This window comes from Streptomyces sp. NPDC059002, assembly GCF_042740435.1.
Classification (GTDB): domain Bacteria; phylum Actinomycetota; class Actinomycetes; order Streptomycetales; family Streptomycetaceae; genus Streptomyces.
Genome location: NZ_JBHYJI010000010.1, coordinates 127293 through 182153 on the forward strand (window position 1 = coordinate 127293; position 54861 = coordinate 182153).

55 protein-coding genes and 1 pseudogene (1 of these 56 cut by a window edge) are annotated in these 54861 nt (G+C 72.6%); 34 read left to right on the plus strand and 22 right to left on the minus strand.

What is annotated here, in order from left to right:
- The 3 genes from ACFWZ2_RS12215 to ACFWZ2_RS12225 are packed head-to-tail and all read left to right on the plus strand — an operon-like array spanning position 1 to position 3053.
- A complete protein-coding gene (locus tag ACFWZ2_RS12215; RefSeq protein WP_384544979.1) occupies positions 1-1125 on the plus strand; it encodes a hypothetical protein in 1125 nt (374 codons plus the stop codon).
- Positions 1125-2309, plus strand: coding sequence for a type VII secretion-associated serine protease mycosin (gene mycP, locus ACFWZ2_RS12220; protein ID WP_384544980.1), 1185 nt, complete (start codon positions 1125-1127; stop codon positions 2307-2309). Before ACFWZ2_RS12215 ends, mycP begins: the two co-directional genes overlap by 1 nt.
- A 9-nt stretch (positions 2310-2318) precedes the next feature.
- Positions 2319-3053, plus strand: a complete 735-nt coding sequence (locus ACFWZ2_RS12225) for an SseB family protein (protein WP_384544981.1) — start codon at positions 2319-2321, stop codon at positions 3051-3053.
- A 4-nt stretch (positions 3054-3057) separates the two neighbouring features.
- On the opposite strand, the gene ACFWZ2_RS12230 is transcribed toward ACFWZ2_RS12225, so the two are convergent.
- Positions 3058-3444 (minus strand): DUF1844 domain-containing protein, encoded by a 387-nt coding sequence (locus tag ACFWZ2_RS12230; RefSeq protein ID WP_384544982.1) that lies wholly within the window; start codon positions 3442-3444, stop codon positions 3058-3060.
- Between the two features lie 384 nt (positions 3445-3828).
- On the opposite strand from ACFWZ2_RS12230, the gene infC reads away from it, so the two are divergent.
- The 10 genes from infC to ACFWZ2_RS12280 all read left to right on the plus strand — a co-directional run bounded on the left by infC (position 3829) and on the right by ACFWZ2_RS12280 (position 14936).
- Entirely contained in the window at positions 3829-4488 is a 660-nt protein-coding gene (infC, locus tag ACFWZ2_RS12235; RefSeq protein WP_384545054.1) for a translation initiation factor IF-3, read from the plus strand.
- Positions 4489-4595: 107 nt separating this feature from the next.
- Positions 4596-4790 carry a 50S ribosomal protein L35 gene (rpmI, locus tag ACFWZ2_RS12240; protein ID WP_007829094.1) on the plus strand — a complete coding sequence of 65 codons (195 nt, stop codon included), beginning with the start codon at positions 4596-4598 and terminating at the stop codon, positions 4788-4790.
- A gap of 97 nt (positions 4791-4887) precedes the next feature.
- Positions 4888-5274, plus strand: coding sequence for a 50S ribosomal protein L20 (rplT, locus tag ACFWZ2_RS12245; protein WP_062779369.1), 387 nt, complete (start codon positions 4888-4890; stop codon positions 5272-5274).
- A gap of 173 nt (positions 5275-5447) precedes the next feature.
- A complete protein-coding gene (locus ACFWZ2_RS12250; protein ID WP_384544983.1) occupies positions 5448-6293 on the plus strand; it encodes a TrmH family RNA methyltransferase in 846 nt (281 codons plus the stop codon).
- 53 nt (positions 6294-6346) lie between these two features.
- Positions 6347-7489, plus strand: a complete 1143-nt coding sequence (locus ACFWZ2_RS12255) for an ATP-binding protein (RefSeq protein WP_384544984.1) — start codon at positions 6347-6349, stop codon at positions 7487-7489.
- Positions 7490-7647: 158 nt separating this feature from the next.
- Positions 7648-8778, plus strand: coding sequence for a phenylalanine--tRNA ligase subunit alpha (gene pheS, locus ACFWZ2_RS12260; RefSeq protein WP_384544985.1), 1131 nt, complete (start codon positions 7648-7650; stop codon positions 8776-8778).
- Positions 8778-11315 carry a phenylalanine--tRNA ligase subunit beta gene (pheT, locus tag ACFWZ2_RS12265; protein ID WP_384544986.1) on the plus strand — a complete coding sequence of 846 codons (2538 nt, stop codon included), beginning with the start codon at positions 8778-8780 and terminating at the stop codon, positions 11313-11315. Before pheS ends, pheT begins: the two co-directional genes overlap by 1 nt.
- A gap of 192 nt (positions 11316-11507) precedes the next feature.
- Positions 11508-12641 carry a PP2C family protein-serine/threonine phosphatase gene (locus ACFWZ2_RS12270; protein ID WP_384544987.1) on the plus strand — a complete coding sequence of 378 codons (1134 nt, stop codon included), beginning with the start codon at positions 11508-11510 and terminating at the stop codon, positions 12639-12641.
- A gap of 293 nt (positions 12642-12934) precedes the next feature.
- On the plus strand, positions 12935-14284 hold the full coding sequence (locus tag ACFWZ2_RS12275) for a transcriptional regulator (protein WP_384544988.1): 1350 nt from the start codon (positions 12935-12937) through the stop codon (positions 14282-14284).
- A gap of 109 nt (positions 14285-14393) precedes the next feature.
- A complete protein-coding gene (locus ACFWZ2_RS12280) occupies positions 14394-14936 on the plus strand; it encodes an NUDIX hydrolase (protein WP_055699051.1) in 543 nt (180 codons plus the stop codon).
- On the opposite strand, the gene ACFWZ2_RS12285 is transcribed toward ACFWZ2_RS12280, so the two are convergent.
- Positions 14933-15190 carry a hypothetical protein gene (locus ACFWZ2_RS12285; RefSeq protein WP_384544989.1) on the minus strand — a complete coding sequence of 86 codons (258 nt, stop codon included), beginning with the start codon at positions 15188-15190 and terminating at the stop codon, positions 14933-14935. The genes ACFWZ2_RS12280 and ACFWZ2_RS12285 overlap by 4 nt on opposite strands.
- A gap of 186 nt (positions 15191-15376) precedes the next feature.
- On the minus strand, positions 15377-16237 hold the full coding sequence (locus ACFWZ2_RS12290) for a 3-hydroxybutyryl-CoA dehydrogenase (protein ID WP_384544990.1): 861 nt from the start codon (positions 16235-16237) through the stop codon (positions 15377-15379).
- A 181-nt stretch (positions 16238-16418) separates the two neighbouring features.
- On the opposite strand from ACFWZ2_RS12290, the gene ACFWZ2_RS12295 reads away from it, so the two are divergent.
- Complete coding sequence (locus tag ACFWZ2_RS12295) at positions 16419-17654, plus strand: glycoside hydrolase family 10 protein (protein ID WP_384544991.1); 1236 nt, start codon at positions 16419-16421, stop codon at positions 17652-17654.
- A 10-nt stretch (positions 17655-17664) separates the two neighbouring features.
- On the opposite strand, the gene ACFWZ2_RS12300 is transcribed toward ACFWZ2_RS12295, so the two are convergent.
- The gene (locus ACFWZ2_RS12300; RefSeq protein WP_384544992.1) at positions 17665-17886 is read right to left on the minus strand and encodes a DUF1918 domain-containing protein; all 222 of its coding nucleotides are present in this window, start codon (positions 17884-17886) and stop codon (positions 17665-17667) included.
- Positions 17887-17994: 108 nt separating this feature from the next.
- The gene (locus ACFWZ2_RS12305; protein ID WP_384544993.1) at positions 17995-18948 is read right to left on the minus strand and encodes a DMT family transporter; all 954 of its coding nucleotides are present in this window, start codon (positions 18946-18948) and stop codon (positions 17995-17997) included.
- On the opposite strand from ACFWZ2_RS12305, the gene ACFWZ2_RS12310 reads away from it, so the two are divergent.
- The 3 genes from ACFWZ2_RS12310 to ACFWZ2_RS12320 all read left to right on the plus strand — a co-directional run bounded on the left by ACFWZ2_RS12310 (position 18947) and on the right by ACFWZ2_RS12320 (position 21572).
- Positions 18947-20383 (plus strand): PLP-dependent aminotransferase family protein, encoded by a 1437-nt coding sequence (locus ACFWZ2_RS12310; protein ID WP_384544994.1) that lies wholly within the window; start codon positions 18947-18949, stop codon positions 20381-20383. The two genes, ACFWZ2_RS12305 and ACFWZ2_RS12310, sit on opposite strands and share 2 nt — an antisense overlap.
- Before the next feature lie 87 nt (positions 20384-20470).
- Positions 20471-20908 (plus strand): GNAT family N-acetyltransferase, encoded by a 438-nt coding sequence (locus tag ACFWZ2_RS12315; protein ID WP_384544995.1) that lies wholly within the window; start codon positions 20471-20473, stop codon positions 20906-20908.
- 73 nt (positions 20909-20981) lie between these two features.
- The gene (locus ACFWZ2_RS12320; protein WP_384544996.1) at positions 20982-21572 is read left to right on the plus strand and encodes a histidine phosphatase family protein; all 591 of its coding nucleotides are present in this window, start codon (positions 20982-20984) and stop codon (positions 21570-21572) included.
- Here ACFWZ2_RS12320 and ACFWZ2_RS12325 read toward each other — a convergent pair.
- From ACFWZ2_RS12325 to ACFWZ2_RS12335, 3 genes are read right to left on the minus strand one after another with little or no spacing between them, the layout of a single operon-like run.
- Positions 21502-22002 (minus strand): DUF6314 family protein, encoded by a 501-nt coding sequence (locus tag ACFWZ2_RS12325; RefSeq protein WP_384544997.1) that lies wholly within the window; start codon positions 22000-22002, stop codon positions 21502-21504. The two genes, ACFWZ2_RS12320 and ACFWZ2_RS12325, sit on opposite strands and share 71 nt — an antisense overlap.
- Positions 21999-22571, minus strand: coding sequence for a GrpB family protein (locus ACFWZ2_RS12330; RefSeq protein WP_384544998.1), 573 nt, complete (start codon positions 22569-22571; stop codon positions 21999-22001). The genes ACFWZ2_RS12325 and ACFWZ2_RS12330 overlap by 4 nt, the downstream gene beginning before the upstream one ends.
- Positions 22572-22619: 48 nt before the next feature.
- Positions 22620-23609, minus strand: a complete 990-nt coding sequence (locus ACFWZ2_RS12335) for an aldo/keto reductase (protein ID WP_384544999.1) — start codon at positions 23607-23609, stop codon at positions 22620-22622.
- A 285-nt stretch (positions 23610-23894) separates the two neighbouring features.
- On the opposite strand from ACFWZ2_RS12335, the gene ACFWZ2_RS12340 reads away from it, so the two are divergent.
- Together ACFWZ2_RS12340 and ACFWZ2_RS12345 are read left to right on the plus strand one after the other, a co-directional pair.
- Positions 23895-25403 carry an alpha/beta hydrolase gene (locus ACFWZ2_RS12340; RefSeq protein ID WP_384545000.1) on the plus strand — a complete coding sequence of 503 codons (1509 nt, stop codon included), beginning with the start codon at positions 23895-23897 and terminating at the stop codon, positions 25401-25403.
- Positions 25400-26590: a serine hydrolase domain-containing protein gene (locus ACFWZ2_RS12345; protein ID WP_384545001.1), complete on the plus strand. Its 1191-nt coding sequence runs from the start codon at positions 25400-25402 to the stop codon at positions 26588-26590. Before ACFWZ2_RS12340 ends, ACFWZ2_RS12345 begins: the two co-directional genes overlap by 4 nt.
- Here ACFWZ2_RS12345 and ACFWZ2_RS12350 read toward each other — a convergent pair.
- Both ACFWZ2_RS12350 and ACFWZ2_RS12355 read right to left on the minus strand, forming a co-directional pair.
- Positions 26511-28016 (minus strand): MFS transporter, encoded by a 1506-nt coding sequence (locus ACFWZ2_RS12350; RefSeq protein WP_384545002.1) that lies wholly within the window; start codon positions 28014-28016, stop codon positions 26511-26513. The two genes, ACFWZ2_RS12345 and ACFWZ2_RS12350, sit on opposite strands and share 80 nt — an antisense overlap.
- On the minus strand, positions 28013-28603 hold the full coding sequence (locus tag ACFWZ2_RS12355; RefSeq protein WP_384545003.1) for a TetR/AcrR family transcriptional regulator: 591 nt from the start codon (positions 28601-28603) through the stop codon (positions 28013-28015). Before ACFWZ2_RS12355 ends, ACFWZ2_RS12350 begins: the two co-directional genes overlap by 4 nt.
- Before the next feature lie 129 nt (positions 28604-28732).
- On the opposite strand from ACFWZ2_RS12355, the gene ACFWZ2_RS12360 reads away from it, so the two are divergent.
- Entirely contained in the window at positions 28733-30952 is a 2220-nt protein-coding gene (locus tag ACFWZ2_RS12360; protein ID WP_384545004.1) for an NADP-dependent isocitrate dehydrogenase, read from the plus strand.
- 74 nt (positions 30953-31026) lie between these two features.
- Here ACFWZ2_RS12360 and ACFWZ2_RS12365 read toward each other — a convergent pair whose 3' ends face one another.
- The 3 genes from ACFWZ2_RS12365 to ACFWZ2_RS12375 are packed head-to-tail and all read right to left on the minus strand — an operon-like array spanning position 31027 to position 34303.
- The gene (locus tag ACFWZ2_RS12365) at positions 31027-31821 is read right to left on the minus strand and encodes an ABC transporter permease subunit (RefSeq protein WP_384545005.1); all 795 of its coding nucleotides are present in this window, start codon (positions 31819-31821) and stop codon (positions 31027-31029) included.
- Positions 31818-33347, minus strand: coding sequence for an ABC transporter permease subunit (locus tag ACFWZ2_RS12370; RefSeq protein ID WP_384545006.1), 1530 nt, complete (start codon positions 33345-33347; stop codon positions 31818-31820). Before ACFWZ2_RS12370 ends, ACFWZ2_RS12365 begins: the two co-directional genes overlap by 4 nt.
- Complete coding sequence (locus ACFWZ2_RS12375) at positions 33344-34303, minus strand: ABC transporter ATP-binding protein (RefSeq protein ID WP_384545007.1); 960 nt, start codon at positions 34301-34303, stop codon at positions 33344-33346. The genes ACFWZ2_RS12370 and ACFWZ2_RS12375 overlap by 4 nt, the downstream gene beginning before the upstream one ends.
- A 141-nt stretch (positions 34304-34444) precedes the next feature.
- Between ACFWZ2_RS12375 and ACFWZ2_RS12380 the strand changes: the two genes are divergently transcribed.
- Positions 34445-35644, plus strand: a complete 1200-nt coding sequence (locus ACFWZ2_RS12380) for a sensor histidine kinase (RefSeq protein WP_384545008.1) — start codon at positions 34445-34447, stop codon at positions 35642-35644.
- Complete coding sequence (locus tag ACFWZ2_RS12385) at positions 35641-36402, plus strand: response regulator (protein WP_384545009.1); 762 nt, start codon at positions 35641-35643, stop codon at positions 36400-36402. The genes ACFWZ2_RS12380 and ACFWZ2_RS12385 overlap by 4 nt, the downstream gene beginning before the upstream one ends.
- A 29-nt stretch (positions 36403-36431) precedes the next feature.
- Here ACFWZ2_RS12385 and ACFWZ2_RS12390 read toward each other — a convergent pair whose 3' ends face one another.
- Positions 36432-37253, minus strand: a complete 822-nt coding sequence (locus ACFWZ2_RS12390) for a LysR family substrate-binding domain-containing protein (RefSeq protein ID WP_384545010.1) — start codon at positions 37251-37253, stop codon at positions 36432-36434.
- 57 nt (positions 37254-37310) lie between these two features.
- Between ACFWZ2_RS12390 and ACFWZ2_RS12395 the strand changes: the two genes are divergently transcribed.
- Entirely contained in the window at positions 37311-37706 is a 396-nt protein-coding gene (locus tag ACFWZ2_RS12395) for a DUF5997 family protein (RefSeq protein ID WP_384545011.1), read from the plus strand.
- Here the strand turns inward: ACFWZ2_RS12395 and ACFWZ2_RS12400 are convergent.
- From ACFWZ2_RS12400 to ACFWZ2_RS12420, 5 genes and pseudogenes are all read right to left on the minus strand, one after another.
- Positions 37663-38673, minus strand: coding sequence for a hypothetical protein (locus tag ACFWZ2_RS12400; RefSeq protein ID WP_384545012.1), 1011 nt, complete (start codon positions 38671-38673; stop codon positions 37663-37665). The genes ACFWZ2_RS12395 and ACFWZ2_RS12400 overlap by 44 nt on opposite strands.
- A 98-nt stretch (positions 38674-38771) precedes the next feature.
- A complete protein-coding gene (locus ACFWZ2_RS12405) occupies positions 38772-39314 on the minus strand; it encodes an FABP family protein (RefSeq protein ID WP_384545013.1) in 543 nt (180 codons plus the stop codon).
- Between the two features lie 76 nt (positions 39315-39390).
- A pseudogene (locus ACFWZ2_RS12410) lies at positions 39391-40208 on the minus strand (epoxide hydrolase family protein); the annotation flags it as partial.
- A 48-nt stretch (positions 40209-40256) separates the two neighbouring features.
- Positions 40257-40739 carry a hypothetical protein gene (locus tag ACFWZ2_RS12415; RefSeq protein WP_384545014.1) on the minus strand — a complete coding sequence of 161 codons (483 nt, stop codon included), beginning with the start codon at positions 40737-40739 and terminating at the stop codon, positions 40257-40259.
- A gap of 112 nt (positions 40740-40851) precedes the next feature.
- The gene (locus ACFWZ2_RS12420) at positions 40852-41595 is read right to left on the minus strand and encodes a VOC family protein (RefSeq protein ID WP_384545015.1); all 744 of its coding nucleotides are present in this window, start codon (positions 41593-41595) and stop codon (positions 40852-40854) included.
- Between the two features lie 159 nt (positions 41596-41754).
- Between ACFWZ2_RS12420 and argC the strand changes: the two genes are divergently transcribed.
- From argC to ACFWZ2_RS12445, 5 genes are all read left to right on the plus strand, one after another.
- The gene (gene argC, locus ACFWZ2_RS12425) at positions 41755-42795 is read left to right on the plus strand and encodes an N-acetyl-gamma-glutamyl-phosphate reductase (RefSeq protein WP_384545016.1); all 1041 of its coding nucleotides are present in this window, start codon (positions 41755-41757) and stop codon (positions 42793-42795) included.
- An 88-nt stretch (positions 42796-42883) separates the two neighbouring features.
- The gene (gene argJ / locus ACFWZ2_RS12430) at positions 42884-44038 is read left to right on the plus strand and encodes a bifunctional glutamate N-acetyltransferase/amino-acid acetyltransferase ArgJ (protein ID WP_384545017.1); all 1155 of its coding nucleotides are present in this window, start codon (positions 42884-42886) and stop codon (positions 44036-44038) included.
- Complete coding sequence (gene argB, locus ACFWZ2_RS12435) at positions 44035-44952, plus strand: acetylglutamate kinase (protein ID WP_384545018.1); 918 nt, start codon at positions 44035-44037, stop codon at positions 44950-44952. The genes argJ and argB overlap by 4 nt, the downstream gene beginning before the upstream one ends.
- Positions 44949-46142, plus strand: coding sequence for an acetylornithine transaminase (locus ACFWZ2_RS12440; RefSeq protein ID WP_384545019.1), 1194 nt, complete (start codon positions 44949-44951; stop codon positions 46140-46142). The genes argB and ACFWZ2_RS12440 overlap by 4 nt, the downstream gene beginning before the upstream one ends.
- Before the next feature lie 19 nt (positions 46143-46161).
- Positions 46162-46707, plus strand: a complete 546-nt coding sequence (locus ACFWZ2_RS12445; RefSeq protein ID WP_384545020.1) for an arginine repressor — start codon at positions 46162-46164, stop codon at positions 46705-46707.
- A gap of 50 nt (positions 46708-46757) precedes the next feature.
- On the opposite strand, the gene ACFWZ2_RS12450 is transcribed toward ACFWZ2_RS12445, so the two are convergent.
- The 3 genes from ACFWZ2_RS12450 to ACFWZ2_RS12460 form a co-directional block, all read right to left on the minus strand.
- Positions 46758-47726, minus strand: a complete 969-nt coding sequence (locus ACFWZ2_RS12450; RefSeq protein WP_384545021.1) for a bile acid:sodium symporter family protein — start codon at positions 47724-47726, stop codon at positions 46758-46760.
- Between the two features lie 88 nt (positions 47727-47814).
- On the minus strand, positions 47815-48528 hold the full coding sequence (locus ACFWZ2_RS12455) for a L,D-transpeptidase (protein ID WP_384545022.1): 714 nt from the start codon (positions 48526-48528) through the stop codon (positions 47815-47817).
- 3 nt (positions 48529-48531) lie between these two features.
- Positions 48532-49119, minus strand: coding sequence for a pyridoxamine 5'-phosphate oxidase family protein (locus ACFWZ2_RS12460; RefSeq protein WP_384545023.1), 588 nt, complete (start codon positions 49117-49119; stop codon positions 48532-48534).
- A gap of 114 nt (positions 49120-49233) precedes the next feature.
- Between ACFWZ2_RS12460 and ACFWZ2_RS12465 the strand changes: the two genes are divergently transcribed.
- From ACFWZ2_RS12465 to ACFWZ2_RS12490, 6 genes are all read left to right on the plus strand, one after another.
- Positions 49234-49707 carry a hypothetical protein gene (locus tag ACFWZ2_RS12465; protein ID WP_384545024.1) on the plus strand — a complete coding sequence of 158 codons (474 nt, stop codon included), beginning with the start codon at positions 49234-49236 and terminating at the stop codon, positions 49705-49707.
- A gap of 84 nt (positions 49708-49791) precedes the next feature.
- Positions 49792-50985 (plus strand): argininosuccinate synthase, encoded by a 1194-nt coding sequence (locus tag ACFWZ2_RS12470; RefSeq protein ID WP_384545025.1) that lies wholly within the window; start codon positions 49792-49794, stop codon positions 50983-50985.
- An 87-nt stretch (positions 50986-51072) separates the two neighbouring features.
- Positions 51073-52500 (plus strand): argininosuccinate lyase, encoded by a 1428-nt coding sequence (gene argH, locus ACFWZ2_RS12475; protein WP_384545026.1) that lies wholly within the window; start codon positions 51073-51075, stop codon positions 52498-52500.
- Positions 52501-52584: 84 nt separating this feature from the next.
- Positions 52585-53559, plus strand: a complete 975-nt coding sequence (locus ACFWZ2_RS12480) for an aldo/keto reductase (protein ID WP_384545027.1) — start codon at positions 52585-52587, stop codon at positions 53557-53559.
- 122 nt (positions 53560-53681) lie between these two features.
- On the plus strand, positions 53682-54233 hold the full coding sequence (locus tag ACFWZ2_RS12485; protein WP_384545028.1) for a TetR/AcrR family transcriptional regulator: 552 nt from the start codon (positions 53682-53684) through the stop codon (positions 54231-54233).
- Positions 54230-54861, plus strand: the beginning of a protein-coding gene (locus ACFWZ2_RS12490) for an MFS transporter (RefSeq protein WP_384545029.1). It continues 910 nt past the right edge of the window; only the first 632 of its 1542 coding nucleotides appear in the window; the start codon lies at positions 54230-54232; the stop codon falls past the right edge of the window. Before ACFWZ2_RS12485 ends, ACFWZ2_RS12490 begins: the two co-directional genes overlap by 4 nt.

Consider the following 54861-nt stretch of genomic DNA (forward strand, 5'->3'; position numbering starts at 1 on the left):
GTGCCCGCCGCCGGGACCGCGTCGCCGCCGCGCCCCGTCGTACCCCCGCAGCCGTCCGCACCGCCGGTCCCGCCCGTGCTGCCCGCGGCCGCGCGGCGTTCCGGCAGTGGCCTGCCCCTGGCGCCGGGCATGCCGCCCGAGGAGACCACGGCCCGACTGCGCCCCGTCACCGACGAGTCGGCGCCGCCCGCGGCCGCGCCCCGTACCGCCGACGTCCCGCACCCGGGCGAGGGCAAGCCCCGCTCAACTGCCGCCCGCCGCGCGGTCGGAGCCGTCGACCTGACGCCGGGACCCGGCGCGGGACGGCCCTTCGTGTCCTTCGCGCGGCCCGCACTGTACGACGACAGCACCACGCGCCTGCGCCCCGTGGGCGCCTGGGCCCGACCCCGCGCGGCCGCCGCGGCCGCCTGCGTCGTCGTCGGGCTCGGCCTCATCGGCGGTGCGCTGACCGGGAGTTGGCTGACCGGCGGCGCCGACGCCGCGGGCGCCACCCGCAGCGCGTACGCGGTCACCGGCGAGCTCTGGCACAGCGTGCCCGTCGACAAGCTCTTCCCGCCCACCCTCAAGGGCGAGGGCGCGGGCCCCGGCGGCGCCGACCGCTCCTGGACCCGGATCGCCGTCGCCCCGGACAGCGGCTGCAAGACCGCCTTCGACCCGCTCCTGAAGAAGGCCCTCGACCCGGTCGGCTGTCTGCGGCTGCTGCGCGCCACCTACACGGACGCCACCCGCAGCCATGTCACCACCGTGGGCCTGCTGTTCACCAAGGCGAACTCCGACGGCATGCGGTCCCTGCGGAACCGTTTCACGGAGGAGGGACTCGACCGCCGCCCCGACCTGATGCCCCGGCCGTACGCCGCCGACGGCACCCCCGCCGAGGACTTCGGCGACCGGCAGCGCGCGTCCTGGATCGTGTCCGTGCTCCCGGACGCGCCCGTCGTCGCGTACGCCGTCTCCGGATTCGCCGACGGCCGCGCCGTCACCGAGCCGCAGGCCGCCACCGAAGCCATGGGCGCCGACACCACGTCGGCGCCCGCCCAGGCCGGACTCGGCTACGAGGCCAAGGGCATCGCCGACCGCGTCGAGCGGGGCCTGCGCAAGACCATCGCGGCAGCGGAGAAGAGCTGATGAGGACCCGTCGGCCGTTCCTGGTCACGGCGGTCGCGGCCGTGCTGGCCCTGGCCCCCGCCACCACCGCGCACGCCAACGACGGCATCCGCGTCCAGCAGTGGGGCCTGGAGGCCATGCACACCGGCCAGGCGTGGCAGACCACCAAGGGCAAGGGCATCACCGTCGCGGTCCTGGACACCGGGATCGACGCCAAACACCCCGACCTCGCGGGCAACGTCCTCGAAGGCAAGGACATGGTCGGCTTCGGCGCCGGCCGCGGCGACCGCCCCTGGGCCCGGCACGGCACCGCCATGGCCGGGATCATCGCGGGCCACGGACACGGCCCCGGCCGCGGCGACGGCGTCCTCGGCATCGCGCCCGAGGCCAAGATCCTGCCGATCCGCGTGATCCTCGAAGACGGCGACCCGGCCCGCAAGAAGGCCCGCAACACCCGTGGCAACGCCCTGGCCGAAGGCATCCGCTGGGCCGCCGACAATGGCGCCGACGTCATCAACCTCTCCCTCGGCGACGACTCGAAGTCCGCCCACCCCGAACCGGCCGAGGACGCCGCCGTGCAGTACGCCCTGAAGAAGGGCGTCGCCGTCGTCGCCTCCGCGGGCAACGGCGGCAAGCTCGGCGACCACATCTCCTACCCGGCCGCCTACCCCGGCGTGATCGCCGCCACCGCCGTCGACGAGAACGGCGACCGCGCCCTGTTCTCCACCCGCCGCTGGTACGCCACCGTCGCCGCACCCGGCGACGACATCATCATCGCCGACCCCGACGGCCAGTACTACGAGGGCTGGGGCACCAGCGCGGCCTCCGCCTTCGTCTCGGGCGCCGTCGCCCTGATCCGCGCCGCGTACCCCGACCTGACCCCCGCGCAGCTCAAACAGCTCCTCGAGGACACCGCCCGCGACGCCCCCGAGGGCGGCCGCGACGACTCCCGCGGCTACGGCCTCGTCGACCCGGCCGCCGCCCTCGCCCGCGCCGCCAAGCTGAAGCCGGAAGGGCTGCGCACCGCGGCGTACGGCAAGGAGTACTTCGGCAGGGGACCCGACCCGGACGACGGCGACGCGGGACCCGCGGGCTGGGTCGGCCCGGTCGCGGGCGGCCTCGGCGTGGCCCTGCTCGGCGCCGCGGTCTACCTGTGGCGGGGCAGGCGCATCCCGCCGGGAGGACGCCAGGGGCCACCTCTGTAGGGTCGGACCGTGGCGAACAAGAACATTCCCGACCCCGGCTTCTCCGACGACGACGGGACGGCCGACCCCCGGCTCGCCGCGGCACTCGCCGCCTGGTCGCAGGAGCGCACGGCCCACGGCCCGGTCCTCGAAGCCCTGTCCGGTGCCCGGCTCCTCGTCCCCGTCGTCGCCGTGCTCGGCGAGGTCGAGGAGGACGAGAACGGCCTGCGCCGCGAGAAGACCAGCGACATGGCGGTCCCCACCCTCAAGGCCGGTGACCGCAAGGCGCTGCCCGCCTTCACCTCCATCGAGGCCCTCGCCCTGTGGGACCCGGCGGCCCGCCCCGTCGCCGTGCCCCTGCACCAGGCGCTCCAGGCCGCCGCCCACGAACAGGCCGACACGATCGTCCTCGACCTCGCGGGCCCCGTCCCCTACGAACTGGGCCGTTCCGCCCTGCTCGCCCTCGCCGAGGGCCGCGCCAGCGCCGACCCGCTCGCCGACCCTGCCGTCACCGACGCCGTGCGCGCGGCCGTCGCCGCCGAGCCCGCCGTGCTCCGCGCACATCTGGGCCCCGGCAGCTCCGACGGCACCCTCGCCCTGGTCGTCGACGGCGATGCCGACCCGGCGGAGGCCGCCCAGCGCGTGGCCCGGCGCATCGCCGCCGACGAAACACTGAGGGCCCGCCTGGTGCGCGGCCTCGACCTGGCACTGCTGCCTGCCGAGGCGACGCCGCCGGGCGAGCCCCTCTACGTACGAACGGTGTGAAGGCTCAGCCGAAGACCGGGCCCGTGTACTTCTCGCCGGGGCCCTGACCCGGCTCGTCCGGCACCAGCGACGCCTCGCGGAACGCCAGCTGCAGCGACTTCAGGCCGTCACGCAGCGGCGCCGCGTGGAACGAGCTGACCTCCGTGGCGGACGCGTCGAGCAGTCCCGCCAGCGAGTGGATCAGCTTGCGGGCCTCGTCCAGGTCCTTGTGGCCCTCGCCGCCCTCGGCAAGGCCCAGGTTCACGGCCGCGGCGCTCATCAGGTGGACCGCGACCGTGGTGATCACCTCGACCGCGGGGACGTCCGCGATGTCACGGGTCAGGGTGTCGAAATCGGGAGAATCGGGGGCCGGTCCCGCGGGGGACTCGGCAAAGGGGGTCGCGTCGCTCATGTCCCACACGATAGGCCGAAGCCCCCGCACCCCGAGCCGAGGGCCCACAGGTTCGCAGCACGCCCAGGGTCCTGCTAACCTTGTGTAACGACCGGCCGGAGACCCGCGTGCCAACGCAAGGATCCGGCCCACAAGTGGAGGCTCCGATCTCCCACCTGGCCGCTCCCCGGAGCGGCGGGTCACCGGTCAGGCGGTCGAAGTCCCCGAGGCTTCGGGCCGCCCGATGTGCGCCCCGCGATCACCGCGGAGGTGCTCCGGTAGTACGTGGAGCCCCTTCAGTGTGATCGGTCGGGGCATTTTTTGTGGCCTCGCGCGGTTGGTCGAGAAAACAGACGTAACGCGGCTGTCCGCCAGACGGTCGCGTGGTGCTACCGAGGAGGATCCATCAGCGCCGAGCCCCGCATCAACGACCGGATTCGCGTTCCCGAGGTGCGACTTGTCGGTCCCAGCGGCGAGCAGGTCGGAATTGTTCCGCTTGCCAAGGCCCTGGAGCTTGCGCAGGAGTACGACCTCGACCTGGTCGAGGTCGCGGCGAACGCCCGTCCGCCCGTGTGCAAGCTCATGGACTACGGGAAGTTCAAGTACGAGTCGGCCATGAAGGCCCGTGAGGCGCGCAAGAACCAGGCGCACACGGTCATCAAGGAGATGAAGCTCCGGCCGAAGATCGACCCGCACGACTATGACACCAAGAAGGGTCACGTCGTCCGGTTCCTCAAGCAGGGCGACAAGGTCAAGATCACGATCATGTTCCGTGGTCGCGAGCAGTCCAGGCCGGAGCTCGGCTACCGACTGCTGCAGCGTCTCGCGGAGGACGTCCAGGACCTCGGGTTCATCGAGTCGAACCCGAAGCAGGACGGCCGAAACATGATCATGGTTCTCGGTCCGCACAAGAAGAAGACCGAGGCGATGGCCGAGGCCCGTGAGGCCCAGGCGGCTCGCAAGGCGGACGCGAAGGCCAACCCGGGCCGCTCGCAGAACTCCGCCGAGGAGGAGCTTTCCGAAGCCCCCGCCGAGGCCCCGGCCGAAGCTCCCGCCGAGGCCTGATCCCAGGACGCGAGTCCAGGGATCGCCAAATGACACATATGACGCTCCCGGATGCCCGGTTTCACGACCGGGCATCGGAGCGCCACTGACGAGGAGAGAACGGCGCTATGCCGAAGAACAAGTCGCACAGCGGTGCCAGCAAGCGCTTCAAGGTCACCGGCTCCGGCAAGGTGCTCCGTGAGCGCGCCGGCAAGCGCCACCTGCTCGAGCACAAGTCGTCCCGTCTGACGCGTCGCCTCACCGGCAACGCCGAGATGGCCCCGGGCGACGCCAAGAAGATCAAGAAGCTTCTCGGCAAGTGAGTTCGGGTGCCGGACACGGCACCTGACCTCTGACCGGGACCCAATCGATACCGGGTCGTGTGAGTCCAACCACGGCCCCGCTACAAGGAGTTAAAAAGTGGCACGCGTCAAGCGGGCAGTAAACGCCCACAAGAAGCGTCGGGCGATCCTCGAGCAGGCCAGCGGTTACCGCGGCCAGCGGTCGCGCCTGTACCGCAAGGCCAAGGAGCAGGTCACCCACTCCCTGGTCTACAACTACAACGACCGCAAGAAGCGCAAGGGCGACTTCCGTCAGCTGTGGATCCAGCGCATCAACGCCGCTGCCCGCGCCAACGGCATCACCTACAACCGCTTCATCCAGGGTCTGAAGGCCGCCAACATCGAGGTGGACCGCAAGATCCTCGCGGAGCTGGCCGTCAACGACCAGAACGCGTTCGCCGCGCTGGTCGAGGTTGCGCAGAAGGCGCTGCCGTCGGACGTCAACGCGCCCAAGGCTGCCGCGTAACGCTGCGCTTTGCTGAGCGTGATTTCGGACCCGTAAGCCGAGCGGCTTGCGGGTCCGAGTGCGTTCGGCCGGTCGTCTGCCGTCGTCTGTTCTCTGCCGTCCGCGGGTCTCATCTGGCTGGTCGCGCAGTTCCCCGCGCCCCTTACGGGGCCCCTTATCCCCGAAGGTGAGTCATGGTCGACGCTGCTGAGTTGATCTCTCCGAAGTCCCCCCGCGTCAGTGCCGCACGGCGGCTTGCCAAGCGGAATTTTCGGGGGAAGGAGCGGCTGTTTCTCGCTGAGGGGCCGCAGGCCGTACGGGAGGCCGCCGCGCATGCCCGGACGCTCGTCGAGCTGTTCGCCACCGTCGACGCCGCCGAGCGGTACGCCGACATCGTGGGGGAGGCCCGCGCCGCGGGGGCCCGGGTGCACCTCGCCGACGAGGACGTCGTCGCCGACATCTCGACGACCGTGACGCCGCAGGGACTCGTCGGGGTCTGCCGGTTCGTGGACACGCCGTTCGAGGAGATCCTCGCGGCGCGGCCCAAGCTCGTCGCCGTGCTCGCGCATGTGCGGGACCCCGGCAACGCGGGCACCGTCCTGCGCTGCGCCGACGCCGCGGGCGCCGAGGCCGTCGTCCTGACCGATGCCTCCGTGGACCTCTACAACCCCAAGTCCGTGCGGGCGTCCGTCGGTTCACTCTTCCATCTGCCGGTGGCCGTCGGCGTACCCGTCGAGAAGGCCGTACAGGGACTGAAGGACGCGGGCGTACGCATCCTCGCCGCCGACGGTGCGGGCGAGGACGACCTCGACACGGAGCTGGACAAGGGCACCATGGGCACCCCCACCGCCTGGGTCTTCGGCAACGAGGCCTGGGGGCTGCCGGAGGAGACCCGCGCACTCGCCGACGCCGTGGTGCGCGTTCCGATCCACGGCAGAGCCGAGAGCCTCAACCTCGCCACCGCCGCCGCCGTGTGCCTCTATGCGTCCGCCCGTGCACAGCGTGCCGCCGGAGGGTGCCGCTCCGTCACATCGAGCTAGTAGTGTGACGGGCTCGGGGCCCACTGCACGGTCCGAGAGGTGGGGAACGGGGAATGAGCGTCGGCACGAGCAGAGCACCGGGAGTACAGGACCTCGTCCGTACTCGCGCGGACCGCGGCGGTTCCGGTGATCTCGGCGACCTCGGCCTCGACCCCGACGAGCTGCCCGACGGACTCGTCGTCGCCGACGAGACGGGCCACATCATCTGCTTCAACGCGGCGGCGGTCCGCATCACCGCGGTGCGCGCGGCCGACGCCATCGGCGCCCCGCTGGAGCGCGCGCTCCCCTTAGAGGACCTCGAAGGCCGCCGCTGGTGGCAACTGACCGATCCCTACGGCGGGCTTGCCACCCGCGTCGGCCAGCCCGAGCGCAATCTGCTGCTGCCCGGCGGCCGCGAGGTCCTCGTCTCCGCCCGCTATGTGCGCACCGCCCGCACCGGCCCCGTCCGCCGCGTCGTCGTCTCCCTGCGCGACACCGAGGCCCGCCGCCGCACCGAACGCAGCCACGCCGAGCTGATCGCCACGGTCGCCCACGAGCTCCGCTCGCCCCTCACCTCCGTCAAGGGCTTCACGGCGACACTCCTCGCCAAGTGGGAGCGGTTCACCGACGACCAGAAGAAGCTGATGCTGGAGACGGTGGACGCGGACGCCAACCGCGTCACACGGCTGATCGCCGAGCTGCTCGACATCTCCCGCATCGACTCCGGACGGCTCGAGCTGCGCCGCCAGCCCGTCGACATAGGCGCGGCCGTCGGCCGGCACATCCAGGCGTACGTCGCGGCCGGGCAGGACGCGGACCGCTTCCTCGTACGGCTCCAGCAGCCGCTGCCCGACCTGTGGGCGGACCCCGACAAGATCGACCAGGTCCTGAGCAATCTGCTCGAAAATGCGGTGCGGCACGGCGAGGGAACCGTCACCATCGACGTGGCGCCCTCCTCGTCACCGCGCGAGCGGGGCGGTGCCGAGACCGCCGTGACCGTGAGCGACGAGGGTCCCGGCATTCCGGAGGAATCCATGGGCCGCGTCTTCACCCGCTTCTGGCGGGGCAGCAAGCGCGGCGGGACAGGACTGGGGCTGTACATCGTGAAGGGCATCGTGGAAGCGCACGGCGGGTCGATCACCGTCGGCCGTGCCCCCGGCGGCGGTGCCCAGTTCCGATTTACGTTGCCCGTGGGCACTCCGGCGTATCTTCTCTGATCTCCTCAGATGCGCCCGAGCACCGCCCGCGGGCTCTTTCACCTGCGTCACCCCCGTTAGACTCGATCCTTGGCACGTTTGCGTCCCCGATGTGGACGATTCGTCTCCGAGTCGTAGACGGGGACCATCAGCCAAGCCAACCGGAAGCACGGGAAGAGATGTCCGCACCGAACAAGTCGTACGACCCTGTCGAGGTCGAGGCACTGAAACCTGAAGAGATCGAGCGCATGCGGGACGAGGCGCTCGCCGCCTTCACCGCCGCCGACTCCCTCGACGCGCTCCAGGAGGCCAAGGTCGCGCACACCGGCGGCACCTCGCCGCTGGCCCTCGCCAACCGCGAGATCGGCGCGCTGCCCCCGCAGGCCAAGGCCGAGGCCGGCAAGCGCGTCGGCATGGCGCGCGGCGCCGTGAACAAGGCGCTCGCCGCCCGCCAGACCGAGCTCGAGGCCGAGCGCGACGCCCGCGTCCTGGTCGAGGAGGCGGTCGACGTCACGCTGCCGTACGACCGCACGCCCGCCGGCGCCCGGCACCCGCTGACCACGTTCATGGAGCGCGTCGCGGACGTCTTCGTCGCCATGGGCTACGAGGTCGCGGAGGGCCCCGAGGTCGAGGCGGAGTGGTTCAACTTCGACGCTCTGAACTTCACCCCGGACCACCCGGCCCGGCAGATGCAGGACACGTTCTTCGTCCAGGGCCCCAAGGGCACTGAGGGCGACGAGTCCGGTGTCGTGCTGCGCACGCACACCTCGCCCGTGCAGGCGCGTGCGCTGCTCGAGCGCCGTGAGCCGCCGGTCTACATCGTCTGCCCCGGCCGCGTGTACCGCACGGACGAGCTGGACGCGACGCACACCCCGGTCTTCCACCAGATCGAGCTGCTCGCCGTCGACGAGGGCCTGACCATGGCCGACCTGAAGGGCACCCTGGACCACATGGTCCAGGCGCTGTTCGGCCCGGACATGAAGACGCGGCTGCGCCCGAACTACTTCCCGTTCACCGAGCCGTCCGCCGAGATGGACATGGTCTGCTACGTGTGCCGTGGCGAGTCCGTCGGCAACCCGGACCGCCCCTGCCGCACCTGCGGCAGCGAGGGCTGGATCGAGCTGGGCGGCTGCGGCATGGTCAACCCCAAGGTGCTCACCGCCTGCGGCGTCGACCCTCAGAAGTACAGCGGATTCGCCTTCGGGTTCGGCATCGAACGGATGCTGATGTTCCGCCACAACGTCGAAGACATGCGAGACATGGTCGAGGGTGACATCCGGTTCACCCGGCCGTTCGGGATGGAGATCTGATGCGGGTCCCGCTTTCCTGGCTGCGGGAGTACGTCGACCTCCCCGCCACCGAGACCGGCCGTGACGTGCAGGCCAAGCTGATCGAGGTCGGCCTCGAGGTCGAGACCGTCGAGCAGCTCGGCGCGGGCCTCAAGGGCCCGCTCGTCGTGGGCAAGGTCCTCACCATCGAGGAGCTGGAGGGCTTCAAGAAGCCCATCCGCTTCTGCACCGTCGACGTCGGCATGGCCAACGGCACCGGCGAACCGCAGGAGATCGTCTGCGGCGCCCGTAACTTCGCGGTCGGCGACAAGGTCGTCGTGGTCCTGCCCGGCGCCGTGCTGCCCGGCGACTTCGCCATCGCCGCGCGCAAGACGTACGGCAAGACCTCGCACGGCATGATCTGCTCCGGCGACGAGCTCGGCATGGGCGGCGCCACTGCGACGGACCACGCCGGCATCATCGTCCTGCCGCCCGAGCACGAGGCGGGCACCGACGCCATCGAGCTGCTCGAGCTGGTCGACGAGGTCCTGGACATCGCCGTCACGCCCGACCGCGGCTATGCCCTCTCGATGCGCGGCGTCGCCCGCGAGACCGCCATCGCGTACGGCCTGCCGCTGCGCGACCCGGCGCTGCTCGACGTGCCCGCGCCGAACTCGTTCGGCTACCCGGTCAAGATCAGCGACCCGATCGGCTGCGACCGCTTCACCGCGCGCACCGTCACGGGGCTGCAGCCCGAGGCCCGCTCGCCGATCTGGCTCAAGCGCCGCCTGCAGAAGGCGGGCATGCGCCCGATCTCGCTGGCCGTCGACATCACGAACTACGTGATGCTGGAGCTCGGCCAGCCCCTGCACGCGTACGACCGCTCCCGCGTCCAGGGCACGATCGGCGTGCGCCGTGCCGAGCAGGGCGAGAAGTTCACGACGCTCGACGGCGCCAAGCGCGTCCTCGACGCCGAGGACCTGGTCATCACGGACGACCGCGGCCCGATCGGCCTCGCCGGTGTCATGGGCGGCGCGAACACCGAGATCGCCGACCCCGAGACCGACGCCGCGACGGGCGAGCCGCAGGGCACCACCGACGTGGTCATCGAGGCCGCGCACTTCGACGCGCTCTCCGTCGCCCGCACCGCGCGCCGGCACAAGCTGGGCTCGGAGGCCGCCAAGCGCTTCGAGCGCGGCGTCGACCCGCAGGCCGCTTCCGCCGCCGCGCAGCGCACCGTCGACCTGCTCGTGCTGCTCGCGGGCGGCACGGCGGAGGCCGGTGTCACGGAGGTCATCGCCCCGACCGCGCCGCGCACGATCGCGATGCCCGCCGACCACCCGGACAAGGTCGCGGGCGTGGACTACGGCCGCGAGACCGTGGTGCGCCGCCTCCAGCAGGTCGGCTGCGACGTGTACGGCCAGGACGACCTGACCGTCACCGTGCCGTCCTGGCGCCCGGACCTCGCCGAGCCGAACGACCTCGCCGAAGAGGTCATCCGTCTGGAGGGGTACGAGAACCTGCCCTCGACCCTGCCGAAGCCCCCCGCGGGCCGTGGCCTGACCGACCGGCAGCGCCTGCACCGCCGCGTCGGCCGCGCCCTCGCCGGGGCCGGTTACGTCGAGGCGCTGAGCTACCCGTTCATCGGCGAGGGCGTCTTCGACCAGCTGGGCCTGGACAAGGACGATGCGAACCGCCGCGTGGTCAAGCTCGTCAACCCGCTCTCCGACGAGGAGCCCGCGCTCCGTACGACGCTGCTTCCGGGGCTGCTCGCCGCCCTGCGCCGCAACGACGGCCGTGGCTCGCACGACCTGGCGCTCTTCGAGACCGGTCTGGTGTTCCACCCCCGCGAGGAGCTCAAGGTCGCGGTGCGCCTGCCCGTCGACCGGCGCCCCACGGACGAGGAGATCGCGTCCCTGACCGACGCGCTGCCCGTCCAGCCCCGGCACGCCGCCGTCGTCCTCGTGGGCGCCCGCGAGCAGGCCGGCTGGTGGGGCAAGGGCCGTCCCGCGGACTGGGCCGACGCCGTCGAGGCGGCGCGCTCGATCGCCCGTGAGGCCGGTGCCGAACTCATCGTCGACCAGGGCCAGTACGGCCCCTGGCACCCGGGCCGGTGCGCCGAGCTGAAGGTCGTCATCGACGGCGAGATCGTCTCCGTCGGGCACGCGGGCGAGCTGCACCCGCGCGTCGTCAAGGCGCTCGGTCTGCCCGCGCGCACCTGCGCGATGGAGCTCGACCTCGACCTCGTGGAGCGGGCGAGCGACGGAGTCCCGCAGGGCCCGCGCATCTCCACCTTCCCGATGGCCACCCAGGACGTCGCGCTCGTCGTCGACAAGGAGGTGCCGGCCGCCGTGGTCGAGTACTTCCTGACCGGCGGCGCGGGTGAACTCCTCGAGTCCATCCGGCTGTTCGACGTCTTCGAGGGCGAGCAGCTCGGCGAGGGCAAGAAGTCCCTGGCGTACGCGCTGCGCTTCCGGGCGGCCGACCGCACGCTGACCGTCGACGAGGCCTCCGCGGCCCGTGACGCGGCCGTCGCCCTGGCGGCCGAGCGGACGGGCGCGGTGCTGCGCGGAGCGTAGTCACCGCCTGTAGCCGACGCCAGGCGCACAAGGGGCGTAAAGAGGGGCTTATCCGGACTTCCGGATGAGCCCCTCACTCGTTTGGGTGACAAGTTGCGTCACTCTGGCCCGATCGGTCCACACGGTCGACAGAATCAATCCGGCCATAGCGGTCGGCTTGCACGCTGAACAGGGCCTAGGGGGGCCGTCGGCATGATCCGTATCAGGGCTGGGGCTCCCTGCCGGGCGCTGCTCCCGGCGAGGGTGCGGAACAGGGCACCCCGAGGGATTCCCCGGCTGCTGCGCCAAGTGGAGCGCAAGCGCGCCCGGCGCGCCCTCACGCTGGGCCTGCCGACGGTGTGGGGCGCCTTCGCCATCACGTACAAACTCGCCTGTCCGCTCGCACAGCAGGAGGGCATGGGTGCGCGGATCGTCAGCAGCGCCGTCTTCTTCGCCGTCGGGACCGGGCTGATACTCCATGTCCGGCGGGCGCTGCTGCGGGAGTTGCGGCAGATCCGCGAGGTCGCGGGCGCCGCACAGAACGTGCTGCTCCGGCCGCTGCCGCCGCGCATCGAGGGGCTCGCGCTCGCCGCGGGACGGCTCTCCGCATCGCGGGGCGCCTCCGTCGGTGGCGATCTGTACGAGGTGGCCGCCACCGACCACGGCGTCCGCGTCATCATGGGCGACGTGCGCGGGCACGGCCTCGCCGCCATCGCCACCGTCGCCGCCGTCCTCGGCAGCTTCCGCGAGGCCGCGCACGACGAGGCCGAACTGCCGCACGTACTGCGCCGTTTGGAGCGTGCCCTCGCGCGGCATCTGCGGGAGCGCTCCCGCGCCGAGCACCCGGCGAGCGGTGCGGCGGCCCCGGACAGCCCGCTGGCCGAGGAGTTCGTCACCGTACTGCTCCTGGAGATCGGTCAGGACGGCGAGCTCTCGGCGCTCAACTGCGGCCACCCCTGGCCCCATCTGCTGAGCGGACACGCGCAGCCCCTCGCGGACGGCGAACCGCTGCCGCCGCTCGGGCCCTTCCCGCTCCCCGCCGAGCTGCCCGTGCTGCACATCGGGAAGCTGCTGCCCGGCGAGGTGCTCGTGCTGCACACGGACGGCATGGAGGACGCGCGGGACGCGGCAGGGGCGTTCTTCCCGCTGCGGGACGCACTCGCCGATGCCGCTCGTGTCCCACCGGTCTCGCCGCAGTCCCTGATCCGCTCGGTCTACACCGAACTCCTGCGGCACACCGGGAAGTTGCCGGCCGACGACGCCGCCCTGCTCGTCCTGCGCAACGACCGGAAAAGAGTCCCCCGACAGCAGTCGGAGCCAGGACGACGGGCCCGCACCATGAGCTGAGCCGAGGATTCCGGCGAGCGCGGGAGCGGGGCGGAGGGCGGCATGCGTCATCCGCCCCGCCATGGAGTTGTCGGGCAGACGGCGGGACGGACGACGCCAGTGAGGGCCGCCGCACTGTACGAGGGGGGAGCCGGCGGCCCGGCCGGCCTCCTTAACTGATGAGGCATCTCAGTCAAGCGACTACACCCCGCACGCGGCAGAGCGCACACCCCCCGGATCCGAGCACTCCGTTCACACCCCGTGTGAAGGCGCCTCCACTAGTCTGAACAGCACCGAGCCACCGGAGGGCATTCATGCAGCCCAACACCCTGCTCGACGCGATCCTCGACGAAGCAGGCGTCTCCCACGCGGGACTTGCCGCACATGTGAACCAGGCCGGCAAGGCGAGAGGACTCGCGCTCAGGTATGAACACACCGCCGTGGCACGCTGGTTGAAGGGTCAGCGCCCGCGCGGGCAGGTCCCCGATCTGATCTGCGAGGTGCTCGCCGCCCGGCTGCAGCGGTCCGTCACCCTCGACGACATCGGCCTCGGCGTGCCCGGACTGCCCGCGGCCCGCGTCGGCTCGGCGTCCTCCACGCTCTCCGGCTTCGTGGAACGCGCCACGGCTCTGTGGCGCTCCGACGAACAGCAGCGCCCGCACCTGCTCGGGGCGCCCGCGGTCACCGGCACCCCCGCCGTGATGCCGGTCTGGGAGTGGGAGAACCCGCCCGAGGACGTCGACGTCTCGCGCGGCGGCAGGCACCCGGTCAGCACGGCCGACGTCGAGATGATGCGGGCCGCCCGCGCCCACTACGAGCAGATGTACCGCAAGACCGGTGGCATCGCGACGCGCACCCGTATCGTCGGCTTCCTCAACGCCGAGGCGGCACCCCTGCTCCGCGGCAGCTACACCGACGCCATGGGACGTCAACTGCACCGCTCCACCGGCGGGTTGGTGGCCATAGCGGGGATCTGCGCGTACGACTCCGACGCGCACGGCCTCGCCCAGCGCTACTTCCACCAGGCGCTGCGGCTCGCCAAGGCCAGCGGGGACAGAGGTCTTGGGGCGTATGTCATCGCGCTGCTTGTCAATCAGTCGCTGTTCATGCGCGAGTACCGCCAGGCCGTCGCGTTCGCCGAGGCGGCGCTGCGGGCCGCGGGCCGCGATCTGACTCCCGCGCTCGCCTCCGACCTGTATGCGATGCAGGCCAAGGCGTATGCGCACCTGGGCGACGGCAGGAGCGCGCTCTCCTGCATCCGGCGTGCGGAGGCCGCGGCCGACCGGATCCTGCGCGGCCGTGAGCCGGACGAGACGGGCTATGTTCAGCCCGGTCTCGTCAATGTGCAGGTGGCGGAGGCGCTGCTCAGTCTCGGCGATCTGACCAGCGCCCGTGAGCACGCCGCGGCCGCCGTGGGCACCCCGGCGCACGACCGGGGCCGGGTCCACCGGCTCGCCATGCTCAGCCAGATCGAACTGCGCCAGGGCAACACCGATGAGGCGGTGGCCACGGCGGTGGAAATGGCAGAACAGGCGCGGGGGATGGAGTCCCAGAGGCTGCGCGACCGGCTGCGCGCGGTGCGCGAGCACCTCGTACGCAGCGACTGCGCGGGGACGGCCGAGGCGGCCGAACTCATCGACGGGGCACTGCGCGTCCCGCTGTAGTGCGCCTGTGACGCGCGTCGTACGCCGCACCGACGGCGTTGTGCACACTCTGCTCTGAGAATCCTCCTGCTGCGATATTGCCATCTACTCGGCGGAAGGTGGCAGAACCGTGCAGTGGACGAAACAGAGCGAACAAACTGTGTATGGAAACCGATGGTTCACGGTCAATCTCGCAGATGTCGAACTACCGGACGGCCGGCATCTCGACCACTTCCTCATACGGCTGCGGCCCGTGGCCGTGGCCACCGTCGTCAACGACGCCAATGAGGTGCTGCTGCTCTGGCGGCACCGCTTCATCACCGACAGCTGGGGCTGGGAGCTCGCGGCAGGCGTCGTCGAGGACGGCGAGGACATCGCGTACGCGGCGGCACGCGAGATGGAGGAGGAGACCGGCTGGCGGCCGGGCCCGCTGCGGCATCTGATGAGCGTCGAGCCGTCCAACGGGCTCACCGATGCCCGGCACCACATCTACTGGTCCGACGAAGGAACCTACATCGGCCACCCCGAGGACGACTTCGAGTCGGACCGCCGCGAGTGGGTCCCGCTCAAGCTCGTCCCCGACATGGTGGCGCGCGGGGAGGTCCCGGCCGCCAACATGGCCGCGGCGCTCCTCCTCCTCCACCATCTGCGTCTCGGCCAGGACGCGCGCTAGTGGCCGAGGGCCTGCCAGACCGCCACGGCGAGTGCCGCGACCGCCGCGAGAGCGACGATCGTGGGCAAGGGCCAGCGCGTGTGTTCCAGGGCGGCGACCCGGGTCTCCAGGGCCTCCACGTTCTTGGCGGTCTGTGTGTCGTGCTGAGTGAGCAACGCCAGCCGTCCGTCGACGCGGGCCAATCCCACGTCCTGGCTACGGCGTAACTCGGCGAGTTCTTCCGGGACCACGGCAATCTCGCCGTCGGTGGTCACGAGTCCACTCCTCTCTGTAGTGGCGCGTCCCCCCTTCATCCGCTAGGGAAGTCAACTCGCCTGGTGGGAAAGGCGGGAGAGTGTGCGAAGGGCATATGCGAGCCCATTGCGCACACGGTGTGTGAACGCCACGGGCCCGGCACTCGCAGGAGTGCCGGGCCCGTGTGTGACGGAGGGTGAGATCCGTCAGGCGTACGTGTAGAAGCCCGAGCCGGACTTCCGGCCGAGGCGGCCCGCGTCCACCATGCGCTGGAGCAGCGGGGGAGCGGCGTACAGCGGCTCCTTGTACTCGGCGTACATGGAGTCGGCGACCGAGGCGACCGTGTCCAGGCCGATCAGGTCGGCGAGCTTGAGCGGGCCCATCGGGTGGGCGCAGCCCATCTCCATGCCGTTGTCGATGTCCTCGCGGCTCGCGATGCCCGACTCGAACATCCGGATCGCGGAGAGCAGATACGGGATGAGCAGCGCGTTCACCACGAAGCCCGAGCGGTCCTGGGCGCGGATCGCGTGCTTGCCGAGGATCTTCTCGACCATGGCCTGCGCCCGGCTGATGGTGCCCTCGGACGTGGTCAGCGCCGGGATCAGCTCGACGAGCTGCTGCACCGGCGCCGGGTTGAAGAAGTGGATGCCGATGACCTGGTCGGGACGCGAGGTCGCGACGGCCAGCTTCACCAGCGGGATGGAGGAGGTGTTGGAGGCGAGGATCGCGTCCTGCCGGGTCACCACCTGGTCGAGCACCTGGAAGATCTCGGTCTTGACCTGCTCGTTCTCCACCACGGCCTCGATGACCAGGTCACGGTCGGCGAACTCGCCGAGATCCGTGGTGAAGCTGAGGCGGGCCAGCGTCGCGTCGCGCTCCTCCTCGGAGATCTTGCCGCGCTCGGCCGCCTTGGAGAGGGAGTTGTACAGCCGCGTACGGCCGATCTCCAGGGCCTCGCCGGTGGTCTCCGCGACCTTCACGTCAAGGCCGGAGCGGGCGCAGACCTCTGCGATTCCGGCGCCCATCTGGCCACAGCCCACCACTCCGACGCGTGCGATATCGGTCATGGAGTCGGTCACCTCGTGCCTTTCGCTGATCAACGGGGCCGGCAGGACCCCCGTACGAATTCGGTGCCTGCCTCGGCCGTGAACGTTACTCCGCAACGACGGGTGCATGACGGGCCGGGTCGGGCATGCTGAGCGCAACGGCAAGGGGTGCCGGTGCACGGCGAGCTCTGGGGGTGGACTGATGAGGCGTATGTCACGTCGGGGATTCTCCGCGGTGGCGGTCGCGACGGTGGCGGGCCTGGCGATGGCCGGGGACGCGGCGGCGGTCGGCGAGCGGGGGCGCAGGAAGAGCCGTGAGCTGCGGGGCATGTGGCTGGCGAGCGTGGTCAACCGCGACTGGCCGTCGAAGCCGGGCCTGCCCGCCGCACAGCAGCGCGCGGAGCTACTGGCCTATCTGGACTCCGCGGTGAACCGCAGACTGAACACGGTGGTCTTCCAGGTGCGGCCCACCGCCGACGCGCTGTGGGCGTCGCCGTACGAGCCGTGGTCGGAGTACCTCACGGGAGTGCAGGGCAAGGACCCGGGCTGGGATCCGCTGGGCACCGCGGTGCAGGAGGCGCACCGCCGCGGTCTCGAACTGCACGCGTGGTTCAACCCGTTCCGGATCGCCAACCACACCGATCCGTCGCGCCTTGTGGCCACACACCCCGCGCGCGTGCACCCCGACTGGGTGGTGCCGTACGGCGGGAAGCTCTACTACAACCCGGGCCTGCCCGAGGTGCGGCGCTTCGTGCAGGACGCGATGCTCGACGCCGTGCGCAAGTACCCGATCGACGCGGTGCACTGGGACGACTACTTCTACCCGTACCCGGTCGCGGGTCAGGTCTTCGACGACGACGACGCCTTCGAGCGGTACGGCGGCGGCTTCCCCGACCGTGCCTCCTGGCGGCGCGACAACATCGACCGCGTGGTGCGCGAGATGGCGCGGCGGGTGAAGAAGGCCAGGCCGCGCACCCAGTTCGGGATCAGCCCGTTCGCGGTCTGGCGGAACATCGCGACGGACCCGACGGGCTCCGACACCCGGGCGGGCGTGCAGACCTACGACGATCTGTTCGCGGACACCCGGGGCTGGGTGAAAAAGGGCTGGATCGACTACATCGTTCCGCAGGTGTACTGGAACATCGGCTTCGCCGCGGCGGACTACGCCAAGCTGATCCCGTGGTGGAACGACGTCGCCCGCGGCACGGGCGTGCGCCTCTACATCGGCGAGGCCCTCTACAAGGCGGGCGATCCCGCGCAGCCCGCCGCCTGGCAGGACCCGGCGGAGCTGTCCCGCCACCTCACGTACGCCCAAGGCTTCCACGAGGTGCGCGGGCACATCTTCTTCTCGGCGAAGGAAGTGGGCGTCGACAGGATCGGCGCGATGGCGCGGGTGGTGGCCGACCACTATCAGGAGCCGGCCAAGCCGCCGCGCTGAGCCGCCCTTCCTAGGAACCCGGGCCCTGGCGCCGTACGACGGTGTCCGGGCCCTGGCGTCGTACGACGGTGTCGGGGCCCGGCGACATCAGGGTCTCGTGCCCGTCCTCGAACCGGACGCGGTACGGCGGTCCGCCGTCCACGCCGAGTACCTCGACGATCTGCGCGATGCGGTCGTGCTGGCCGACGATCCTGCCGTGCACCACCAGCTCGTCGCCTACGGTTGCACGCATCTGGAGTGCCCCCTCGTCCCGCTCTCTCGGCCGCTCTGCGGTCGCGATTCGTGGCCGCAAGTGTACGACGGGTGGCGGGAGTTGGGGCCCCGCCGGATGTGCAACAGGTCAGCCGCGGGCCCGTTGGGTGACCGCGATGCAGACGAGCACGGCGGCCGCCGTCAGCGGGGCGGCGACGGTCAGGTCCTCGCCGAGCAGGAACACCGACCAGACGAGCGTCAGGAGCGGCTGGGCGAGCTGGAGCTGGCTGGCCTTGGGTACGCCGATGGCCGCCATGCCCCGGTACCAGACGACCAGGCCGAGGAACTGCGAGCCGATCGCCGAGTACAGCAGGCCCGCCGTGCTGTGCCCGGTGAGCTGGAAGGACTCGTGCTGCAGGGCGAGGAGCGCGCCGATGGCGTTGAGCGGCAGGCAGAGGATCAGGCCCCAGCCGATCACCTGCCAGCCCGGCATCTCGCGGGCAAGGCGGCCGCCCTCGGTGTACCCGGCCGCGCAGATCAGGAGCGCGCCGAAGAGATAGAGGTCGGCGGTCGTCAGGGCGCCGCCGCTCTGCTGCACGGTGAACGCGATGACCGCGGCGGCCCCGGCGAGCGCCGCGGTCCAGAAGGCGCGCGAGGGCCGTGCGCCGGTGCGCAGCGCGGAGAAGACGGCGGTCGTCAGGGGGAGCAGCCCCACGACGACGGCGGCGTGCGCGGTGGTGGACGTCTGCAGGGCGAGCGTGGTCAGGAGCGGGAAGCCGACGACGACACCGGCGCCGACCACGGCGAGACCGGCCCAGTGGCGGCGGTCGGGCACCGGGACGCGCAGGGCGAGCAGGCAGCCGCCCGCGATGAGCCCGCTGAGCACGCCCCGCAGCGTCACGAGGCTCCAGGGGCCGATTCCTTCCAGGCCCCAGGCGGTGGCGGGGAAGGTGAGCGAGAAGGCGGTGACGCCGAGGGCGGCCATCAGGGTGCCGGTGCGACGCGAGCCGTGCGGGGTGCGGAGGGCCGCGGGGGCCGGGGCGGCCGCGGTGTCGGTGACCGCTATCCGGGTCGGGCGAGTAGCGCTATCCTGTGCTGTCATGCAAGACAGTAGCAGTGTGGGCGAATTGGCGAAACGGCTGCGTGACGAGCTGGACCGCTACTCTCCAGGTGGAAAGCTGCCGTCGAGCCGGGCGCTCGTCGAACGGTTCAGGGTGAGCCCGGTGACCGTGTCGCGGGCCCTCGGGCAGCTCGCCGCCGAGGGCCTCGTCGTCACCCGGCCCGGCGCCGGGGTCTTCCGCGCGGAGCCGCAGGCCGCCCCGGCACCGGCGGGCGACACCTCGTGGCAGGAGGTGTCGCTGAGCGCCGACGCCGCGGCCGAACTCGTCCCGCGCGCCGTCGACGCCTCCGGGGTCCTGGTCACCCTGGCCGCGCCGTCGCCCGGCGTCATCGAGTTCAACGGCGGCTATCTGGACCCCTCGCTGCAGCCCGAGCGGGCCATGGCGGCGGCGCTCGCCCGCGCCGGACGGCGGCCCGGCGCGTGGGGGCGGCCGCCGGTCGACGGCCTCATGGAGCTGCGGGAGTGGTTCGCGCGGGGCATCGGCGGGGCGATCACGGCCGCCGAGGTGCTCATCACGGCCGGTGGACAGAGCGCGCTGACCACCGCGCTGCGGGCGCTCGCCCCGCCCGGTGCGCCGGTGCTCGTCGAGTCGCCGACCTACCCCGGCATGCTGGCCATCGCCCGCGCCGCGGGACTGCGCCCGGTGCCGGTGCCCGTGGACACCGACGGGGTGCGCCCGGAACTCCTGGAGGCGGCGTTCCGGGCCACCGGGGCAAGGGTGTTCGTCTGCCAGCCGCTGTTCCAGAACCCGACGGGGGCCGTGCTGTCCGCCGAGCGCCGCCCCGAGGTGCTGCGGATCGCCCGCGCGGCCGGTGCGTTCGTCGTCGAGGACGACTTCGTGCGCCGCCTCGTGCACGAGGACTCCGGGCCGCTGCCCCGGCCGCTCGCCTCCGACGACCACGAAGGTGTCGTGGTGCATGTCTGCTCGCTCACCAAGGCCACCTCGCCGAGCTTCCGGGTGAGCGCGCTCGCCGCGCGCGGCCCGGTCCTCGAACGCCTGCGCGCCATCCAGGTCGTCGACCACTTCTTCGTGCCGCGGCCGTTGCAGGAGGCGGCGCTCGAACTCGTCGGATCCCCGGCCTGGCCCCGCCATCTGCGGGCGGTGGCGGGCGAGTTGAAGGGCCGCAGGGACGCGCTGGCGGCGGCGCTGCGGCTGCGGTTCCCCGAGCTGGTGATGCCGCACATCCCGGCGGGCGGCTACCACCTGTGGCTGCGCATGCCCGACGGCACGGACGAGGCCGCGCTGGTCTCGGCCGCCCTGCGCGCGGGCGTCGCCGTCGCCCCGGGGCGCCCCTACTTCGCGGCCGAACCCCCGGCGGCGTACATCCGGTTGAGCTTCGCGGCGGTCGCGGGGACCGGGGAGATCGCGGAGGGGGTACGCAGGCTCAGGGCGGCCTGCGACGAGGCGGCGGGGTGAGCGGGCGCGCGGCGGGACGGTGTGCCGCCCGTCCCAGGGAGTGAAATGCCGTGGACCGGGCGGCGGCCCTGCTGCCAGGGTCGGGGCATGAGCGACAGTGCCAGCCTCCCCGACGGCTACGAGACGTCCGCCGACCCCGCCCGCATCGACGCCGCGCGCGTCCACCAGTGGCTCTCCACGGACGCGTACTGGGCCCTCGGACGCACCCGGCAGAAGCAGGACGCGGCGATCGCGGGCTCCCTCAACTTCGGGGTGTACGAGGAGGCTTCGGGCGAGCAGGTCGCGTACGCCCGCGTGGTCACCGACCGGGCCACCTTCGCCTGGCTCTGCGACGTGTACGTCGCTCCGGCCGCACGCGGCAAGGGACTTGGCGTCGCGCTGGTCGGCGCGGTCTGCGAGCACCTGGAGCCGTACGGCGTGCGCAGGACGCTGCTCGCCACGGGCGACGCGCACGGGGTCTACGAGAAGCTCGGGTTCAAGGCCCTCGACGCCCCGGAGAAGTGGATGGCGCGCGGCAGCCAGTGAGGCGCGCGTGAGCTGTTGCACACGGGTCCGGTGAAACCTTGACCCGCACGGGCGCGCACCCCAACATCACCGCATGCACGCTCGCGTCACACTCATCGCCGCCGCGCGGAGCGCCTCGCTGCTCGCGGAGCGCTTCGGCGACGACCGGCCGCTCGACCAGGCGGGCTGGCACGAAGTGCAGGCCGCGGCGCCCGCGCTCCTGCCGCTCGGCGTGGCCGAGTTGCGCTACTGCTCGCCCACCCCGCGCAGCCGTGCCACCGGCGACGCGCTCGGCTTCGGGCCGCTCGCCCAGCCCGCCCTGCGGGACTGCGACATGGGGCGGTGGCGCGGCCTGACGCTCGCCGAGGTCACCGCGCGCGAACCGACCGCCGTCGACGCCTGGCTGAGCGACCCGCGCTCGGCGCCGCACGGCGGTGAGTCGCTGCTCGGGTTCATCTCGCGGATCGGCGGCTGGCTCGACACCCGCCCGGTCGCCGACGGCGCCAGGATCCTCGCGGTGGCCGAGCCCGCCGTGGTGCGTGCCGCGCTGGTCTACGGCCTGAAGGCGCCCCCGTCGACGTACTGGAACATCGACATCCGCCCGCTCTCCACGGTCACCCTGACCGGTCACGGCGGGCGCTGGAATCTGCTCCTCGACGCGACGGGACCCGTGCGTAGTCCGTGACGAGCAGCAGGTCCTTGGCCGGTCCGCCGACCCGCCACCGGGTCCGCCAGTGGTCCTCGTCGGCCACCTCGAACGCGCCGCGGTACAGGTCGCGCACGCACGGGTGGTCCGCCGTGTGGCGGCCGGTGCGCAGGTCCAGGTCGTGGAAGGGGCGGCCGTCGGCGAACTCGACGCGGGCCGTGCCCGGACCGTCGCCGGGCAGGAAGCGCAGGGTGCGCTCGGCGGGCCTTGCGACGCCCCGCCAGACGAAGGTGCCCGACTCGTGGTGGAGCAGGCCGATCTCGTCGGGCAGCGGTGTGAAGACCGTCGTCCCCGTGAAGTGCCCCGCCGAGCCGTCCGCGAGATCACGCACGGAACGCGCCACGCGCCATTCGCCCGCCAGATACGCCCGTACGTCCGGTACGCGGTGGAGTCCGTACGGCGCGGTCACCTCGGCGTCCAGCCCGTCTGCGCCGCCCAGCGCTCCGCCCCCGCCATCAGGGCGTCGGTCGCCGGGGCCTTGATCTGGCCGTAGTCGGCCAGGTCGGACGCGCTCTGCGCGAGCCGCCGCTTGAAGGCGCCCCATGCGTCGCGGGCCCGGTCGTCCGCGCGCAGATAGTCGCGGAAGAGCAGCGTGTAGCGGGAGTTCGGGCGGCCGTGCACGCGCAGCTGGACGTTGCAGCGGCGGGCGCCGGCCGGGGGCGCGAAGACCAGCTTGGGGTCGCGGTGGCCGAACGAGAGCTCGGAGCGGTTCCAGGGCTCGGGGCGGCAGCGGAAGCCGACCGCGGCGAGCAGGGCGACGTCCCGTGCCTCGTCCAGGGAGCTCATCCGCACCTGCACGTCGATGCAGTCCTTGGCCGCGAGCCCCGGCACGGACGTCGAGCCGACATGGTCGACGGCGACCGCGAGACCGGCGAGCGCGGGCCGCAGCTCCCGTGCGACGCGCTCGAAGTCCCGCGGCCACTCGTCCTGGTAGTCCACCACCGTCAGCGGGTGGGCGCTCTCATCGGGAAAGGGCATGCCATCGAGGCTACGTCGCCCACCGCCCGGCCCCGCGGCCCGTGGCGGCTACCGGTCGACCAGGGAGAAGCTGCGCTCGTCGTACCGGGTGCCCGCGACCCCGTCCGCGGGCGCCGCCGCGTCGATCGCGGCGAGGTCGTCGGCGGACAGCTCGACGGCGACCGCCGCGAGGTTCTCCTCCAGGTACTTCTGGCGGCGCGTGCCCGGGATCGGCACCACGTCGTCGCCGCGGTGCTGCACCCAGGCGAGTGCGAGCTGCCCGGCGGTGACGCCCTTCTCGGCGGCGAGCGCGTTGAGGGTGTCGACGATCGTCAGGTTCCGCTCCAGGTTGCCGTCGGCGAAGCGCGGCTGGGTGCGCCGCAGATCGTCGTCGGGGAGCCCGTCGAGCGAGGTGTAGCGGCCGGTGAGGAAGCCGCGGCCGAGCGGCGAGAACGGCACGATGCCGATGCCGAGCTCACGGCAGACCGGCGCGATCTCCGCCTCCAGGTCCCTGGTCCACAGCGACCACTCGCTCTGCAGCGCGGCGATCGGATGCACGGCGTGCGCCCGCCGGATCGTGTGCGCGCTCGCCTCGGAGAGCCCGAGGTGGCGCACCTTGCCCGCCTCGACCAGCTCGGCCATCGCGCCCACGGTCTCCTCGATCGGCACCGCCTTGTCGACCCGGTGCAGGTAGTACAGGTCGATGTGGTCGACGCCGAGGCGCTTGAGCGAGGCGTCGCAGGCCTCTCGTACGTAGGCCGCGTCGCCCCGGATGTTCAGGGGCTCGCCCAGGCGGTTGGCGAAGCCGAACTTGGTGGCGAGGACGGCCTGCTCGCGGCGCGGGCCCGCGAGGGCGCGGCCGAGCAGCTCCTCGTTGTGCCCGGAGCCGTAGAAGTCGGAGGTGTCGAGGAGGGTGGTGCCGAGGTCGAGGGCGCGGTGGATCGTGGCGATCGACTGCTCGTCGTCCGACGCGCCGTAGCCGTGGCTCATCCCCATGCATCCGAGCCCCTGCGCCGAGACCGTCAGCGCGCCGATGCGCCGGGTGGGAAGGCTGGTCATGGTGGAACCTCCAGGGTCGTGCCAGGTGAACGTGCATGACCTTACGAGCTGGAGAGCACTCCAGGTCAACGGGGGTCCGAGGGGCTTCGGCGGGTGCGCGGTGCGGGGCGGACCGGAGGGCGCAACTGGGGTTGTCCCCAGGGCAGTTCGGGCGGCCAGCCCGATGGTCCCGCGGCGTGCGCGCGCCTAGCGTCGTGATCGACTCATCCGCCGCCCGCCGGGCGGACCCACCGGAACCGACCGGCCGGAACCCCCGGCCCACCGGAACCCCCACCAAGGAGCACGATGCGCATCGCGTCAGCAGTCACCGCGGGCCTCGGCCTCGCCGGCCTCCTCGCCGGCGGGGTTGCCGCCGCCGCCCCGCAGGACGCCCCGCACGCCCCGCAGAGACCTCGCGGGACGGTCGCCTGGGGCCCCTGTTCCGCGGAGCAGAAGGAGCTGAACGAGGCGGGCGCGCAGTGCGCGAAGCTCGACGTCCCGCTCGACTACGCCGACCCCGGCGGCCGTACGATCCAGCTCGCGATCTCCCGGATCAAGGCGAAGTCGCCGGGCCAGCGGCGCGGCGTCCTGCTCTCCAACCCGGGCGGCCCCGGCGGCACGGGCCTCGCCAACACCCTGGCCCTGCGCCCCGCGCTCAAGGACGTCGCGGACCGCTACGACCTGATCGGCTTCGACCCGCGCTTCCTCGGCGAGAGCACCCCGCTCAGTTGCGGCCCCGCGCCCCGCCCGACCCCGCCGGGCGAGAGCACCACGCCGCGCCGGGACTTCGACGCCTCGGTGCGTTCCGCCCGCGACACCGCTCGCCGCTGCCAGGAGCACGGCGACAACGCCGCGCTACTGCCGCACGCCTCGACCCGCAACGTCGCCCGCGACATGGACGCCATCCGCGCCGCGCTCGGCGAGCGCGAGCTGTCGTACTACGGCGTCTCGTACGGCGCCGACCTGGGCGCCGTCTACACCCAGCTGTTCCCCCGCAGGGCGGACCGGATCGTGCTCGACTCCTCGACCGACCCGGCCGCCACGCAGTACGAGCTGTTCCAGCGGTCGGGAGCGCCCGCAGAGGCGGCACTCAGCGGGCGTCTGCGGGCCGACGTGGAGCGGCTGCTCGGCCACGCAGAGCGGCACCCCGTCCCCGTCGCGGGACAGCGCCTGAACGCGCCGCTGCTGCGCATCCTGTTCAAGCAGCTCGTGCAGCACGAGGAGAACGACGAGCAACTCGCCAGCGTGGTCGCCGACTTGACGAAGGCGGCCGCGGGCGAGCAGATCGAGCCGGGGCCCGCACTCGCCGGACTCCTGGAGCTCCTGAACTCGCCCGAGCTGGAGAGCAGCATGATCGGCGGCGCGATGTTCATGTGCGGCGACGGCGGCTGGCCCGCGGGCGGGTGGCCCGGGAAACCGGCGACGTACTGGAAGAACATGCAGCGCAGCCGCGCCACGCAGCCGGTCTTCGGGCCCTATGTGAACTCGATGATCGCCCCCTGCGCGTTCTGGGGAGCGGCGCCCCGCGAGCCCGGCACGAAGATCGGCAACGCCGTGCCCGTCCTGATGCTCCAGGCCCGCCACGACAACAACGTCCCCTACGAAGGAGCCCTCGCCCTGCACCGCAGGCTCACCGGATCCCGGCTGCTCACCGCCGACATCCGCGCGCACGGCGTGTACGGGCGGGGCAACGACGGCCTCACCCCCGTCCCGTGCGCCGACCGGACCGTCAACGACTATCTGCGTGACGGCGAGCTGCCCGCCGCCGACCTCACGTGCCCGCACCCCGCGCCGAAGGCCGGGGTGCGGCGATGATCACCAGGCGCACCGGCCTCGCGGCCACCGCCGCCCTGCTCACCGGGGCGGCCGCCGCCCCGGCGAGCAGGGCCGCCACAGGGCACAAGCCCGCGTCACGGCCCGGGAAGTCCGCGCTCCAGAAGGATGTCGACGCGATCCTGGACACCGGGGTGACCGGCGTCCTCGCCGAGGTGCAGGGCGCGCACGGCCGGACGACGGCCCGCGCGGGCGTCGCCGACCTCGGGTCGCGGGAACCCGTGCCCTGGGACGCGTACTACCGGATCGGCAGCGACACCAAGACCTTCACCGCGACCGTCGCCCTCCAACTGGTCGGCGAGGGACGGCTGAAGCTCACCGACACCGTCGACCGGTGGCTGCCGGGAGCCGTCCGCGGCCACGGCAACGACGGCCGCCGGATCACCGTCGCCAACCTGCTGCGGCAGACCAGCGGCCTCAACGACTACCTCGCGAGGGTGGGCCCCGACGACTTCACCCCGGAGGCCTACCGCCGCGACCGGTTCCGCGCGCAGACCCCCGAGGAACAGCTGACGGCGGCGCTCGGCGAGGCGCCGCGGTGGCTGCCCGACGCCGACAACCCGGCGGGGGAGCGGCGCTGGGCGTACTCCAACACCAATTACGTCGTGGCCGGACTGGTCATCGAGGCGGTCACCGGACACCCCTGGGCCCAGGAGGTGCACGAGCGGATCATCGAGCCGCTCGGCCTGCGCGACACGTTCACGCCGGGCACGTCGCCGTACGTGCCGCGGCCGACGGCCACCGGATACACGTACTTCCCCAAGGGCAGTCGCCCCACCGACACCAGCATCGGCTTCGGCGGGGGAGCGGACGGCTGCGTCATCACGACGACCCGCGACCACGCGGCGTTCCTGCGCGCCCTGTTCGGCGGGCGGCTGCTGCGGCAGGAGCAACTGGCCGCGATGCGGCGGACGGTGCCCGCCGACGACTGGATCCCGGCGCCCGGCGTCCGCTACGGACTCGGCATCGCCTGGCGTCCGGTGGCCGGGATCGGCGACGGCATCTGGTTCCACGGCGGGACCAGCCTCGGCTGCGTCTCCGAGTGCGGCGTCACCGCGGACGGTGCCACCGCCGTGACCAGCGCCGCCTTCACCCTGCGGCTCGACGGTCCCGCGCAGGAGGCGCAGTCGGTGCGGACCCTGCGGATGGTGGAGGCGGCGCTGCGCTGACCGCGTGCGGCGCGGGGCGGTCGGCGGTCCGGCGCGGCAGCCGGGCCGCCACCACCGCGCCGAGCGCCGCGACCGCGGCGAGGACCGTCAGCGTCGGGTCCATCGCGGCGACGAAGTCCCCTTCGGTGCCGTGCGGTTGGGCGGCGCCGGGCCGTGCGGCGACCGGTGCGAGCAGGGTCATCAGCGCCGTCGCGAGGGCGACGCCGAGCGCGGGGCCGATGTTCATCGCGGTCTGCTGGAGCCCTCCCGCGACCCCCGCGTCGCCCACCGGGGCATGCCGTACGACGACGGCGGTCGCGGCGACCATCACCGTGCCGAACCCGGCGCCGACGAGCAGAAAGCCGCCGCCGACCGCCGCGGCGGCCGGGTCGGTGCCAAGCCGCGACAGGACGAGCACGCCCGCGGTGAGCACGGCCATCGCCGTCGTGACCGTGCGCCGCGGCCCGTGCCGACGCAGCAGTACGGCCGCCAGCGGCGCGCCCACCACCATCGTCACGGCGAGGGGCAGCGCCCTGACGGCGCTCTGCAGCGGGTCGAGCGCGAGCACGTCCTGAAGGAAGTACGTCGCCACGAAGAGCGCGCCGAACATCGCGGCGGACGCGGCGAGCAGCACGCAGAGCGCCGGTCCCACGGCGGGGGAGCCGAGCAGCCGGGGCGGCACCAGCGGGCCCGACGTGCGCCGCTCGTGCCGGACGAACGCGCCGCCCGCGCACGCCGCCACCAGGAGTCCGACCGCGCTGCCCGCCGTCGGCCCGGTCCCCGCGACACCGGCCAGCGCGTGCACGAGGCAGGCCAGGGTCACCGCGAGCAGCGCGGCGCCCGGCACGTCGAGCCGGGGCGCGGGGCCCTGCCGGTGCGGTGCGGGCAGCCGGACTGCGAGGGCGATGACGCCGATCGCGAGCGCGGGCACGACATTGAGGAGGAAGACGGAACGCCAGCCCAGATGGGTGGCGAGCGCCCCGCCGAGCAGCGGCCCCGTGGCCGCCGCGAGACCGATGGCGCTGGTCCGCAGCGCGATGGGCATGCCGAGCCGGTCCGGCGGGAACGCGGCCCGCAGCATCCCGAGGGTGGCGGGCTGCAGCAGCGCCCCGCAGACGCCCTGCGCCACCCGCAGCGCGATCACCCAGCCGATGCCGGACGCCAGCGCGATGCCCGCCGACGTGACGGCGAAGCCGAGGATCCCGACGGCGAAGATCCGCCGGTGTCCGTACCGGTCGCCGAGCCGTCCCGCGAAGACGAGCAGGCTCGCCACCGCGATGAGGTAGCCGGTGCTCGTCCACTGCACCTGCGCGAACGAGGCGTCCAGATCGCGCTGCAGGGCGGGCTGGACGACGGTGAGCACGGTGCCGTCCAGCGCGACGATCATGGCGCCGACGACGCTGCAGGCGAGGGTGAGGTTGCGGCGGAGCGCGGGAGCGCACGTCATGGGGCGGCCGGTCCGAGGTGCGCGTCGAGCGCGGCCGCGAGCAGCGCGTCGACGTCATCGGCCCCCGAGGCCAGGCGCAGACTGCCCCATCCCCACAACTGCGCGATGCCGTGCAGGTTCGCCCACAGCGCACCCGCGACGATGCGTGCCCCGGGTCCTGCGGCGGACGCGGGGCGGGCCTCGGCGACCAGGCCGACCAGCGCGTCGAAGAGCGGCAGGCTGGTCTCCCGCAGGCCGAGCCCGCTGTTCTCCAGGAGGTCGTGGCGGAACATCAGCTCGAACATGCCGGAGTGCTCGGCGGCGAAGGCGAGATAGGCCCGGCCCAGCGCCATGAGCCGCGCACGCGGGTCCGCCGCACTGCCGCCGACGGCCTGCTCGGCCTGTTCCGCCAGGTCCGTGAAGCCCTGCCGCGCGATGGCGGAGAGCAGGGACGCATGTGTCGGGAAGTACCTCCGGGGCGCCCCGTGCGAGACCCCCGCAGCGCGCGCGATCTCCCGCAGGGACAGCGCCTGTACTCCCCGGGTCGCCAGCAACTCGACCCCGACCGTGACGAGCCGGGCCCGAAGACCGGCTTCCTGTTCGCTCATAGACACTGTCTACCAGAGTGCGTAGACAGTGTCTACGCAGATCGGGACCCCGAGGGCCCTGTCCGTACGGGGGGAGGTAGGAGATATCTTGATGTCGAGCAATGTTGCAGACGCGGAGCGGAGCACCCGGTGACTGACTCGACCATCATCTACACCCACACTGACGAGGCCCCGGCCCTGGCGACCCATTCGTTCTTGCCGGTGGTCCAGGCCTACGCCGCGACGGCGGGCGTCAGCGTGGAGACCCGTGACATCTCGCTCGCGGGCCGGATCATCGCGAGCTTCCCCGAGCACCTCGAGGAGAGCCAGCGCATCTCCGACGCCCTCGCCGAGCTCGGCGAGCTGGCGAAGACGCCCGGGGCGAACATCATCAAGCTGCCGAACATCTCGGCGTCGATCCCGCAGCTCAAGGCCGCGGTCGCCGAGCTGCAGGCCCAGGGCTACGCGCTCCCCGACTACCCGGACGACCCGAAGACCGACGAGGAGCGCGACATCCGCGCCCGCTACGACAAGGTCAAGGGCAGCGCCGTCAACCCGGTCCTGCGTGAGGGCAACTCCGACCGCCGCGCCCCCGCGTCGGTCAAGAACTACGCCAAGGCCCACCCGCACCGCATGGGTGCCTGGACCGCCGACTCGAAGACGAACGTCGCCACCATGGGCGAGAACGACTTCCGCTCCACCGAGAAGTCCGCGACCATCGCCGAGGCGGGCGCGCTCCGCATCGAGCTGGCGGGCGCCGACGGCACCACCACCGTCCTGAAGGACTCCGTGCCGGTCCTGGCTGGCGAGGTCGTGGACGCCTCCGTCCTGCACGTCGCCGCGCTGCGCGAGTTCCTGACCGCGCAGATCGCCCGCGCCAAGGCCGAGGGCGTCCTCTTCTCCGTACACCTCAAGGCCACGATGATGAAGGTCTCCGACCCGATCATCTTCGGTCACGTGGTGCGCGCCTTCTTCCCGAAGACCTTCGCGCAGTACGGCGAGACGCTCGCCGCCGCCGGCCTGTCCGCGAACGACGGCCTCGGCGCCATCCTCAAGGGCCTTGAGGCGCTGCCCGACGGCGCCGCGATCAAGGCGTCCTTCGAGGCCGAGATCGCCGAGGGCCCCGAGCTCGCCATGGTCGACTCGGACAAGGGCATCACCAACCTGCACGTCCCGTCCGACGTCATCGTCGACGCCTCGATGCCCGCCATGATCCGCACCTCCGGCCACATGTGGGGCCCGGACGGCCAGGAGGCCGACACCCTCGCCGTCCTGCCGGACTCCAGCTACGCCGGCGTCTACCAGGTCGTCATCGACGACTGCCGCGCCAACGGCGCCTTCGACCCGTCGACGATGGGCTCCGTGCCGAACGTCGGCCTCATGGCGCAGAAGGCCGAGGAGTACGGCTCGCACGACAAGACCTTCGAGATCCCGGCCGCGGGCACCGTCCGCCTCGTGGACGAGAAGGGCAACGTCGTCCTGGAGCAGGAGGTCGCCGAGGGCGACATCTTCCGCGCCTGCCAGGCCAAGGACGCCCCGATCAAGGACTGGGTCAAGCTCGCCGTCACGCGCGCCCGCGCCACCGGCGACCCGGCCGTGTTCTGGCTGGACGAGGGCCGCGCCCACGACGCCCAGCTGATCAAGAAGGTCGAGCAGTACCTGCCGGAGTTCGACACCGAGGGCCTGGACATCAAGATCCTGTCCCCGGTCGAGGCCACCAAGCTCTCCGTCGAGCGCATCCGCCAGGGCCTGAACACCATCTCGGTCACCGGCAACGTCCTGCGCGACTACCTGACCGACCTGTTCCCGATCCTGGAGCTCGGCACCAGCGCCAAGATGCTGTCGGTCGTCCCGCTGATGGCGGGCGGCGGCCTCTTCGAGACGGGCGCCGGCGGCTCCGCCCCGAAGCACGTCCAGCAGCTGGTCAAGGAGAACTACCTGCGCTGGGACAGCCTGGGCGAGTTCTTCGCGCTCGCGGCCAGCTTCGAGCACCTGGCCACCAGCACGGGCAACGCCCGCGCCCAGGTCCTCGCCGACACCCTCGACCGCGCGACGGCGACCTTCCTCAACGAGGACAAGTCGCCGACCCGTCGCGTCGGCGGCATCGACAACCGCGGCAGCCACTTCTACCTGTCCCTGTACTGGGCGCAGGAGCTGGCCAAGCAGACCGACGACGCGCAGCTCGCGGAGGCGTTCACGGCCCTGGCCAAGACGCTGTCCGAGCAGGAGCAGGTCATCGTCGACGAGCTCATCGCGGTGCAGGGCTCCCCGGCCGACATCGGCGGCTACTACCAGCCCGACGTCACCAAGGCCTCGGCGGTCATGCGCCCGTCGGCCACGCTCAACCAGGCGCTCTCGATCCTGGGCTGACGCTTTCAGCACCTGAGCAGGAAGGGGCCTCCCGCCGTCACGGCGGGAGGCCCCTTCCCGTGCGGGCCCCGTCCTCAGGCGTCCCGCGACCGCAGCACCAGCGCGCCCGCGAGCAGCGCCGCCGCCGCGTACCCGCCGAGCACCCCGATCCCCGCCCACGGCCCGATCGGCAGCCGCTCCGGATGGACCGTCGCCTGGATCGCGAGCCCGGCCGTCGACGGCGTCAACTCCTCCGCCCGCTCCCGCCAGTCGGGGTCGGCGAGCAGCCCCGCGAGCAGCGGAAGGGCGTAGAAGAGGGCGAGGGCCGTGGTGGCCGCGGCCGCCGTGTCGCGCAGGGCGGTCGCCACACCGAGGCCGACCAGGGCCGCGAGCGCGAGATAGAGGACCGAACCCGCTGCCGCCCGCAGCGTCGCCCCCGCCATCAGACCCGGCACCGGAAACCCGTCGGCGGCCAGCAACTCCCGCCCCGCGAACAGCGATCCGACGACGCCGACCGCGCCCGCCGCCACCGTCAGGCCGCACACCACGAGCGCCTTCGCGGCGAGCACCCGCACCCGCCCCGGTTCCGCCGCCAGCGTCGTACGGATCGTGCCCGTGCCGTACTCGCCGCTCATCGCGAGCACCGCGAGGACGACGACCGCGCCCTGCCCCAGCCACACCCCGGTGAGGCTGAGCTTCACGGTGTCCTCGTGGCACGCGGCCGGGTCCGGGCAGTCCCCTGCGGACAGCGCCGCGGTGACCATGGCGCCCGCGGCCACGGTCAGCGCCACCACGGCGAGCAGCAGCCACCATGTGCTGGGCAGCGTACGGAGCTTGGTCCACTCGGCGTGCACCGCGCCGAGCCCCCGGCCCGCTCCCCGCCCCGTCACGCGTCCCGCCTGCGCAGCCGCCACACCGCGGCGCCGAGCACCACGACGACGTACGCGGCGAGCGTCGCGAGACCGGTCCAGGGGCCCTGTGGATAGCAGCCCTCCTCCGGCAGGCAGACCGACGCCACCTGGTCGTAGCGCGGCAGGGTCCCCTGGATCGCGAACCCGGCGACCGGCGTGAGCTGTTGCAGTGCGTGGGCCAGGTCCAGCGGCAGCGTGCTGAGCAGGATCAGCGGCAGCACGAACACCACCACGACGACGGTGATCGCGGCCGTGGTGCCGCGCAGCAGCGCGCCGAGCCCCAGCGCGAGGACCGCGATCAGGGCGAGCACGGCCGCGGTCCCGACGACCGCGCGCAGCACAGGAGCGTCGCCGAGGGTGAGGTCGTCGAAGAGCCGCGCACTGTTGCCGCTCCGCAGACGGGGCTCGCTGAGCAGATACGAGAGGAAGGCGGCGACGAGCCCGGCGGCGAACGTGACCGCGCCGATCACCGCGGCCTTGGCGAGCAGCACCCGGCCGCGCCGCGGACTGAGGGCGAAGGTGGTGCGGATCATGCCCCGCCGGTACTCGGCGGTGATGAAGAGCACCCCGAGCGCCGCGATCAGGACGAGCCCCAACTGGGCGCCCTCCAGGGCCATCACGGTCAGATCGTTGGGCGGCGGAGCCGGGGCGATGTCGCCCGAACCGCTGAGCGTGAAGCCGTCGCCCGTCCGGCGCAGCTCGCCCGCCCCGCGCCCCGGGTCCCCGCCCACGTCGGTGTGCCGCCACTGCGCGGGCGCCGCACGCCCGCTCAGCGTCACCTCGTCGAAGCGCGCGGTCGACCGCGAAGGACGCTGGTCGATGGAGGCGTTGCCGAACTCGCGCTCCCTGGACTGGATGTCGGGCGACGTCACGAAGAACCCGGCCGCCACCGTCCTCGGCGTCCCCGCCGAGCGCCCGGAGCCGTCCAGGCCGACCGTGCCGACCTTGTCCCAGTCGCGGCCGTCGGTGGACTCGTACCCGGTGACGGTGGAGCCCTGCCGCGTCAGGCGCAGCCAGCGGGTGTCGCCGGGCGCGGCGCCGGAGCCCGCCACGTCACGGGTGAACTCGCTCTGCAGGCGCACCCCGTGGCGTGCGGTGAGCATCAGGGCCGCGTAGTCGGCGCCCGGCCGCGTGCTCTCCTTCACCAGCACCCCCGCCTTGGCCCACTCCGGCGTGTCCCCCGGGCTCCGCCCCGCGGGCACGGACACCCGGGCCGTGACGCTGCCGTCGCCGGTGAGCGTGCGGTGCGCGTACGAGAAGGCGTCCTGCACGGGCTTCCCGTCGGACCCGGTGGGCCCGGGACCGCCGCCGCCCCGGGTCGTCTCGCTGGACGAACTCGCCGCGGAGAAGACGGAGACGAGGACGGTCACCAGGACCGCGCCGAGCAGCGTGAATCCCCAGCGGCGCACCGTACGCAGCTTGGTCCACTCGGCGCGGAGCAGCTGCGGGAAGCCGTCGCGGCCCAGGGGCACGGCGGCGGTGCGGCGGGGCGTGACGGCGGTCATCGGACACCCTCCGCGTCCCCGGCGCGCCCCGGCCCCGCGGCGGGCTCGTCCGCCGCGAACTGCACGGCGTCCCTGGTGAGTTCCATGTACGCCTCCTCCAGCGTCGCCCGGTGCGCCGCGACCCCGGAGAACGCCACGCCCGCGCCGCCGAGCAGCGCCACCACGCGCTCCGCGTCGAGCGCCGAGACGGTGAGCGTGTCACGGCCGGTGGCCGCGACCCCCGCGCCCGCGTCCGCGAGGACGGTCATCGCCCGGGTGCGTTCGGCGGTGCGCACCTCGACGCGGTCGCCGGACGCGGCGGCGAGCAGCTCCCGTACGCTCGTGTCGGCGATCACGCGCCCGCGCCCGATGACGACCAAGTGGTCGGCGGTGTCCTCCAGTTCACTCATCAGATGACTGGAGACGAGCACCGCACGCCCCTCGGCGGCGAGCCCCTTGATGAACCCGCGGATCCACCGGATGCCCTCCGGGTCGAGGCCGTTGACCGGCTCGTCGAAGAGCAGCACCGGCGGATCGCCGAGCAGCGCGGCCGCGATGCCGAGCCGCTGCCGCATGCCCAGCGAATAGCCCCCTGCCCTGCGCCGCGCGGCCTCCCCGAGCCCCACCAGGTCGAGCACCTCGTCCACGCGGCGCGTAGGGATCCGGTGCGAGTGCGCCATCCACAGCAGATGGTCGCGCCCGCGCCTGCTGGGATGCACGGCGGCCGCGTCCAGCAGCGCGCCGACCTCCAACAGCGGGGTGCGCAGTGCCTGGTAGGGGCGGCCGCCGATCAGCGCGGTGCCCCCGTCGGCGGCGTCGAGGCCGAGGAGGATGCGCAACGTGGTGGACTTTCCCGCGCCGTTGGGCCCGACGAACCCCGTCACCTGGCCGGGGCCGACGCCGAAGGAGAGCCCGTCCACCGCGGTGACGGACCCGAACCGTTTGCGCAACTCCCGTACGTCGATCGTGGCTTCCATGTGTCCCGTTCCTCCCCGAGGCCAACCGTACGAAGCGAGGCTAAGGACGGCAGGGGGCGGCGGTCGTCACGCGCCGGAGCCGTCTTCGTATCCCTCACGTGAGGGACCCCACCGCCGCCCGCACCCGTGACAATGACATCCGTGAAAGCGACAACTCCCCGGTGGCCGCGGTCCCTTGAGGGGCACCCCGAAGCCCCGGTCGTGGCCGCCGCGCTGCTCGCGCTCGCCGCGGCGGGCGAGGTGCTGCTGCGCGCGGACGGCCGGGTCCCGCTGCCGCTCGCCCTGTCCCTGGCCCTCGGCGCGACCGCCCCCGTCGCGGTGCTCGCCCCCGCGCGCCGCCCCGGCGGTGCCCGGGCCGCGGCCGCCGCGGGAGTGGTCTGCGCCGCCGCCGGGCTGCTCGCGCTCACCCCCTTCCACGTCCTGACCGGGGCGGGCCTCTGCGCGCTCCTCTTCGCCCTCTGCGTCACCGGACGCCGGGGCCCGAAGGCGCTGGCCGTGCTGCTGCCCGCGCCCTTCGTCGGGTACGCCGTCACCGCGCCGGAGACCGGCGACACCGGGTCCCGGTTCCTCACCGCGCTCATCGCCGTCTGCACCGCGGCGGCGGCGGGCACCGGGCTCGCCCGCAGGGCCCGCGACACCGCGCTCGCGCACAGCGCCACCGAACGGGCCATCGCCGACACCCTCCTCGAACACGCGGCGCGCGGCGAACGGGCCAGGATCGCAAGGGAGTTGCACGACGTGGTCGCCCACCACATCTCGATGATCGCCGTCCAGGCCGAGACCGCGAGGCTGACCACCCAAGGACTGCCCCCCGCCGGCGCCGAACGCTTCCTCGCCATCGGCGACACGGCCCGCACCGCGCTCACCGAGATGCGTCGCCTGCTCGGCGTCCTGCGCGAGGACGCGGGCCCCGCCACGGTGCCCGAGCGCCGCCCGCAGCCGGGCATCGAGCAGCTCGCCGAACTCGTCGACGAGGCACGGGACGCGTCCGGCGGCGCGCTGCGGCTGATCGTCGAGGGGCCGATCCGCCCCCTGGAAGCGGGCGTCGAACTCACCGCGTACCGCATCGTCCAGGAGGCCCTCACCAACGCCCGCCGCCATGCGCCGGGCGCCGCCGTCGACGTCGAACTCCGCTACTCCCAGGACGTGTTGCGCCTGCGCGTGCGCGACAACGGCCCGAGCCCGCGCGTTGCGCCGGACGGCGCGAGCGGCCACGGCCTGCTCGGCATGCGGGAGCGCGCCGCCATGGCGGGCGGCGCGCTGCGGGCGGGCCCGGCGCGCGACGGCGGCTTCCTGATCGAGGCGACCTTCCCCGTCCCGGCACGAGAGCAGGCCGCATGAGCACCCACCCGGATGCGGACACCGCACAGGCCGAAGACACCGCAAAGGCCGAAGACGCCCCAGGGGCCGAAGGAGCCGTCCCCGCCGCCCCGCTGCGCATCGTCATCGCCGACGACCACGAGGTCGTCCGCTTCGGCTACGCCGGACTGCTCGCCACCCAGCCCGACTTCACGGTCGTCGGCACCGCGGCGGACGGCGCCCAGGCCGTCAGGCTCTGCCGCGAACTGGACCCCGACCTGGTCCTGATGGACGTACGCATGCCGGTGATGGACGGCATCGAGGCGACGGAACGCCTGGCCGCAGCGGGGAGCGGCACCCGAGTCCTCATCCTCACCACCTTCGACCTCGACGAGCACGTGTACGACGCGCTGGGCGCGGGGGCCGCGGGGTTCCTGCTCAAGGACGTCACCGCGGAGCACCTCTTCGACGCGGTCCGCGTGGTCGCCGCGGGCGAGGGCCTGCTCGCGCCGACGGTCACCCGCCGCCTCATCGCCGAGTTCGCCCGGATCAGGCCCGGCAGGACGGCGGCCCCCGCGCCCCGCGTCGACGCCCTCACGCCCCGCGAGACCGAGGTGCTCCGCCTGATCGCGGAGGGCCTGTCCAATCCGGAGATCGCCGCGCGGCTGCACGTCGGCGAGGAGACCGTGAAGACCCATGTGAGCCGCGTGCTCGCCAAGCTGGGCCTGCGCGACCGCACGCAGGCGGTGGTCGCGGCGTACGAGTCGGGTCTCGTGGTGCCGCGGGCGGGGGAGGGGTGAGGGTCCGCTACGGCCGGGCTACGACCGGGCTACGACCGGCGCTTGGGCTTGCCGCGCTTGGCGGACGCCGCCGCGGACTTCCCCCGGCCACCGCCGCTCCGAGCGCCCTTGCCCGCGGCGGACTTGCCGGTGCCGGACTTGCCGCCGCCCGACTTCCCGGCGCCCGACCTGCCCGCGGCGGACTTCCGCTGCGCGCCGCCCGCCTCCGGGCGCTTGCCCTTGGGCTGCGCAGCGGTCTGCGTACGCCCCCGTGAACTGTTCACCGTGCGCCCGCGGACGATCCCGATGAAGTCCTCCACGAGGTCCGTGGTCGCCTCCTCGGGCCACGACAGCGCGACGCGCGACTCGGGCGCGCCCGCGACCGTGCGGTAGGTGAGGTCCTTGCGGTGGTGCAGGCGGGCGAGCGACTGCGGCGCGACGAGCAGGCCCACGCCCGCGGCCACCAGCTCCACGGCGTCCGCGGTCGTGGCGGGGCGCTCCAGCGCGGGCAGCCCGGGCCGCTTCTCCCACTCCAGGACGTCGTCGAGCGGATGGAACACGATCTCGTCGGCGAGGTCCTCGGGGGACACCTCTTCGACGGCCGCCACCGCGTGGTCCTTGGGGACGATCACGACGGTCGTCTCGGTGTAGAGGGGGATCGCGCTGAGGTCCGTACGGTCGATGGGCAGCCGTACGAATCCGGCGTCGGCGCCGCCCGCGCGCAGCACGTCAGGCGCGTCGGCGGCGGACACCGCGTGCAGCGTCAGCGGGACGTCGGGCAGCCGCTCGTTCCAGATACGCACCCATTTGGCGGGCGTCACCCCCGGGACGTAGGCGAGCCGGAACGAAGGGGATACTTCCGAGCCTGTCACCTCGCCAGGCTACCCGGCGTGGTCGGGAGTAGCGCACACGCTCGATACCCTTGACCCATGACGTCGCACCAGACCACCCAGACCATGAAGCCCGCGACCGCGGCGAAGAAGCTGGGTGTGTACCTCCAGGCCACGCCCGCCGAGTTCCAGGAGGGCGTCATCTCGCGCAGCGAGCTGAACGCGCTGCAGGCCGACCCGCCGGAGTGGCTCCAGGAGCTGCGGCGCAACGGCCCGCACCCCCGCCCCGTCGTCGCGGCCAAGCTCGGCATCTCCATCGCGGGCCTGGCCCGCGGCGGAGTCACCGAACCGCTCACCACGGAACAGATCGAGGCCCTCAAGCAGGAATTCCCCTCCTGGCTCCGCCAGGAACGCGCCACCCAGGCCGAGGTCCGCAAGGAAGCGGTGCGCATCAAGGAGAAGAACCAGCAGAAGCGCGACGAGCCCCAGGCGTAACGCCCCCTCGATCCCGCGGGGCCCCGCCCGCCCCACTCCGTAGGCCCTGCGCCCGGGCCAGCTCCCGGAGCATCGCCGCCCCCGTCCCCACCGCTGCCACATGCAGGACCGCCGCGATCGCGAGGTTCTCCGGGAGCGCGGGGTCGGCGGGCCGGGCAAGGGCCAGACAGAGCGTGAAGGGGAGTTTCCAGGCGCTCCAGGCGAAGAGGGTGCCGGAGCCGAGCCAGCAGGCCGTCAGGGGGACGCGGCGGGCGAGCCGGGCGGGGCGGCCGCGGGTGAGGGACCAGGTGGCGGCCGCCGCCAGGAGGGCCCAGCCGCCGAGGGTGCCCATGATCAGCCGTCCGGAGAGGTCGCGCTGCGCGGGGTGGGCGATCCCCGCCGTGCCGCCCGCGGCCCAGTACAGCCAGACCGCGCCGATCACCGCGGCCGTGACGGTCGGCCACGGCGGCACCCGGAGCGGACCCTGTCCGCCGTCCCCGGTGCGGCCCGTGAACACGTCCGGCCAGCGGCGCCGCACGTACGCGGGGAGTGCCAGGGCGAGGCCGAGCCCCATGCCGATGAAGCCGAGCTGCACCAGGACGCCCTCCCAGCCGGGCATGGCGGGGTCGTCGTCCGCACCGGCCCGGGACCCGTCGTCGGAGGGGAGCAGCAGGGAGCCGAGGACGGCGTACGGCAGGAGCGGCACGAGGAAGCCCGTGCCCACCCAGGCGCAGAAGGCCAGCGGTCTGCCCGGGATCCGCGTCCCCCACGGCCGTACCAGCGCGAGCGCGACCGTGATCCCGATCGCCGACATGCCGACGGTCACGGTGTTGAGCGCCACCCACCCCGTCACGTCGAACCCGGCGCCGATCGGCGCGATCCCCAGGGCCGCGGCGATCACCCACGACACCTTGATCAGCAGATACGGCGTGAGGGCCAGCGCGGCCCCGTACCCGCCGAGCCGCCCGACCCGGTCCCACCGGTCCATCTGAACTCCCCTCCCGAAGTGCGGAGTTCAAGCCTGCGGCCGGGCGCGCGGCCGGACATCGACCCGCGGAGGTATCCCGCCTCGCCCGTGCGGGGGAGCTACCCGGCGCGCCGCAGCCGGGCCGAGAGGTGGTGCTGCAGGGGCTGCCCGACCGCCGCGAGGTCGTGGACGAAGTCGAGCGTGTCGGGGTCGGTCAGCGTGTAGCGGCGGCGGGTGGCGTCGACCTCCTTGGCCGTGGGGGTGCGCGTCACCTCGTGGGTGGCGAGATCGACCGCCCCGTCGGCCGCGTGGCCGACCGAGATCTCCGCGATGCCGGTGGGCTGGGTGATCAGCGCCTCCACGCGCCCGTCGGCCTGCAGCCGCCACCAGCCGCTCTCGCGGGCCGACGGCCGCAGCGGCACGTCGTCGGCGTCGAGCAGCCAGGCCCGGGCCTCGTAGTGGAGGAAGGGGCGGCCGTCGTGGCTGAAGGTGACTTCCTGGGCGTACGAGAAGTCCGCGTCGAGCGTCGGGTACGTGCCGCGCCCCCGGCCCCGCCAGCTGCCGAGGAGCCCGAGCACGGGCGTCAGCAGCGCGTGCGGCGCGGGCGCCTCGTCCGGCCGGTGGCCGTCGGGGTACGGGTGCTCCGGTGCGGGGTCGAACATGGGGGGTGCTCCTGAGGTCGGGGAGGGTCGGTGCCGGAGGAAGCCTAGGGCCTCGCCTCCCGCGGCCGACCCCACGTCACCCCGTCGCGCGGAGCGTCCTGAAGAACCTGCGTACGTCGCCGACCAGCAGCTCCGCGATGTGCCGCAGGGGGATGAAGTTGTCGCGGGGGAAGTCGGCGAGAGCGGTGGGGGTCGTGGACGGGGCGGGCGGGCTGCCCCAGTAGTCGGCGTGCGCGCGCTCGTAGGAGATGCGGGCGGCCGAACCCGCGGTGCCGGTGAGCCAGTAGAGCATCACGTTCGTGAGCAGCTGGTCCCGGTCGACGGCGTCCTCCGGGCGCTCCGCGGAGTCCTTCCACTCCTTGAACTTCTCGGCGATCCACGCCAGTTGGCCCACCGGTGAGTCGGTCAGGCCGTACGCCAGGGTCTGCGGCAGGCAGCAGATTCAGGTGTACGCCGATGACCTTGGCCGGTCGTACGCGGCCCAGTTCGCGGGAGATCCCCGCTCCCCAGTCGCCGCCCTGCACGCCGTACCGCTCGTAGCCGATGCGCTCCATGAGCTCGCCGAACGCGGCGGCCACCCGCCGGAACTCCCAGCCCGTGTCCCTGGTCGGCCCCGAGAGCCCGAACGACCCCCGCGAACTCGACGATCGAGCCGGGCCAGCCGTGGCTCATCAGCAAAGGGGTGGCGTCCGGTTCGGGGGACCGGATGTGGGCGAAGTGGATGTTCGCCCCGTCGACGGTGGTGGTGAACTGCGGCCACTCGTTGAGCGCGGCCTCGGCGGCCCGCCAGTCGTAGGTGTGCCGCCAGTGGTGCACCAGCTCTTCGAGGTAGTCGCGCGGTATCCCGTACTCCCAGCCCACTCCGGGCAGTTGATCGGGCCACCGGGTGCGGTCATGGCTGCGCATGCTACGTCCGGGTGCGGGCGGACGGCCGCCGGGTTTTCAGGGCCGCTTCGACGGCCCGTCGGCGGACCCGGAGCGCCACCGCCCCGTGGCGCGGCGGAGCGGCGGAAGGCCCCAGAGGGCGAACGCGCCGCAGGCCAGGCCGACCCCGATGGCCCACCACACCGTCGGGTGCTCCTCCACCCACATGCGCTGGTCGTCCGGCATGGCGAGGGCGCCGACGGGGCGGCCGCGGCGCCCGGGCGGCAGGCCGGCCACGGCGAGGAACGCCACCACCGCGACGGCCGCGGCGCCGGTGAAGCGCACCCACTGCCGTCGTCGCGCCGCGGCCGCGGCCAGCGGCCAGGAGCACAGGATGCCGCTGCCGCAGAACGCCCCGAAGGCGTATCCGGCGCCCGGCCCCAGACCGGCCGTCCAGCGCCACAGGTGGTCGCCGAAGAAGGCCGACCCGGCTCCGCCGAGGATGATCAGCCAGACCACCGTGGTGGTGTGACGTTCGGCAAATCTGGCTATGGAGGACATCGCGGAAATGTTACGGCATGGGGGGAGTTGTCGGTCCGGCCTCCCTCCGTCAACTGCCGCCCGCGTCAAGGCCGCTCCGCGCCGCCGCCCGGGCGGCGCCCGGGGCTCCGTGTCAGGAGGACCGGCCGAGGACGCAGAATTCGTGGCCCTCCGGGTCGGCCAGGCACTGCCAAGTGACGTCGCCCTGGCCGAGGTCGAGGTCGGTGGCGCCGAGGGCCCGCAGCCGGGCCACCTCCGTCTGCTGATCGTCACCGGTGTACGGGAGCAGGTCGAGGTGGGCGCGGTCCGGCACGGTCTTCACGCCGTTGCGGAGGAACTCCAGGTACGGGCCGACCCCCTTGGCGGAGCGCAGCACCGCGCGCTCGTCGGTCACCTCGTGCAGGGTCCAGTCGATCGCCTCGCCCCAGAACCGGGCCATGGCCCGCGGGTCCGCGCAGTCGACCATCACCCGGGCGATCGGCCCGGTGTCCCGGTAGCTCTCCCGGGGTTCGAGGACGCAGAACTCATTGCCCTCCGGGTCGGCGAGCACGGTCCACGGCACGTCGCCCTGGCCCACGTCGGCGGGTGTCGCGCCGAGGTCCCGCAGGCGCGTGACCAGCTCCGCCTGATGGGCCTCGGAGGTGGTGGCGAGATCGATGTGCAAGCGGTTCTTCGTCGCCGTCTTGGCTTCCGGGACGATCACGACGTCGATGCAGACGGCGGACGGGTCCGGCCACACGAAGCCTTTGCCGGGCTCGACGTTGGTCACGCCGGGTCCCTCGCTGGAGAGCTCCCAGCCGAGCGCCTCCGCCCAGAACCGGCCGACCGCCGTGTCATCAAGGGCCTTTATGTTCACCTGAACAGGTCGCAGTGCCATGGCGGCGACCATATGCGCTTCGCGACGGCAGCCACAGAGCCGTCGCCAAACAGAGATCAACTTGCTCGCGGGCCGCGATGCCCAGGGCCGCCCGCTCCGGAAACTCATTGCATAAAACTGCGTCGCAACGTATAGTCATGCCATCTGAAGGAGGGTTCCATGGCGGTACGCGCAGCAGTGGCAGGGGCGAGTGGGTACGCGGGCGGCGAACTGCTGCGTCTGCTGCTCGCCCACCCCGAGGTGGAGATCGGCGCCCTGACCGGCAATGCGAACGCGGGTCAGCGCCTGGGCGCGCTCCAGCCGCACCTGCTGCCGCTGGCCGACCGGGTCCTCGAGCCGACCACGCCGGAGGTGCTCGCCGGACAGGACCGGCCGCACGACGTGGTCTTCCTCGCCCTGCCCCACGGCCAGTCGGCCGCCGTCGCCGAACAGCTCGGACCCGACGTCCTCGTCGTCGACATGGGCGCCGACTTCCGGCTCGCGGACGCGGCGGACTGGGAGAAGTTCTACGGCAGCCCGCACGCCGGGACCTGGCCCTACGGCCTGCCCGAACTGCCGGGCGCCCGCGCCGCGTTGGCGGGGTCCAAGCGGATCGCGGTGCCCGGTTGCTACCCCACCGCCGTCTCGCTCGCGCTCTTCCCGGCGTACGCGGCGGACCTCGTCGAGCCGGAGGCCGTGATCGTCGCGGCATCGGGCACCTCGGGCGCGGGCAAGGCGGCCAAGCCGCATCTGCTCGGCTCCGAGGTCATGGGCTCCATGTCCCCGTACGGCGTGGGCGGGCTCCACCGGCACACCCCCGAGATGATCCAGAACCTGAGCGCCGCCGCGGGCACCCCGGTCACCGTCTCCTTCACGCCGACCCTGGCCCCGATGCCGCGCGGCATCCTCGCCACGTGCAGCGCGAAGGCCAGGGCGGGCGTCACCGCCGACGTCGTACGCGACACGTACGAGAAGGCGTTCGCCGACGAACCGTTCGTGCACCTGCTCCCCGCGGGGCAGTGGCCCGCGACCGCCGCCGTGTACGGCTCGAACGCCGTGCAGATCCAGGTCGCGTACGACGAGGCGGCGGGCCGCGTCGTGGTGATCAGCGCCATCGACAACCTCGCCAAGGGCACCGCGGGCGGCGCGGTGCAGAGCATGAACATCGCCCTCGGAATCGCCGAGGACACCGGACTTTCCACGATCGGAGTGGCGCCGTGAGCGACGCGCGCGCGGCCGCCGGGCCGCAGACAACCACGAAAGCCGCGCCGCTGCGCCGCGCGGGCGGAGAAGCGAACAAGGAGATGCAGTGAGCGTCACGGCAGCGCAAGGGTTCCGGGCGGCGGGCATCGCCGCGGGAATCAAGCAGAACGGCAACCCGGACCTGGCCCTCGTGGTCAACGAAGGGCCCCGCCTGGCCGCCGCGGGCGTGTTCACCTCCAACCGCGTCAAGGCCGCCCCCGTCCTCTGGTCGGAGCAGGTGCTCAAGGGCGGCATCGTCTCCGCGGTCGTCCTCAACTCCGGTGGCGCCAACGCCTGTACGGGCCCACAGGGCTTCCAGGACACGCACGCCACGGCCGAGAAGGTCGCCGAGGTCCTCGACGGAGTGAACGCGGGCGAGGTCGCCGTCGCGTCGACCGGACTCATCGGCGTGACGCTCCCCATGGACAAGCTCCTGCCGGGCGTGGAGACGGCCGCGGGTGAACTCTCCGCGCACGGCGGCGAGAAGGCCGCCATCGCCATCAAGACCACCGACAGCGTGCACAAGACGTCCGTCGCCACCTTGGACGGCTGGACCGTCGGCGGCATGGCCAAGGGCGCGGGCATGCTCGCCCCCGGCCTCGCCACCATGCTCGTCGTCCTGACCACCGACGCCGACCTGGAGTCCGCCGTCCTGGACCGGGCGCTGCGGGACGCCACCCGGCTCACCTTCGACCGCGTCGACTCCGACGGCTGCATGTCGACCAATGACACGGTGCTGCTGCTCGCCTCCGGCGCCGCCGAAGTCACCCCGGAGTACGCCGAGTTCGCCGAGGCCGTCCGCGAGGTCTGCGACGACCTGGGGCGGCAGCTGATCGGCGACGCCGAGGGCGCGAGCAAGGACATCAAGGTCGAGGTCGTCCACGCCGCGAGCGAGGCCGACGCCGTCGAGGTCGGCCGGTCCATCGCCCGGAACAACCTCCTCAAGTGCGCCCTGCACGGCGAGGACCCCAACTGGGGCCGGGTGCTCTCCGCGATCGGCACGACGTCCGCCGCCTTCGACCCGAACCAGCTCAACGTCGCCATCAACGGCGTCTGGGTCTGCAAGAACGGCTCGGTGGGCGAGGGCCGCGAGCTCGTCGACATGCGCTACCGGGAGGTCGTCATCACCGCCGACCTGGCGGCCGGCACCGAGACCGCGACGATCTGGACCAACGACCTCACCGCGGACTACGTCCACGAGAACAGCGCGTACAGCTCATGAGCACTCCGACCGCGCGGAAGCACACCGCGCTGCCCAAGGCGCAGATCCTCATCGAGGCGCTGCCCTGGCTGACCCGGCACCACGGCAAGACCGTCGTCATCAAGTTCGGCGGCAACGCCATGATCGACGAGGACCTGAAGGCCGCCTTCGCGCAGGACGTCGTCTTCCTGCACCACGCGGGCCTCAAGCCCGTCGTCGTGCACGGCGGCGGACCGCAGATCAGCAAGGCCCTCGACCGGCACGGCATCGTCAGCGAGTTCAAGGCGGGCCTGCGCGTCACCACCGAGGACGCCATGGACGTCGTCCGCATGGTGCTCGCCGGACAGGTGCAGCGCGAGCTCGTCGGCCTGCTCAACCAGCACGGCCCGCTCGCCGTCGGCCTCACCGGCGAGGACGCGCACACGATCACCGCCACCAAGCACCAGCCCCGCATCGAGGGCGAGCTGGTCGACATCGGCCGGGTCGGCGAGATCACCGGGATCGACACCGGCGCCATCGAGGCGCTGCTCGCCGACGGCCGCATCCCGGTCGTCTCCTCGATCGCCCGCTCCCAGGACGAAGGTGACTCGGGGCATGTCTACAACGTCAATGCTGATACGGCGGCTGCGGCACTCGCTGCGGCGCTTGATGCCGAAACCCTGATGGTCCTCACCGACGTCGAGGGCCTCTACGAGGACTGGCCCAACAGCGACGAGGTCATCAGCCGCCTCACCGCCAACGAGCTCGAGAAGCTCCTGCCCGAGCTGGCCAGCGGCATGGTCCCGAAGATGGAGGGCTGTCTGCACGCCGTGCGCAACGGCGTCCAGACCGCACGGGTGATCGACGGACGGGTCCAGCACTCGATCCTCCTCGAGATCTTCACCGACGAAGGAATCGGCACGATGGTCGTGCCCGACGCACAGGGGGAGTCATGAGCAATCAGGAGCTGACCGCGCGCTGGCAGGGCGCGCTCATGGACAACTACGGCACGCCCAGGCTGCCGCTCGTGCGCGGCGCGGGCAGCAAGCTGTGGGACGCCGACGGCAAGGAGTACATCGACTTCGTCGGCGGCATCGCGGTCAACGCCCTCGGCCATGCCCACCCCGCGGTCGTCGAGGCCGTCAGCACCCAGATCGGCGCCCTCGGCCACGTCTCGAACCTCTTCGTCGCCGAACCGCCCGTCGCGCTCGCCGAACGGCTCCTCCAGCTCTTCGGGCGGGCGGGCCGCGTGTACTTCTGCAACTCCGGCGCCGAGGCCAACGAAGGCGCCTTCAAGCTCGGGCGGCTGACCGGACGTCCGCACATGGTCGCCACGCAGGGCGGCTTCCACGGCCGGACCATGGGGGCGCTCGCCCTCACCGGACAGCCCGGCAAGCAGACCCCGTTCCTGCCGCTGCCCGGTGATGTCACGCACGTCCCGTACGGCGACGTCGAGGCGCTGCGCGCCGCGGTCACCACCGAGACCGCCCTCGTGATCATCGAGCCGATCCAGGGCGAGAACGGCGTCGTCGTGCCGCCCGCGGGCTATCTGAAGGCGGCCAGGGAGATCACCGCCGCCACCGGCACGCTGCTCGTCCTCGACGAGGTGCAGACCGGAATCGGCCGTACCGGCCACTGGTTCGCGCACCTCGCCGACGAAGGCGTGCAGCCGGATGTCGTCACGCTCGCGAAGGGTCTGGGCGGCGGACTCCCGCTCGGCGCGACCGTCGCGTTCGGCGCCGCGGCCGACCTGTTCAAGCCCGGTCACCACGGCACGACGTTCGGCGGGAATCCCGTCGCGTGCGCCGCGGGGCTCGCCGTCGTCGACACCATCGGGTCCGAGGGGCTCCTGGAGAACACCAAGCGGGCGGGCGAAAAGCTGCGCGACGGAATCGAGTCACTCGGACACCCGCTCGTAGGGCATGTCAGGGGCTCGGGCCTGCTGCTGGGTATCGTGCTCACCGAGCCGCTCGCGCCACGGGCGCAGCAGGCGGCTCAGGACGCCGGCTTCCTGGTGAACGCGCCCGCCCCCGATGTCGTACGGCTCATGCCCCCGCTGAATGTGCGCGACGACGAGGTGGACGCGTTCCTCCAGGCACTGCCCGGCATCCTGGACAAGGCTCGTGAAGCCGACGGGGACGAATGATCCGGAGAATGAGACGACGATGAGCCAGGCGCAAGGCAACGAGCACGGCGACCACGCGGGTCCCGCCGTGCCGCAGACCCGCACCGCACGCCACCGCCGGATCGTGGACATCCTGAACCGGCAGCCGGTGCGCTCCCAGAGCCAGCTGGCGAAGCTGCTCGCCGACGACGGTCTGACCGTCACCCAGGCGACGCTCTCCCGCGACCTGGACGAGCTGAACGCGGTGAAGATCCGCAACGCCGAGGGCGACCTCATCTACGCGGTGCCGAGCGAGGGCGGATTCCGCACCCCGCGCGCGCCGCTGGGCGAGTCGGCCAAGGAGGAGCGGATGCGGCGCCTCTCCGCGGAGCTGCTGATCTCCGCGGAGGCCTCGGCCAACCTCGTCGTCCTGCGCACGCCGCCCGGCGCCGCGCAGTTCCTGGCCTCGGCCATCGACCAGGCCGAGCTGCACGACATCCTCGGGACGATCGCCGGTGACGACACGCTGATGCTGATCAGCAGGGAGGCGACGGGGGGTCAGGCCCTCGCGGATCATCTGCTGCGCCTGGCGTCGAACGATCACTGAGGAGTTTCAGCCCGTCCGGCGATCGAGGACGAACTCGGCGAAGCCGGTGATCAGTGACGTGAGCGCCGGGCCAGCCATGCCGCGACCAACGCCCCCGACACGTTGTGCCACACGGAGAACACCGCCGAAGGCAGCGCGGCGAGCGGGCTGAAGTGGGCGGTGGCGAGCGACGCCGCGAGGCCGGAGTTCTGCATGCCGACCTCGAAGGCCATCGCCCGCGACGCGGGCGGGCCGAGGCGGGCCAGCTTGCCCGCGCCGTAGCCGAGCGCGAGGCCGAGCCCGTTGTGCAGGAACACCGCGAGGAACACCAGTGCCGCGGCCGACTTGATGGCCGCGGCACTGCCCGCGACGACGATCGCCACGATGGCCGCGATGGTCAGCGCCGACAGCCAGGGCAGCGCGCCGAGCACCCGGTCGACGTACCGCCCGAAGAGCAGGCGCACGACGAGCCCCGCGATGACCGGGAGCAGCACGGTCTTGAGGATGTCGGTGACCATCGAGCCCGCGTCGACGGGCAGGTACTCGCCCGCGAGCAGCAGCGTCAGCGGCGGCGTGATCAGCGGCGCGAGGACGGTCGAGACGGTGGCGACCGACACCGAGAGGGCCACGTCGCCGCGCGCCAGATAGGTCACGACGTTGGACGCGGTGCCGCTGGGCGCACAGCCCACCAGGATCACACCGGCCGCCAACTGCGGTGAGAGGCCGAGCGCGTGGGCGATCAGCCAGCCGAGCCCCGGCATGATCACGTAGTGCGCGACGAGCCCCAGCGCGACGGCCCAGGGCCGCTTGACGACGCCCTGGAAGTCGAGGGGGGTCATGGTCAGGCCCATGCAGAACATCACCACGCCCAGCAGGTACGGGACGTTGGTGCCCCAGCCCTCGAAGGCGTCGGGCAGCAGCAGGCCGAGCGCGCCCGCGGCCAGGACGAGGACGGGGAAGACGGTGACGGCGCGGCGTGCCGCCTTGTCGGCGGTGCCGGGGCCCTCGCCGTGGCTGGGGATCGTCTGTTCGGATTGCACGGCGCGATGCAACGCGTCCGCCACGCGCGCGTGCAACCCCGTCTCGGTATGTGGTCGCTACATGCAGCCCGGACCGGAACAAACCGGTTCAGCGGCGCGTGAGTGCCGTCGGCCCCGACTCCGTGCCGATCGCGATGTGCGGCCGCCGGTCAGGTTCGGCCCACCGCAGGATCCGCCGCATCGCCTCCAGGGGCACCGACACGCAACCGGCCGTCGCCCCGCGCCCGTTGACGTGCAGAAAGATTCCGGCGCCGCGCCCGCGCACGGGACGGTCGTAGTTGAAGCCGATCACCAGCGCGTGCGCGTACTGCGGGGCGTATGCACTGAGGTGCTCCGACTCGGCGGCGCGGCAGTCGGCGGGGCGCGGCTCGGTCCAGCGGTTGTAGGCGTGCGAGCGGTTGTCCTGGCACCACCAGGAATCCGGCGTGACCCGGCGATACCGGTGACCGGTGCCCGCGGGGCGGGGGTTGATCCCGAAGGCGTACGGCAGCCCGTACACACCCGTCGGCGTCGTCCGCGTCCCCTGCCTGCGCGAGCCGCCCGCCACCAGGCCCTTCGCGCCGAACCTGGCGGGCGCGGAGCCGACCGCGACCCAGCGCCCGCCGCCGCGCCGGTCCCACCAGGTGACCGTGCCGCGGGTGGAGCCGGTGTGCGCGGCCTCGGCGGTGATGAGCTGGCTGCCGCCGCCGGTGTCGGCCATCCGCTCGGGCAGCGGGGTGCTTCCGGTGCCGGAGGCCGTGCCAGGGGCGGCGCCGAGGGCGAGCAGGGCCGCGGAGGCGAGGGCGACGGCTCGTGGGCGCATGGCTCAGACGGTACTGGGCGGCAGCGGAAGCGGCAGTCCGGGAAGGCCGTCGATGCTCTGTGCGATGTGCTCCTTCTTGGTGAAGTACGCGCTGAGCGACGCGTCGTCCTCGCGCGCGAACCGCTTGCCGTGCAGATCGCGGTCCTCGTCGTACGACATGAAGGGCACCGCGTATCCGCAGGAGTCACGGATGAGTTCGGCCGTCACGACGATCACGGCGCGCAGCCCGTGCGGGGTCGGGTCGATGCCGGGGAAGTGCCCGAGCAGCTCCGTGAAGCGCGGGTCGTCGCGGAACACGGGCTCGCCGCGGCCGTGCACCCGGACGATGTTCGGTGGCCCCTGGAACGCGCACCACATGAGCGTGATGCGGCCGTTCTCCCGCAGATGCGCGATGGTCTCCGCGTTGCTGCCCGCGAAGTCCAGGTAGGCGACGGTGTGTTCGTCGACGACGACGAAGGAGCCGGTCAGGCCCTTGGGGGAGAGGTTGATCGTGCCGTCGTCGGCGAGGGGCGCGGTAGCCGTGAAGAACATGGGCTGTTGCTCGATGAAGGCGCGGAGCCTGCCGTCTATGCGTTCGTAGGTCTTTCCCATGCCCAAGGATTATTCGCCGAGATTCCTTCGCCTGTCTCATGACCTTGAGCGATGGCAGGAAAGGTGGGGTGCTCGTCATTGCTGCCACCTCGCGGCCGGTTCAAGAATGAGGCCGTGACGAAACTCCTCCTGACCCTCCATGTCCTGGCCGCGATCATCGCCGTCGGCCCGGTCACCGTTGCCGCCAGCATGTTCCCGCCCGCCGCGCGGCGGGCCGCGGAGCAGCCGGGTGACGCGCGGGCGCTCTCCACGGTCAAGCTCCTGTACCGCATCTGCCGGGTGTACGCGGGCGTCGGCATCGCGGTGCCGGTCCTCGGCATCGCCACAGCCGGTGTCATGGGGGTGATGGGGGACGCGTGGGTGATCGCCTCCACGGTCCTGACGATGCTCGCGGCGGCTGCGCTCATCGTGTTCGTCCTGCCGGGGCAGGAGCAGCTCATCGAGGGCGTCGAGGGCGTCGAGGGCGCCGAAGGGGCGGGCGCCGCGGCGGCCGGGCGGCTTGCCATGACCACCGGGCTCTTCAACCTGCTGTGGGTCGCGGTCACCGTCCTCATGATCGTCCGCCCGGGCTCCACCACGGGGGCGTGACCGCCGCCGCGCGACGGGATTGACGAAACATACGGTGCACTGCATACTCATGCATAACAGCGCATGCACCGTAAGGAGAGCCCCGTGACCGAGCGCGTCGTACTCGCCTACTCGGGCGGCCTTGACACCTCCGTCGCCATCGGCTGGATCGCCGAGGAGACGGGCGCCGAGGTCATCGCCGTCGCCGTGGACGTCGGCCAGGGCGGCGAGGACCTGGACGTCATCCGCAAGCGCGCGCTCGCCTGCGGTGCCGTGGAGGCCGAAGTCGCCGACGCGAAGGACGAGTTCGCCGAGGAGTACTGCCTCCCGGCGATCCGGGCCAACGCCCTCTACATGGACCGCTACCCGCTGGTCTCCGCCCTCTCCCGGCCGACGATCGTCAAGCACCTCGTGGCCGCCGCCCGGAAGCACGGCGCGGGCACGGTCGCCCACGGCTGCACCGGCAAGGGCAACGACCAGGTCCGCTTCGAGGCGGGCATCCAGGCCCTCGGCCCCGACCTCAAGTGCATCGCCCCGGTCCGCGACTACGCGATGACCAGGGACAAGGCCATCGCCTTCTGCGAGGAGAAGAACCTCCCGATCGCGACCACCAAGAAGTCCCCGTACTCCATCGACCAGAACGTCTTCGGGCGGGCCGTCGAGACGGGCTTCCTGGAGGACATCTGGAACGCCCCGATCGAGGACATCTACGAGTACAGCGCGAACCCCGCCGAGCCCCGCGAGGCCGACGAGGTCGTCCTCTCCTTCAAGGAAGGCGTCCCGGTCGCGATCGACGGCAGGCCCGTCACCGTCCTCCAGGCGATCCAGGAGCTCAACGCGCGCGCGGGCGCGCAGGGCATCGGCCGGATCGACATGGTCGAGGACCGGCTCGTGGGCATCAAGTCCCGTGAGGTGTACGAGGCGCCGGGCGCCCTCGCACTCATCACCGCGCACCAGGAGCTGGAGAACGTCACCGTCGAGCGCGAACTCGCCCGCTACAAGCGGCAGGTCGAGCAGCGCTGGGGCGAACTGGTCTACGACGGCCTGTGGTTCTCGCCCCTCAAGCGGGCTCTCGACGGCTTCATCCACGAGGCCAACCAGCACGTCACCGGCGACATCCGGATGACCCTGCACGGCGGTCGCGCCGTCGTCACCGGGCGCCGGTCCAGCGAGTCGCTCTACGACTTCAACCTCGCCACCTACGACTCCGGCGACACGTTCGACCAGTCGAAGGCGCAGGGATTCATCGAGATCTTCGGCCTGTCCTCGAAGATCGCCGCCCGGCGGGACCTGGCGTAACGGAAAGGGCCGCTCCGGCGTTTGCGGAGCGGCGTCCGGGGCGGAGCCCCTCCCACGCGGCGGAGCCGCAGACACCAAGGAGCACACGTGAGCAGCAACACCGGCGATGTCCGCCTCTGGGGCGGACGGTTCGCCGACGGTCCCGCAGAAGCGCTGGCGCAACTGTCCGCCTCGGTCCACTTCGACTGGCGCCTCGCGCCGTACGACATCGCGGGGTCCCGCGCCCACGCGCGCGTGCTCCACAAGGCGGGGCTGCTCACCGCGGACGAGCTCACCCGCATGCTGGCCGGACTCGACCGGCTGGAGGCCGACGTCGCCGACGGGTCGTTCGTCGGCACGGTCGCCGACGAGGACGTCCACTCCGCCCTGGAGCGGGGCCTCCTGGAGCGGATCGGCCTCGACCTCGGCGGCAAGCTGCGCGCGGGACGGTCCCGCAACGACCAGGTGGCGACGCTCTTCCGGATGTACCTGCGCGACCACGCGCGGATCATCGGAGGCCTGATCGCCGAGCTCCAGGGCGCGCTCGTGGGCCTCGCCGAGGCGCACCCGGACGTCGCCATGCCGGGGCGTACGCACCTTCAGCACGCCCAGCCCGTGCTCTTCGCGCACCACGTCCTCGCGCACGTCCAGGCCCTGTCCAGGGACGCGGAGCGGCTGCGGCAGTGGGACGAGCGGACGGCCGTCTCGCCGTACGGCTCGGGCGCGCTCGCGGGCAGCAGCCTCGGCCTCGACCCGGAGGCGGTCGCCGCCGACCTCGGCTTCGAGCACGGCAGCGTCGGCAACTCCATCGACGGGACGGCCTCGCGCGACTTCGTCGCCGAGTTCGCCTTCATCACCGCGATGATCGGCGTGAACCTCTCCCGGATCGCCGAGGAGGTCATCATCTGGAACACGAAGGAGTTCTCCTTCGTCACCCTCCACGACGCCTTCTCGACCGGCTCGTCGATCATGCCGCAGAAGAAGAACCCGGACATCGCCGAGCTCGCGCGCGGCAAATCGGGCCGCCTCATCGGCAACCTCACCGGCCTCCTTGCGACCCTCAAGGCGCTGCCGCTCGCGTACAACCGCGACCTCCAGGAGGACAAGGAGCCGGTCTTCGACTCCTGCGACCAGCTGGAGGTCCTGCTCCCCGCCTTCACCGGCATGATGGCGACGCTCACCGTCCACCGCGAGCGCATGGCGGAGCTGGCCCCGGCCGGCTTCTCGCTGGCCACCGACATCGCCGAGTGGCTGGTCAAGCAGGGCGTGCCGTTCCGTGTCGCGCACGAGGTCGCGGGCGCGTGCGTGAAGGAGTGCGAGGCGCACGGCATCGAGCTCGACCAGCTCACGGACGAGCAGTTCGCCAAGATCTCCGAGCACCTCACGCCCGAGGTGCGGACCGTCCTGAACGTGCCCGGCGCGCTGGCCTCCCGCAGCGGCCGCGGCGGCACCGCGCCCTCCGCCGTCGCCGTCCAGCTCGCCGAGGTCAAGGCCGACCTGGCCGTACAGCAGGAGTGGGCGGCCGCGAAGAAGTAGCGGCGGACGCCGGGCAGGAGCAGAACGGGCATCGCGGGATACGTTGGTCGGCATCCGCAAGGAACCGACCGAACGGAGCCCGTGATGCCCTTCGCCCGGCTGGCCGCAGCCACGACCCCGACCGCGCACATGGGGCTCGGTCTCGCCGCCGTCGGCAGGCCCGGCTACATCACGCTGGACCGCGAGGCCGACCTGCCGCCGTCCCGCAGCGTCGAGGCGCTGCGCGAACGCACCCTCGAACTCCTCGACGCCGCCTATGCGCTGGGGATCCGCTACGTCGACGTGGCGCGCTCCTACGGCCGCTCCGAGGAGTTCCTCGCCGACTGGCTGCACGCGCGGCCCGACATCCGCGACGTCGTCGTCGGCAGCAAGTGGGGCTATACGTACACGGCGGCCTGGCGCACCGACGCCGAGGGCCCGCACGAGGTCAAGGACCACAGCGCGGCCGCGTACGCCCGCCAGCGCGCCGAGACCGCCGAGCTGCTCGGCGACCGGCTCGACCTCTACCAGATCCACTCCGTGACGCCCGGGAGCCCGGCGCTCACCGACAAGGAACTGCACGCGCGGCTCGGTGAACTCGCGGCCGACGGCGTGACCGTCGGCCTCTCCGTGAGCGGCCCCGAGCAGGCGGCCGCGATCCGCGCCGCCCTCGCCGTGACCGTGGACGGGAAGCCGCTCTTCCGTACGGTCCAGGCGACCTACAACCTCTTCGAGACCTCGGCGGGACCCGCGCTCGCCGAGGCGCACGGCGCGGGCCTGACCGTGCTCGTCAAGGAAGGCATGGCCAACGGCAGGCTCGCCGCCCCGCACGCGCCCGCGGTACTGCGCGAGGTCGCCGGGGAGACGGGGCTCGGCTGCGACGCGGTGGCGCTCGCGGCGCTGCTCCGCCAGCCGTGGACCGGCGTCGTGCTGTCCGGCGCGGCCACCTCCGTCCAGCTCGTCTCGAACCTGCACGCCGCCGCCGTCGACCTGACCGGCGAGCAGCTGGAGCGCCTCGCGGGGCTCGTGGAGGAGCCCGCCGCGTACTGGGAGCGGCGCGCGCGGCTGCCCTGGCGCTGAGGCGCCCGTCCGGCCGCTCCGGCGCTGCTCCGGCGCTGTTCCGGCGTTGAGGCGGCGCCCGGCGCGGTGACCGGCGACAAACCGGTGAGACGTCCCTGTCTCACGTGGATTATGGTTGTCTCATGTCAGTCGATCGCGACCAGGTCCTGCGCAGCGCCGCGGCCCTGCTCACCCGAAAAGCCACCTCCACGATGGATGAGGTCGCCCGCGCAGCGGGCATCAGCCGGGCCACCCTGCACCGCCACTTCGCGGGCCGCGACGCACTCGTACGGGCCCTCGAAGACCTCGGACTCCAGGAGTGCGAGGCCGCCCTGGAACGGGCCAGGCTCGACGAGGACAGCGCCCAGGACGCCCTGCGCCGCCTGGTCCGGGAGATCGAGCCCGCCGCGGGGCTGCTCGCGTTCCTCGTCACCGAGAACCAGCTCTTCGAGGGCGACACCCAGAACGAGGGCTGGGCCCGCCTGGACTCCCACGTCGGCGCACTCTTCCGGCGCGGCCAGGAGAGCGGCGAGTTCCGCATCGACCTGACACCCGCCTGGCTCACCGAGGCGCTCTACGGGCTCATCGGCTCGGGCGCCTGGGCCGTGCAGGACGGCCGAGTGGCCGCCAAGGACTTCTCGTACATGATCGCCGAGCTGCTGATCGGCGGCGCACAGCGGAGAGTGGATTCATGACCAGCACCCACCAGCGGACCGTTCCTGCCGAAGTGGAACGCAGCCCCGGCCGCTGGCTCGCCCTCGCCGTGCTCGTGCTCGCCGTACTCCTGGTCGCCGTCGACGCGACCGTGCTCGGCCTCGCGACGCCCTTCCTCAGCGAGGACCTCAAGCCGTCCGGCACCCAGCTGCTCTGGATCGGCGACGTCTACTCCTTCATCATCGCGGGCCTGCTCGTGTCGATGGGCAGCCTCGGCGACCGCATCGGCCGCAAGAAGCTGCTGCTCACCGGCGCCGTCGCGTTCGGCGCCGTCTCGGTGCTCAACGCGTACGCGAGCAGCCCGGAGATGATGATCCTCGCGCGAGCGCTGCTCGGTGTCGCGGGCGCGACCCTGATGCCGTCCACGCTCGCCCTGATCAGGAACATCTTCCACGACCCCAAGGAACGCAGCCTCGCCGTCGGCATCTGGGGCGCCGCGGCCTCCGCGGGCGCCGCGGTCGGCCCCGTGGTCGGCGGCTTCCTGCTCGAACACTTCTGGTGGGGCTCGGTCTTCCTGATCAACCTGCCCGTGATGGCGGTGCTCGTGCTCGTCGGCATGAAGCTGCTGCCCGAGTCGCGCGACCCGAACCCCGGCCCCTGGGACCTGAT

What these genes read in the sequence shown, in the direction of transcription:
- mycP (WP_384544980.1), top strand. Translation starts at nt 1,125, where the DNA reads ATGAGGACCCGTCGGCCGTTCCTGGTCACGGCGGTCGCGGCCGTGCTG.
- ACFWZ2_RS12230 (WP_384544982.1), bottom strand. Translation starts at nt 3,444, where the DNA reads ATGAGCGACGCGACCCCCTTTGCCGAGTCCCCCGCGGGACCGGCCCCC.
- rpmI (WP_007829094.1), top strand. Translation starts at nt 4,596, where the DNA reads ATGCCGAAGAACAAGTCGCACAGCGGTGCCAGCAAGCGCTTCAAGGTC.
- ACFWZ2_RS12250 (WP_384544983.1), top strand. Translation starts at nt 5,448, where the DNA reads ATGGTCGACGCTGCTGAGTTGATCTCTCCGAAGTCCCCCCGCGTCAGT.
- ACFWZ2_RS12255 (WP_384544984.1), top strand. Translation starts at nt 6,347, where the DNA reads ATGAGCGTCGGCACGAGCAGAGCACCGGGAGTACAGGACCTCGTCCGT.
- pheS (WP_384544985.1), top strand. Translation starts at nt 7,648, where the DNA reads ATGTCCGCACCGAACAAGTCGTACGACCCTGTCGAGGTCGAGGCACTG.
- pheT (WP_384544986.1), top strand. Translation starts at nt 8,778, where the DNA reads ATGCGGGTCCCGCTTTCCTGGCTGCGGGAGTACGTCGACCTCCCCGCC.
- ACFWZ2_RS12270 (WP_384544987.1), top strand. Translation starts at nt 11,508, where the DNA reads ATGATCCGTATCAGGGCTGGGGCTCCCTGCCGGGCGCTGCTCCCGGCG.
- ACFWZ2_RS12275 (WP_384544988.1), top strand. Translation starts at nt 12,935, where the DNA reads ATGCAGCCCAACACCCTGCTCGACGCGATCCTCGACGAAGCAGGCGTC.
- ACFWZ2_RS12290 (WP_384544990.1), bottom strand. Translation starts at nt 16,237, where the DNA reads ATGACCGATATCGCACGCGTCGGAGTGGTGGGCTGTGGCCAGATGGGC.
- ACFWZ2_RS12295 (WP_384544991.1), top strand. Translation starts at nt 16,419, where the DNA reads ATGAGGCGTATGTCACGTCGGGGATTCTCCGCGGTGGCGGTCGCGACG.
- ACFWZ2_RS12300 (WP_384544992.1), bottom strand. Translation starts at nt 17,886, where the DNA reads ATGCGTGCAACCGTAGGCGACGAGCTGGTGGTGCACGGCAGGATCGTC.
- ACFWZ2_RS12310 (WP_384544994.1), top strand. Translation starts at nt 18,947, where the DNA reads ATGCAAGACAGTAGCAGTGTGGGCGAATTGGCGAAACGGCTGCGTGAC.
- ACFWZ2_RS12305 (WP_384544993.1), bottom strand. Translation starts at nt 18,948, where the DNA reads ATGACAGCACAGGATAGCGCTACTCGCCCGACCCGGATAGCGGTCACC.
- ACFWZ2_RS12315 (WP_384544995.1), top strand. Translation starts at nt 20,471, where the DNA reads ATGAGCGACAGTGCCAGCCTCCCCGACGGCTACGAGACGTCCGCCGAC.
- ACFWZ2_RS12320 (WP_384544996.1), top strand. Translation starts at nt 20,982, where the DNA reads ATGCACGCTCGCGTCACACTCATCGCCGCCGCGCGGAGCGCCTCGCTG.
- ACFWZ2_RS12330 (WP_384544998.1), bottom strand. Translation starts at nt 22,571, where the DNA reads ATGCCCTTTCCCGATGAGAGCGCCCACCCGCTGACGGTGGTGGACTAC.
- ACFWZ2_RS12335 (WP_384544999.1), bottom strand. Translation starts at nt 23,609, where the DNA reads ATGACCAGCCTTCCCACCCGGCGCATCGGCGCGCTGACGGTCTCGGCG.
- ACFWZ2_RS12340 (WP_384545000.1), top strand. Translation starts at nt 23,895, where the DNA reads ATGCGCATCGCGTCAGCAGTCACCGCGGGCCTCGGCCTCGCCGGCCTC.
- ACFWZ2_RS12345 (WP_384545001.1), top strand. Translation starts at nt 25,400, where the DNA reads ATGATCACCAGGCGCACCGGCCTCGCGGCCACCGCCGCCCTGCTCACC.
- ACFWZ2_RS12350 (WP_384545002.1), bottom strand. Translation starts at nt 28,016, where the DNA reads ATGACGTGCGCTCCCGCGCTCCGCCGCAACCTCACCCTCGCCTGCAGC.
- ACFWZ2_RS12355 (WP_384545003.1), bottom strand. Translation starts at nt 28,603, where the DNA reads ATGAGCGAACAGGAAGCCGGTCTTCGGGCCCGGCTCGTCACGGTCGGG.
- ACFWZ2_RS12370 (WP_384545006.1), bottom strand. Translation starts at nt 33,347, where the DNA reads ATGACCGCCGTCACGCCCCGCCGCACCGCCGCCGTGCCCCTGGGCCGC.
- ACFWZ2_RS12375 (WP_384545007.1), bottom strand. Translation starts at nt 34,303, where the DNA reads ATGGAAGCCACGATCGACGTACGGGAGTTGCGCAAACGGTTCGGGTCC.
- ACFWZ2_RS12385 (WP_384545009.1), top strand. Translation starts at nt 35,641, where the DNA reads ATGAGCACCCACCCGGATGCGGACACCGCACAGGCCGAAGACACCGCA.
- ACFWZ2_RS12395 (WP_384545011.1), top strand. Translation starts at nt 37,311, where the DNA reads ATGACGTCGCACCAGACCACCCAGACCATGAAGCCCGCGACCGCGGCG.
- ACFWZ2_RS12400 (WP_384545012.1), bottom strand. Translation starts at nt 38,673, where the DNA reads ATGGACCGGTGGGACCGGGTCGGGCGGCTCGGCGGGTACGGGGCCGCG.
- ACFWZ2_RS12405 (WP_384545013.1), bottom strand. Translation starts at nt 39,314, where the DNA reads ATGTTCGACCCCGCACCGGAGCACCCGTACCCCGACGGCCACCGGCCG.
- ACFWZ2_RS12415 (WP_384545014.1), bottom strand. Translation starts at nt 40,739, where the DNA reads ATGTCCTCCATAGCCAGATTTGCCGAACGTCACACCACCACGGTGGTC.
- ACFWZ2_RS12420 (WP_384545015.1), bottom strand. Translation starts at nt 41,595, where the DNA reads ATGGCACTGCGACCTGTTCAGGTGAACATAAAGGCCCTTGATGACACG.
- argC (WP_384545016.1), top strand. Translation starts at nt 41,755, where the DNA reads ATGGCGGTACGCGCAGCAGTGGCAGGGGCGAGTGGGTACGCGGGCGGC.
- argB (WP_384545018.1), top strand. Translation starts at nt 44,035, where the DNA reads ATGAGCACTCCGACCGCGCGGAAGCACACCGCGCTGCCCAAGGCGCAG.
- ACFWZ2_RS12440 (WP_384545019.1), top strand. Translation starts at nt 44,949, where the DNA reads ATGAGCAATCAGGAGCTGACCGCGCGCTGGCAGGGCGCGCTCATGGAC.
- ACFWZ2_RS12445 (WP_384545020.1), top strand. Translation starts at nt 46,162, where the DNA reads ATGAGCCAGGCGCAAGGCAACGAGCACGGCGACCACGCGGGTCCCGCC.
- ACFWZ2_RS12455 (WP_384545022.1), bottom strand. Translation starts at nt 48,528, where the DNA reads ATGCGCCCACGAGCCGTCGCCCTCGCCTCCGCGGCCCTGCTCGCCCTC.
- ACFWZ2_RS12460 (WP_384545023.1), bottom strand. Translation starts at nt 49,119, where the DNA reads ATGGGAAAGACCTACGAACGCATAGACGGCAGGCTCCGCGCCTTCATC.
- ACFWZ2_RS12480 (WP_384545027.1), top strand. Translation starts at nt 52,585, where the DNA reads ATGCCCTTCGCCCGGCTGGCCGCAGCCACGACCCCGACCGCGCACATG.
- ACFWZ2_RS12485 (WP_384545028.1), top strand. Translation starts at nt 53,682, where the DNA reads ATGTCAGTCGATCGCGACCAGGTCCTGCGCAGCGCCGCGGCCCTGCTC.